The sequence below is a fragment of the Streptococcus sp. 1171_SSPC genome (assembly GCF_001069335.1).
Taxonomy (GTDB): domain Bacteria; phylum Bacillota; class Bacilli; order Lactobacillales; family Streptococcaceae; genus Streptococcus; species Streptococcus xiaochunlingii.
The window spans coordinates 66,040-123,710 of record NZ_JWAK01000017.1; the positions used below are offsets into that span (position 1 = coordinate 66,040).

Annotated in this window: 55 protein-coding genes, 1 pseudogene, 1 riboswitch and 1 other annotated feature (1 of these 58 running past the window's edge); of the genes and pseudogenes, 6 read left to right on the forward strand and 50 right to left on the reverse strand. The window is 38.6% G+C overall.

Going from position 1 to position 57,671, the window contains the following annotated elements; translation table 11 throughout:
• Positions 1-53: 53 nt before the first annotated feature.
• The 4 genes from pulA to ADF75_RS03240 all read right to left on the reverse strand — a co-directional run bounded on the left by pulA (position 54) and on the right by ADF75_RS03240 (position 6,014).
• Positions 54-2,351, reverse strand: coding sequence for a type I pullulanase (gene pulA / locus ADF75_RS03225; RefSeq protein WP_048789120.1), 2,298 nt, complete (start codon positions 2,349-2,351; stop codon positions 54-56).
• A 76-nt stretch (positions 2,352-2,427) separates the two neighbouring features.
• Positions 2,428-3,396 carry a diacylglycerol kinase family lipid kinase gene (locus ADF75_RS03230; RefSeq protein WP_048789121.1) on the reverse strand — a complete coding sequence of 323 codons (969 nt, stop codon included), beginning with the start codon at positions 3,394-3,396 and terminating at the stop codon, positions 2,428-2,430.
• A gap of 8 nt (positions 3,397-3,404) precedes the next feature.
• Positions 3,405-5,363 carry an NAD-dependent DNA ligase LigA gene (ligA, locus tag ADF75_RS03235; protein ID WP_048789122.1) on the reverse strand — a complete coding sequence of 653 codons (1,959 nt, stop codon included), beginning with the start codon at positions 5,361-5,363 and terminating at the stop codon, positions 3,405-3,407.
• A 141-nt stretch (positions 5,364-5,504) separates the two neighbouring features.
• The gene (locus tag ADF75_RS03240) at positions 5,505-6,014 is read right to left on the reverse strand and encodes a QueT transporter family protein (protein WP_048688111.1); all 510 of its coding nucleotides are present in this window, start codon (positions 6,012-6,014) and stop codon (positions 5,505-5,507) included.
• A riboswitch (PreQ1 riboswitch) is annotated at positions 6,012-6,147 on the reverse strand. Its footprint overlaps the gene before it by 3 nt.
• Before the next feature lie 28 nt (positions 6,148-6,175).
• Between ADF75_RS03240 and ADF75_RS03245 the strand changes: the two genes are divergently transcribed.
• Positions 6,176-6,613 carry a GtrA family protein gene (locus ADF75_RS03245; protein ID WP_048688108.1) on the forward strand — a complete coding sequence of 146 codons (438 nt, stop codon included), beginning with the start codon at positions 6,176-6,178 and terminating at the stop codon, positions 6,611-6,613.
• A gap of 56 nt (positions 6,614-6,669) precedes the next feature.
• On the opposite strand, the gene ADF75_RS03250 is transcribed toward ADF75_RS03245, so the two are convergent.
• The 12 genes from ADF75_RS03250 to ADF75_RS03305 all read right to left on the reverse strand — a co-directional run bounded on the left by ADF75_RS03250 (position 6,670) and on the right by ADF75_RS03305 (position 18,367).
• On the reverse strand, positions 6,670-7,377 hold the full coding sequence (locus ADF75_RS03250) for a B3/B4 domain-containing protein (protein ID WP_048789123.1): 708 nt from the start codon (positions 7,375-7,377) through the stop codon (positions 6,670-6,672).
• Positions 7,374-7,838: a MarR family winged helix-turn-helix transcriptional regulator gene (locus ADF75_RS03255; RefSeq protein WP_048789124.1), complete on the reverse strand. Its 465-nt coding sequence runs from the start codon at positions 7,836-7,838 to the stop codon at positions 7,374-7,376. Before ADF75_RS03255 ends, ADF75_RS03250 begins: the two co-directional genes overlap by 4 nt.
• 116 nt (positions 7,839-7,954) lie before the next feature.
• A complete protein-coding gene (locus ADF75_RS03260; RefSeq protein WP_048789125.1) occupies positions 7,955-8,923 on the reverse strand; it encodes a YihY/virulence factor BrkB family protein in 969 nt (322 codons plus the stop codon).
• Between the two features lie 88 nt (positions 8,924-9,011).
• Positions 9,012-9,872 carry a methionyl aminopeptidase gene (locus tag ADF75_RS03265; RefSeq protein WP_048789126.1) on the reverse strand — a complete coding sequence of 287 codons (861 nt, stop codon included), beginning with the start codon at positions 9,870-9,872 and terminating at the stop codon, positions 9,012-9,014.
• Positions 9,873-9,890: 18 nt separating this feature from the next.
• Positions 9,891-11,168 carry a CBS-HotDog domain-containing transcription factor SpxR gene (gene spxR / locus ADF75_RS03270; RefSeq protein WP_006596063.1) on the reverse strand — a complete coding sequence of 426 codons (1,278 nt, stop codon included), beginning with the start codon at positions 11,166-11,168 and terminating at the stop codon, positions 9,891-9,893.
• The gene (locus ADF75_RS03275) at positions 11,161-11,712 is read right to left on the reverse strand and encodes a GNAT family N-acetyltransferase (protein ID WP_048688090.1); all 552 of its coding nucleotides are present in this window, start codon (positions 11,710-11,712) and stop codon (positions 11,161-11,163) included. The genes spxR and ADF75_RS03275 overlap by 8 nt, the downstream gene beginning before the upstream one ends.
• 12 nt (positions 11,713-11,724) lie before the next feature.
• Entirely contained in the window at positions 11,725-12,987 is a 1,263-nt protein-coding gene (locus ADF75_RS03280; protein WP_048688087.1) for a UDP-N-acetylglucosamine 1-carboxyvinyltransferase, read from the reverse strand.
• A 237-nt stretch (positions 12,988-13,224) separates the two neighbouring features.
• Positions 13,225-13,431 (reverse strand): copper chaperone CopZ, encoded by a 207-nt coding sequence (gene copZ / locus ADF75_RS03285; RefSeq protein ID WP_048688240.1) that lies wholly within the window; start codon positions 13,429-13,431, stop codon positions 13,225-13,227.
• Positions 13,432-13,479: 48 nt separating this feature from the next.
• Positions 13,480-15,708, reverse strand: coding sequence for a heavy metal translocating P-type ATPase (locus tag ADF75_RS03290; protein WP_048789127.1), 2,229 nt, complete (start codon positions 15,706-15,708; stop codon positions 13,480-13,482).
• Positions 15,705-16,139, reverse strand: a complete 435-nt coding sequence (locus ADF75_RS03295) for a CopY/TcrY family copper transport repressor (protein WP_048716931.1) — start codon at positions 16,137-16,139, stop codon at positions 15,705-15,707. The genes ADF75_RS03290 and ADF75_RS03295 overlap by 4 nt, the downstream gene beginning before the upstream one ends.
• A 305-nt stretch (positions 16,140-16,444) precedes the next feature.
• Positions 16,445-17,635, reverse strand: coding sequence for a methionine adenosyltransferase (metK, locus tag ADF75_RS03300; protein WP_048688076.1), 1,191 nt, complete (start codon positions 17,633-17,635; stop codon positions 16,445-16,447).
• 195 nt (positions 17,636-17,830) lie between these two features.
• On the reverse strand, positions 17,831-18,367 hold the full coding sequence (locus ADF75_RS03305; RefSeq protein WP_048789128.1) for a hypothetical protein: 537 nt from the start codon (positions 18,365-18,367) through the stop codon (positions 17,831-17,833).
• Positions 18,368-18,600: 233 nt separating this feature from the next.
• Here ADF75_RS03305 and ADF75_RS03310 point away from each other — a divergent pair, with 233 nt between their 5' ends.
• The 4 genes from ADF75_RS03310 to ADF75_RS03325 are packed head-to-tail and all read left to right on the forward strand — an operon-like array spanning position 18,601 to position 21,547.
• Complete coding sequence (locus ADF75_RS03310; protein ID WP_048789129.1) at positions 18,601-19,281, forward strand: amino acid ABC transporter permease; 681 nt, start codon at positions 18,601-18,603, stop codon at positions 19,279-19,281.
• Complete coding sequence (locus tag ADF75_RS03315) at positions 19,241-19,918, forward strand: amino acid ABC transporter permease (RefSeq protein WP_006596050.1); 678 nt, start codon at positions 19,241-19,243, stop codon at positions 19,916-19,918. The genes ADF75_RS03310 and ADF75_RS03315 overlap by 41 nt, the downstream gene beginning before the upstream one ends.
• 1 nt (position 19,919) lies before the next feature.
• The gene (locus ADF75_RS03320; RefSeq protein ID WP_048716917.1) at positions 19,920-20,678 is read left to right on the forward strand and encodes an amino acid ABC transporter ATP-binding protein; all 759 of its coding nucleotides are present in this window, start codon (positions 19,920-19,922) and stop codon (positions 20,676-20,678) included.
• Positions 20,679-20,689: 11 nt separating this feature from the next.
• Entirely contained in the window at positions 20,690-21,547 is an 858-nt protein-coding gene (locus ADF75_RS03325; RefSeq protein ID WP_006596048.1) for a cysteine ABC transporter substrate-binding protein, read from the forward strand.
• A gap of 41 nt (positions 21,548-21,588) precedes the next feature.
• Here ADF75_RS03325 and ADF75_RS03330 read toward each other — a convergent pair whose 3' ends face one another.
• From ADF75_RS03330 to ADF75_RS03360, 7 genes are all read right to left on the reverse strand, one after another.
• A complete protein-coding gene (locus tag ADF75_RS03330) occupies positions 21,589-23,082 on the reverse strand; it encodes a hypothetical protein (RefSeq protein WP_048789130.1) in 1,494 nt (497 codons plus the stop codon).
• Positions 23,083-23,173: 91 nt separating this feature from the next.
• Positions 23,174-23,641: a deoxycytidylate deaminase gene (locus ADF75_RS03335; protein ID WP_023023644.1), complete on the reverse strand. Its 468-nt coding sequence runs from the start codon at positions 23,639-23,641 to the stop codon at positions 23,174-23,176.
• 133 nt (positions 23,642-23,774) lie between these two features.
• Positions 23,775-24,134, reverse strand: coding sequence for a 50S ribosomal protein L20 (gene rplT, locus ADF75_RS03340; protein WP_000124834.1), 360 nt, complete (start codon positions 24,132-24,134; stop codon positions 23,775-23,777).
• Between the two features lie 49 nt (positions 24,135-24,183).
• Entirely contained in the window at positions 24,184-24,384 is a 201-nt protein-coding gene (gene rpmI / locus ADF75_RS03345; protein ID WP_001125942.1) for a 50S ribosomal protein L35, read from the reverse strand.
• Positions 24,385-24,417: 33 nt separating this feature from the next.
• The gene (gene infC / locus ADF75_RS03350; protein WP_006597373.1) at positions 24,418-24,948 is read right to left on the reverse strand and encodes a translation initiation factor IF-3; all 531 of its coding nucleotides are present in this window, start codon (positions 24,946-24,948) and stop codon (positions 24,418-24,420) included.
• 15 nt (positions 24,949-24,963) lie between these two features.
• Positions 24,964-25,094: a sequence feature (ribosomal protein L20 leader region), on the reverse strand.
• Between the two features lie 20 nt (positions 25,095-25,114).
• Complete coding sequence (cmk, locus tag ADF75_RS03355; RefSeq protein WP_048789131.1) at positions 25,115-25,798, reverse strand: (d)CMP kinase; 684 nt, start codon at positions 25,796-25,798, stop codon at positions 25,115-25,117.
• Between the two features lie 10 nt (positions 25,799-25,808).
• Positions 25,809-26,252, reverse strand: a complete 444-nt coding sequence (locus tag ADF75_RS03360) for an SAG1386/EF1546 family surface-associated protein (protein ID WP_048688049.1) — start codon at positions 26,250-26,252, stop codon at positions 25,809-25,811.
• 45 nt (positions 26,253-26,297) lie between these two features.
• Here ADF75_RS03360 and ADF75_RS03365 point away from each other — a divergent pair, with 45 nt between their 5' ends.
• Complete coding sequence (locus ADF75_RS03365; RefSeq protein WP_006596042.1) at positions 26,298-26,495, forward strand: ferredoxin; 198 nt, start codon at positions 26,298-26,300, stop codon at positions 26,493-26,495.
• On the opposite strand, the gene ADF75_RS03370 is transcribed toward ADF75_RS03365, so the two are convergent.
• From ADF75_RS03370 to ADF75_RS03500, 27 genes and pseudogenes are all read right to left on the reverse strand, one after another.
• Positions 26,492-26,980: an EbsA family protein gene (locus ADF75_RS03370; RefSeq protein ID WP_048688043.1), complete on the reverse strand. Its 489-nt coding sequence runs from the start codon at positions 26,978-26,980 to the stop codon at positions 26,492-26,494. The two genes, ADF75_RS03365 and ADF75_RS03370, sit on opposite strands and share 4 nt — an antisense overlap.
• A 129-nt stretch (positions 26,981-27,109) precedes the next feature.
• Positions 27,110-29,584: an LTA synthase family protein gene (locus ADF75_RS03375; protein ID WP_048789132.1), complete on the reverse strand. Its 2,475-nt coding sequence runs from the start codon at positions 29,582-29,584 to the stop codon at positions 27,110-27,112.
• A gap of 1 nt (position 29,585) precedes the next feature.
• Entirely contained in the window at positions 29,586-30,446 is an 861-nt protein-coding gene (locus ADF75_RS03380; RefSeq protein WP_048789133.1) for a rhamnan synthesis F family protein, read from the reverse strand.
• Positions 30,447-31,646 carry an ATP-binding cassette domain-containing protein gene (locus tag ADF75_RS03385; protein WP_048789134.1) on the reverse strand — a complete coding sequence of 400 codons (1,200 nt, stop codon included), beginning with the start codon at positions 31,644-31,646 and terminating at the stop codon, positions 30,447-30,449. It abuts the gene before it with no gap.
• On the reverse strand, positions 31,646-32,455 hold the full coding sequence (locus tag ADF75_RS03390; RefSeq protein ID WP_048789135.1) for an ABC transporter permease: 810 nt from the start codon (positions 32,453-32,455) through the stop codon (positions 31,646-31,648). Before ADF75_RS03390 ends, ADF75_RS03385 begins: the two co-directional genes overlap by 1 nt.
• Positions 32,455-33,396, reverse strand: a complete 942-nt coding sequence (locus ADF75_RS03395; protein WP_048789136.1) for a glycosyltransferase family 2 protein — start codon at positions 33,394-33,396, stop codon at positions 32,455-32,457. Before ADF75_RS03395 ends, ADF75_RS03390 begins: the two co-directional genes overlap by 1 nt.
• Entirely contained in the window at positions 33,393-34,541 is a 1,149-nt protein-coding gene (cps2T, locus tag ADF75_RS03400) for a beta 1-4 rhamnosyltransferase Cps2T (RefSeq protein WP_048789137.1), read from the reverse strand. Before cps2T ends, ADF75_RS03395 begins: the two co-directional genes overlap by 4 nt.
• A 98-nt stretch (positions 34,542-34,639) precedes the next feature.
• The gene (locus ADF75_RS03405; protein WP_048789138.1) at positions 34,640-35,872 is read right to left on the reverse strand and encodes a glycosyltransferase family 4 protein; all 1,233 of its coding nucleotides are present in this window, start codon (positions 35,870-35,872) and stop codon (positions 34,640-34,642) included.
• Positions 35,873-35,880: 8 nt separating this feature from the next.
• The gene (locus ADF75_RS03410; RefSeq protein WP_023023656.1) at positions 35,881-37,182 is read right to left on the reverse strand and encodes a DUF2142 domain-containing protein; all 1,302 of its coding nucleotides are present in this window, start codon (positions 37,180-37,182) and stop codon (positions 35,881-35,883) included.
• A complete protein-coding gene (locus ADF75_RS03415) occupies positions 37,169-40,120 on the reverse strand; it encodes a rhamnan synthesis F family protein (protein ID WP_048789139.1) in 2,952 nt (983 codons plus the stop codon). Before ADF75_RS03415 ends, ADF75_RS03410 begins: the two co-directional genes overlap by 14 nt.
• A gap of 202 nt (positions 40,121-40,322) precedes the next feature.
• Complete coding sequence (locus ADF75_RS03420) at positions 40,323-41,978, reverse strand: hypothetical protein (protein ID WP_048789140.1); 1,656 nt, start codon at positions 41,976-41,978, stop codon at positions 40,323-40,325.
• A 17-nt stretch (positions 41,979-41,995) separates the two neighbouring features.
• Positions 41,996-42,772, reverse strand: a complete 777-nt coding sequence (locus ADF75_RS03425; protein ID WP_048789141.1) for a glycosyltransferase family 2 protein — start codon at positions 42,770-42,772, stop codon at positions 41,996-41,998.
• Positions 42,762-43,118 (reverse strand): DUF2304 domain-containing protein, encoded by a 357-nt coding sequence (locus ADF75_RS03430; RefSeq protein WP_048789142.1) that lies wholly within the window; start codon positions 43,116-43,118, stop codon positions 42,762-42,764. The genes ADF75_RS03425 and ADF75_RS03430 overlap by 11 nt, the downstream gene beginning before the upstream one ends.
• Entirely contained in the window at positions 43,118-43,834 is a 717-nt protein-coding gene (locus tag ADF75_RS03435; protein ID WP_048789143.1) for a glycosyltransferase family 2 protein, read from the reverse strand. The genes ADF75_RS03430 and ADF75_RS03435 overlap by 1 nt, the downstream gene beginning before the upstream one ends.
• Before the next feature lie 21 nt (positions 43,835-43,855).
• A complete protein-coding gene (locus ADF75_RS03440) occupies positions 43,856-44,854 on the reverse strand; it encodes a glycosyltransferase family 8 protein (protein ID WP_048789144.1) in 999 nt (332 codons plus the stop codon).
• Positions 44,854-46,182: a lipopolysaccharide biosynthesis protein gene (locus ADF75_RS03445; RefSeq protein ID WP_048789145.1), complete on the reverse strand. Its 1,329-nt coding sequence runs from the start codon at positions 46,180-46,182 to the stop codon at positions 44,854-44,856. The genes ADF75_RS03440 and ADF75_RS03445 overlap by 1 nt, the downstream gene beginning before the upstream one ends.
• A gap of 138 nt (positions 46,183-46,320) precedes the next feature.
• Positions 46,321-47,370: an acyltransferase gene (locus ADF75_RS03450; RefSeq protein ID WP_048789146.1), complete on the reverse strand. Its 1,050-nt coding sequence runs from the start codon at positions 47,368-47,370 to the stop codon at positions 46,321-46,323.
• Between the two features lie 59 nt (positions 47,371-47,429).
• Positions 47,430-48,281 (reverse strand): dTDP-4-dehydrorhamnose reductase, encoded by an 852-nt coding sequence (gene rfbD, locus ADF75_RS03455; protein WP_048789147.1) that lies wholly within the window; start codon positions 48,279-48,281, stop codon positions 47,430-47,432.
• A 65-nt stretch (positions 48,282-48,346) separates the two neighbouring features.
• On the reverse strand, positions 48,347-49,273 hold the full coding sequence (locus ADF75_RS03460; RefSeq protein ID WP_023023673.1) for a glycosyltransferase family 2 protein: 927 nt from the start codon (positions 49,271-49,273) through the stop codon (positions 48,347-48,349).
• Between the two features lie 87 nt (positions 49,274-49,360).
• A pseudogene (locus tag ADF75_RS03465) lies at positions 49,361-50,704 on the reverse strand (DUF2142 domain-containing protein).
• A 111-nt stretch (positions 50,705-50,815) separates the two neighbouring features.
• Positions 50,816-51,832 (reverse strand): UDP-glucose 4-epimerase GalE, encoded by a 1,017-nt coding sequence (galE, locus tag ADF75_RS03470; protein WP_023023679.1) that lies wholly within the window; start codon positions 51,830-51,832, stop codon positions 50,816-50,818.
• Between the two features lie 163 nt (positions 51,833-51,995).
• The gene (locus ADF75_RS03475) at positions 51,996-53,066 is read right to left on the reverse strand and encodes an ABC transporter substrate-binding protein (RefSeq protein ID WP_048789148.1); all 1,071 of its coding nucleotides are present in this window, start codon (positions 53,064-53,066) and stop codon (positions 51,996-51,998) included.
• On the reverse strand, positions 53,063-53,836 hold the full coding sequence (locus ADF75_RS03480) for an ABC transporter permease (RefSeq protein WP_048716861.1): 774 nt from the start codon (positions 53,834-53,836) through the stop codon (positions 53,063-53,065). Before ADF75_RS03480 ends, ADF75_RS03475 begins: the two co-directional genes overlap by 4 nt.
• Positions 53,833-54,639, reverse strand: coding sequence for an ABC transporter permease (locus tag ADF75_RS03485; RefSeq protein WP_048687974.1), 807 nt, complete (start codon positions 54,637-54,639; stop codon positions 53,833-53,835). The genes ADF75_RS03480 and ADF75_RS03485 overlap by 4 nt, the downstream gene beginning before the upstream one ends.
• Positions 54,620-55,777 carry an ABC transporter ATP-binding protein gene (locus tag ADF75_RS03490; protein ID WP_048789149.1) on the reverse strand — a complete coding sequence of 386 codons (1,158 nt, stop codon included), beginning with the start codon at positions 55,775-55,777 and terminating at the stop codon, positions 54,620-54,622. The genes ADF75_RS03485 and ADF75_RS03490 overlap by 20 nt, the downstream gene beginning before the upstream one ends.
• Positions 55,778-55,983: 206 nt before the next feature.
• Positions 55,984-56,886 (reverse strand): UDP-N-acetylmuramate dehydrogenase, encoded by a 903-nt coding sequence (gene murB / locus ADF75_RS03495; RefSeq protein ID WP_048789150.1) that lies wholly within the window; start codon positions 56,884-56,886, stop codon positions 55,984-55,986.
• A 134-nt stretch (positions 56,887-57,020) separates the two neighbouring features.
• Positions 57,021-57,671, reverse strand: partial view of a hypothetical protein gene (locus tag ADF75_RS03500; protein WP_048687963.1) — the 3' portion only. 276 nt of this gene lie beyond the right edge of the window; 651 of the gene's 927 nt are visible here — the last part of the coding sequence; its start codon lies off the right edge, out of view; it ends in the stop codon at positions 57,021-57,023.

Genomic DNA, 57,671 nt, shown 5'->3' on the forward strand with positions numbered 1-57,671 from the left:
AATCCAAAGACAATTGAGAGGCTAGGACTTTTGTCCCAGCCTCATTTTTTTGTTTATTTCTTCCATTCAAAGATGGAAGCTGTTAAATTCTCAACATAGAATGGACGTTTATTTCGACTATTTCCAACAAGGAGCTCAAGATGATCTGCGTTCTGGAGATAGAATGGTAGTCCACTGGTGTTAAAAATGACATAGTAGTGTTTGTCCCAATTTAATTCAAAGACAACAACACCACTGCCCATATCTGCTGTATGCACGAAGACATGTTGGTAGATTTCCTCATAAGATTCAAGGGACAAGGCAGGCAGGGTCTTCTTCAAATGAATCAATTGGCGAACATAGTCAACAGTATCCTTATTTACAGACACTAGATTCCAGTCGACTTGGTTGACAGCATCAGGTGCATTATAAGAATTCATGGCCCGTTCTCGATCTTTAGGTGTCACTTCCCCATCTTCGCCCGTTGCAACTAGTTTGGTTCGTAGGAACTCTTGTCCAACCTGCATAAAGGCCATCCCTTGGAAGAGGAGATTCATGGCTGTCGCCATTTCTACCTGCTTCTTAATTTTTTCCTGAGAATCATTTGGATGGACATAAGAAAGCAAATCGTAGAGGTTGTAATTGTCATGGGCTTCTACATAGTTGAGGACCTGACTTGGAGTTAGGAAGGATCCCAACTCTGCACTTCCCAGAACGGAACGCGCAATGATGTCTTCTGTAGACTTGCGACTGACATACCCACGTTTAATGGATCCGAAGACTTCAGCTCCCTTAATGGCATCTCGAGAGGTATCATTAAAGAAACCGACTTGGGCCATTTGATAAGCATTGTCCTTTTTGGCCTTATCTTCTGGAGCCAACCCTGTCCCCATATCCCAACCTTCTCCATAAAGGAGAATCCGTGGATCAATCGCGTCCATGGCTTCACGGATTTCATTCATAGTATCCACATCGTGAATCCCCATTAAGTCAAAGCGGAAACCGTCAATCTTATATTCTGTTACCCAATACGTCAAGGAATCAATCATGAATTTGCGGTACATCTCATGCTCACTGGCCGTCTCATTCCCAACTCCTGTACCATTTTGGAAGGATCCATTTGGATTCATCCGGTAGTAATAATCAGGAACGGTTGTTTGGAAAGCTCCATCTTCTGTCGAATAGATATGATTATAGACCACATCCATGACTACCGAAATACCCGCTTCATGATAGGCGTGTATCATTTCTTTTAACTCACGCATGGTGGTCTTAGGGTCGTGAGGTTTGGTCGAGTAACTAGTCTCTGGAGCAGAGTAATTCTGCACATCATAGCCCCAATTATAGAGGACATTCCCGTCTTCATCATAGGTCTTATAGCGGTCGGTCACTGGTTGCAGTTGAACTACATTGACCCCTAATTCCTTGATATAGTCAAAGGCTGTGGCATCTCCTTGGGCGTTCTTCGTCCCAGTCTGGTGAGCTCCTCGGTAGGTTCCTCGATAGGCTTCATCCACCCCGGAAGTCGGAGAGATGGTCAAATCCCGGACATGCATTTCATAGACAACCGCCTGACAAGGATTATCCAGACGCCAGTCAGCCTTTTCATAAGCTTCTGACTGAAAGGCAGGGAAGATGCAATCCTGATGAGAAAGAATGGCAGACTTTTTCCCATTTTCACTGGTAGCGATCGTATAAGGATCACGCGCAATCTCTGTGTGGTAATCAAAATAAACCTTATACTGATAGGCTAGTCCACTGAGGTTTCCCATGACATCCGCATACCAGACACCACAGTTATTGCGAACATGGTCGCTAGATTCTCTCTGACCACGAACCATTGGGACAATCTTCCAGACCTTGCTGTCATTGGCTACAGAATCATAGATGAGAAGGTCTACTTTATTGGCAGTAGGCGCCCAAAGTTTAAAGCGGTAATCATCATCTTGCTGGCGATATCCCAACCAACCCTGATAGCCCCATTTGGCATCAAATTCTTGATAGTGCGTCGCCATATCAAAAGCGCGTGGCTTCCGACGGCTGTATTCATGACTGGTCATTGCAGCCTGCAAGGAATAATAAACGGTGTCATCTCCTTGAATCAACCAGACTTCCCGCACTTTCCCTTCTGGTAAAAGCTCAATATGGTATTCATCCGACTGACTAAGCCAGTTTCCTTCCTTGATGATGACATGGCCAATGTGTTGAGGTGTCTCACAGTTATAAACTAGGAGCCCCTCAACTCCAAAATAATCGAGCTTGGAGAAAGAGACTTCCTCTCCCCATACTCCTTCATGCCACTTCCACATATCACGGGCAAAATAATCACCTACGGGATGATGGTAGTGGATTTTCACTTGATACTGATGCATCGTATTGTATTTCCTATTTCCTAATTAACTATGTATGAAGAAACTGGCATTACCCACTCTCAGCAATGATTCTCCATTATTCTTCTGATTTATATTCTGAACGGACCAGAGCATCGTCATTAATTTCATCGATGTTGGCAAAAAATTCTAAGTGATTGTGGAAAACTTCCAGTTCTACCGGTGTATCTCCGCCGTATTCGCCGTCTAAATTAATCTTGAACTCTTCTTTCTGATCCAAAACTTCAATTTTTAATTTAGAGGTTTTGAGGTATTCAATATTTGAATCATTAACGTGTTTCCCACCATTTACAGCTTGCATAATGAGAGACAGCATTTCAAATAATTTAGCTGTTTTGACTAAGATCAAGGTAAAGTTCCCATCATCAAGTTTAGCATCTGGTGCCACACTTTCAAAGCCACCGATTGAATTGGTCAAAGCCACGAAGACAAGAGAAACTGGTCCAACATAGACCCCATTGTCGTGTTCAATCCATACCTTGCGGGTTTTATTTTTAGGAAATTTTTTCACAGCTTCGGCCACATAAGCAAAGTAGCCATAGCGTGATTTCACTTCACTTGGAACGCTAAAGGTTAATTCGGACAAGGTTCCTGCGGCAGCAATATTGATAAAATATTTACTTCCGTAAGCACGGCCAATATCCATTTGAATAGTTTGGTTCTTCTCAATGATCCGTGCAGCTGCGACTGGGTCTCCCATTGGAATCTTCAGTGCACGAGCATAATCGTTGGTTGTTCCAGTTGGAATAAAAGCCATCTTTGGACGGTGTTCCAAGCTAGCAACCCCATTAACAACCTCATTAATAGTCCCATCTCCTCCAGCAGCAATTATCAAATCAAAACCAGCTTTTGCAGCTCGTTCTGCTTCTAATTGAGCTGAAAGGGGCTCTGGAGTGGTCTGATAGGCACTTGTTTCGTAGCCAACATCCTCTAACACATCCAAAACTTCTGCGATATTCTTTTTAATGATTTCCTGACCAGAGGTCGGATTATATATCACTCGTGCTTTTTTAATCTTATTTTCCATACATGCCTCTATAAACTTTCAAGCCAGGCTTCATCCTGTATTTCAATCGATAATTCCTGCGCTTTGCTTAATTTACTTCCCGCATCGCTACCTGCTACTAATAGGTCAGTTTTTTTGGACACGGAACCTGTGACTTTAGCCCCTAAGGCTTCTAATTTAGCCTTGGCTTCCGAACGTGTCAGACGTTCCAGTTTACCAGTTAAGACAACTGTTTTACCGGACAAAGGAGCATCTGCTGCAACCTTTTGTCCAAGGTAATCTAAGTTTACCCCAGCATCCTTAAGCTCTTCTAAAAGAAGTTGAGAGCCTTCCTGGGCAAAATAACGCTTAAGACTTTCAGCAACCACCATTCCTAAACTGTCTATCGCCGCAATCTTTTCAACCTCTGCATCTGCTATAGCTGGAATGGAATGGAATTCCTGTAGCAAGAGCTGGCTAACCTTACTTCCCACATGACGAATTCCCAGACCAAACAATAGTTTTTCAGCAGAATTCCCCTTTGATGTCTGGATAGCGTCTACTAATTTCTGGGCAGATTTTTCTTTAAATCCATCCAATTGTAAGAGATCATCCACGGTCAGGCGATAAATACCTGCTACATCTTGAACCAGTTCTTTAGCAAACAGTTTTTCAACCACTGCTGGCCCCAAGCCTGTAATGTTCATGGCATCTCGGCTAGCAAAGTGGGCGAGTCCTTCTTTTATTTGAGCAGGACAACGAGGGTTGATACAACGCAAGGCCACTTCATCTTCAAAATGAAGGAGCTCGCTCTCGCAACTCGGACAGTGACTCGGAATCTCTAATCTCTCTTCCGATATGCGCTTATCCATGACAACACGCAAGACAGCTGGAATAATGTCCCCGGCCTTATAAACAATAACCGTATCGTCCTTGCGGATATCTTTCTCAGCAATGTAATCCACATTATGGAGAGTAGCACGACTAACAGTCGTCCCTGCCAGCTGAACGGGAGTCAAATTAGCCGTTGGTGTCACCACTCCTGTCCGACCGACAGTCCAATCAACTGACAAGAGTTTTGCTTCCTTCTCCTCAGCTGGGAATTTGTAAGCCACTGCCCATTTGGGCGCCTTGACGGTAAAACCAAGTTCTTCTTGAACAGCTAGATCATTTACTTTAATCACGACCCCGTCGATATCATAAGGAAGCTGGTCTCGCATGGCTGCCACTTCTTGAATATAGGTCCAAACTTGCTCGATACTAGTCGCTATCTTGTGATGAGGATTGACGACAAAACCGAGTCCGTTTAATTTGGCTAATACCTTCTCTTGGGTCGCTTGGTCAGTAGGACTAGCTTCCTGGTAGAGGAAGGTCGCGAGCTTGCGCTCCGTAACAATCTTCGTATCCAACTGTCTTAGAGTACCGGCTGCAGCATTTCGAGGATTCGCAAACTCTGCTTCCCCATTTTCTTGACGGGACAAATTTACGGCATCAAAAGACGCACGGGGCATGTAACATTCTCCGCGAACGGTTAATGTAAGAGGTTCCGGTAAAACTAGAGGAATATCGCGAACTCGCTTGAGGTTCTCGGTAATATTTTCTCCAACACTCCCATCCCCCCGCGTAGCACCAGTTTCGAGGACGCCATCCACATAAGAAAGTGAAATAGATAGACCATCTATTTTTAACTCACATACATAGGTGACAGATGGAAATTCCTTTCGAACCCGTTGGTCAAAGGCCACCAATTCTTCATAAGAAAAGGCGTCCTGCAAGCTATAAAGCGGGTAAGTATGCTGGTATTTTTCAAATCCTTTGAGAATGGTTCCTCCGACCCGATGAGTTGGACTATTGGGTTGGACTAGTTCTGGATAGGCTTCTTCTAATTCTACAAGTTCTCGGTATAGACGATCATATTCTTGATCAGATACCGAGGGAGCATCTTTGGTATAATATTCTTCCGCATATTGGTTGAGTAGATTTACTAACTCTTTTATTCTGGTTTCCATACTTCTATTTTACCATAAAAACGCTTTACTGTGGCCTGTCTGACTACTTCCCACTAGAAAAAAAAGCATTTTTTTACTACCCATCCGAAATCCTACTTCAATTAGCAAAAAAAGCCTGAAGCAAGGCTTCAGACTCTTAATTTATTGAGTTAAATCAATATGATTTGAAATTCGTTTGATCAGAATCGCTCCGACAATCAGAGAAGCGAATTCACCCAAACCAGTAGTCAACCAATTCAAGAAGAATGGTGTTTCGTTTATAATATGCAATTCTAAGGCAATCGTAAACATAGAGAGGGCAAAGAAAATTGAAAATAAGAAATGATCCTTGCGAATCCATCCATTAAAGAGCTCTTCCTTTTCAAATCGTTTAAATAGGTAAACCCCAAGTGTTACGAAGACCAAGGTAGATCCACCACCAACGATCAAATCGATAATTCCATAACTCATGAAGTTAGAAATCATACACCCAATGGTAACAGACCAAATGTATTTCCGATTGTAGAAAGCCATGAAGTTGAGCATTTCAGAAACACGGAATTGGATCTCGTTGCTTCCGATGGCATTCAACGGGGGCGTAATGGTCAAGGCCACATAGAGAGCTGCAACTAGGGCAATCTGTGCCAAGTCACGAACAGTATAGTTTTTCATCGTTTTCTCCTTTAGCGGTTTTACCGCGTATAATATGCTTGGTGAAAGAAGCTAAGCACCAAGGGTTGATCTTTGCCGATGACCCAAACTAATAGATTTCAAAGCAACAAATCAACTTTATAAGTATAGCATAAATAAGGAAATTATGATAGACTAATTGTATGAAAAAACTACTTAATCGAATCTTTGATAATGAAATTTTAGCCTACCTGATCTTTGGTGTTGCTACAACGATTGTTTCTGTTGCTACTCGGCTGATTGTTTTCCAACTGACAGACCAAGAACAACTAGCTACCTTAATTGGAAATATTGCAGGAATTCTTTTTGCCTTTGCTACCAATGATACGATTGTCTTTAAACAAGAAAGAAAAGGCTGGTTGAAACGGTTGATTGTTTTCTCTTTTGCTAGAATGGGAACTCTGGTGCTGGACCTCTTGATGACCACCATCTTTGTAACCCAGTATCCGCAAATCATCGGTCAGTTTGTCAATATGAATCGGACGGCTATCAATACCATCGAAACGTTTGCCGCCCAATTTATGATCGTCATTTTGAACTATGTTTTCAGTAAACTTTTTGTCTTCCGAAATAAGAAATAAGTTCCAAATAACTAAGAAAAACCGTCAGAACTCATATGGTCTCTGACGGTATTTTTTTATACTTCTAGACTAGATACTTGGGCGCTCAAATATGCAATCTTTCCTTCCACACCAAAGTAGTCCTTGACCAAGCCTTTTAATTCGTCCATTGCTTCTTTGGCCCGTCCTGCTTGCTCTTCAGTCACTGCCTCCATCACAAGAATAGCCTGTCGCGTTTCTTCTGTCAGCATGGTTCTTTGAGCTTCCCGCCAGTTTAAACAACGGCAAACGGCTCCCTCTTGATCATAATAGATGATCTCTTCCGGCAAAGCAGGAGCGTCTTCCTCAGCTCCTAGTGGGAAGAATGGCTCTCCCCCCTTGGCTTTTCCTAAGGATAAGCCTCCAGCTAAATTTTCCATATCCTCACCACCACAGGGGATAGCATAAGCAAGAGATACACTATTGTAGAGATCAACTAGCGGATTAATGGGATAAAACTCCCCTCCTTGCGACACACGTTTCAATAAGGCTTCAATGGAAGAACGAGCTCCTTTTTTGGTCTTAAATTTAGTAAAAGCCTGACGCCATTCCTGAACGACTGGACTGGCAGTGAACTGATCTTCATCAATGAAGACTTTTGATCGTGCAACTCCCTTGTCAAGCAGATCCTTAAAAAAAGGATCCTTGCTCTCGTCAACATGATTGTCGATACCTTCTACTGTCATCACCACTACTTGTGCTTGGGGAAACAAATCCCAAAATGCTTGATCTACTGTAAATTTCATTTCTTTTCCTCACTATAGTTTCTTTTTTGACCTTTTTTCACTAGCTCCCAATCCGCTGCTACGTTTTCTCTCATTTTAGCAAGCCATTCTTCTAATTGAAGGATTTCTGCCTTTGAAAAACCTTTTAAGGCAGTGTTCTCAGAATAAGCATGCTCAGCAAGGATAAAAGGATAAAGTGCTTGACCCTTTTCCGTCAGGATCCATTTTTTTATCTTTTGATTTGAAGGATCAGTTAATTCTCGGATAAATCCTTTATCAGCTAATTTTTTAACAGAGCGGGCTACTGTTGAGCGGTCCACTTTTAATAAATCGGATAACTCCTCTTGAATAATTCCTGGTTGCTCCCCAATCCGTACTAAATATAGGTATTGGCCTCTTGCCAGTTCCAAGTCTCGGAACTCAATATTGGCAATCGAATCTAAGGCTCGGGCTATGATGCCAATCTCTCTTAGAACCTTCATCTGCTCCTCCTTTCCTTTATAAGGAGTCTATCACATTTTTGTTGCAAATGCAACTAAATGCACATAAAACAAAAAGCCGGCTGAAAACCGGCTTGTTCCTATTTTATTCTTTAACATCACTCCTGATTTTTTCTCAAGTTTTTAAGATGGAAACGACGCTTGAATGACGCCTCTTTTTGGTGAAAAGCTACTTTAGATGACTTGTACTTGGCTACCACATCCCCGTCTTTTGTTTCAAATCTCGCTTCAATGGCATATTGAATACTAGCATTTAAGATACAGCCAATAATCAATACTTTAGCTACCAGGATAAACCAGAACATAATGACCGCTAAAAGGACTGACCCGAAGAAACGAGCATCTAGGAAACTCGTAATGTAGTGATCAACATATTTCCAGAAAATATTCAAGGTCAAATAAAGGACTGCTGTCACAAAGATGGCTCCTGGAAAGACATAGCGAAACTTAGGAATTTTGATATTGGGAAGAGTGTAATAGAGCAAGAGCAAGGTTAAAAAGAGCAGGAAGTAAACCGAAGGTCCTGAAATATTTAAGAGGCGAAGGTAGATACTTTCATCAAACTTGAAAATTTCATAGACGGAACGAATAATCATCCGGCCAAACATAGTAAGAACCAAAGATAGACCGAACAAACCTTGCAGAGCAAAACTAATCAAAATACTGAAGATTCTCGCCCAGATAATCCCCCTCTCCTTCTCCACTCCATAACTTTTATTGAAGGCTCTCTGCAGGTAAGCGATACACTGTGAGGAGACCCATAAAGCCGAAATGATGGAGAAACTAAGCAAACCAGTAGACGGCTTGGTAAGCACCGATGAAATAACTTGCAAGACAATGCGGTACATGGAGGCAGGTAATACTTCACGCAAGGTTAGCAAAATCTGAGTCGGACGAATCTGGAAGTAAGGAAGGATATTGGCTGCAATCAACAATAAAGGGAGAATGGAAATCAATAAATAATAGGCCACTGCTATACTTGTGATGTCCGATTCAGAGGCCATATAAAAGCGCAAGAACCCCTTAATAAACGGTCGTTGGCCTAGCCATTTTAGAAACTTTTTCATATCTATCCTCCCCTAAACAAAGTCATAAAAAGAGAAAAGAGCGAAACCGTTATTTATCTTCAGCTCCATTCTTTCCTCTCTACTTGTTTTAATAGGTTCCTTCTTCGCCTTGACTGGTCAAAATAACCGGTCCATCTTTCGTAATAACAAACTGATGTTCGTACTGACAAGAAAGTCCACCGTCAAGGGTTTTGTGGGCCCAACCTGTCTTCATATCTGTATCGATCTCCCAAGTTCCGGTATTAATCATCGGTTCAATAGTCAAGACCATCCCTTCACGTAAGCGCAAGCCACGTCCTGCACGTCCGTAGTGAGGTACCATTGGTTCTTCATGCATGGTTGGTCCTACGCCGTGACCGACCAAATCACGTACTACACCATAGCCTTTGCTTTCAGCATATTCTTGAATCGCTGCTCCAATATCACCCAGACGATTTCCGACAACCGCTTGTTCAATCCCCTTATAGAGACATTCCTTGGTGACATCCATGAGATCTTTGACCTCTTGGGAAACATTCCCAACTGCATAGGCCCAACAAGAATCAGCCAAACCACCAGAGTAGTTTTCTGTATACTTTTTCACCTGTGCAACATTATCAAAGTCTAATTTTGAGACATCAACAACAGACTTGTCTAAGGGTTCAGACAAGACCATATCCACCTTTAAGAGGTCACCGTCTTTTAAGACATAGTGACGAGGAAAGGCGTGAGCCACTTCATCATTGATCCCACAACAAGTCGCATAGGGATAGTCCATCAAGCTTCCTTCTACACCGATCTGAAGGGGCAAGACGTTGGCTTCTTTACAGCGACGTCGAACATACTCTTCGACTTCCCACAGATCGAGACCTGGTTTGATCAAATCCCGAAGGCCAATATGGATACTAGCAAGAAAGTCTCCTGCACGGTCCATGGCTTCGATTTCACGCTGTGATTTCAATGTAATCATCTATTTCCTACTTCCATTCTAATTAATTTTCAAAGTGACGGTGGCCTTCGTAACTAACTGCAGATTCAAGTACAAATCAAAATCTATAATAGCCGATCGTCTAGTCTGGCGAACAATACGCGTTTCAATCCGCAAGGTATCGTCCACTTGAACAGCTTGGAGGTAATAGACCAAGAGCTGTTCGATAATTAAATTTTTTCCAGAATTCATCATGAGCTGGCGAGTGACTGTTGTTAGAACTTCAGTGAGAACGCCATTCGAGAGAACACCACTCTTTTCTAACATACTCGGTTCAACCGTCAATTCAAAATGATTGGCTTGCAGAACTACTTTTTGACTGATTTGTTCACTAAAGGTTGGCAAGCCCGACAATTGCTCCTTGCTCATCCGGTCCATGACCGCACGACGAGTAATAACCCCTAACAAGGTTTGATTGCTGCGAATAACAGGGATCATCTCAAAATCTTCTGCAATCATGCGTTGACTGACATTGGCGATACTAGAGGATAGGTTTGTCGTAAAGACGCTACGGGACATGACCTTGTCCAGAGTTGTCTGGGGTGTCTTGTCTCCGGCATCTCGCATGGTCACCACTCCGACAACCATTTGGTGCTGATTGACGACAGGAAAACGACTAAACCGGCTTTTTCTTACCAAGTCCAAATAATCTCGTACGGTATCTGTTTCCCGTAAAAAACCATATTCATGCATAGGCGAATAGACTTGTTCGACCGTTAGAATATCTGTTTTAATTTGCATGTTGGCGAGAGCACGGTTGATCATGGTCGCCACGGTATAGGTATCATGCTTGGTACGTAGGATAGGAGTTTGACCACTGCGACCCAGTTCCAAAATAGAAGGATCGACGTCAAAACCACCAGTTACAAGAACAGCATTGTCGTGTTGGAGGGCCAGGCGCTGGATATTGGTCCGGTCTCCCACAATAAGGAGCCCACCTTCAGAGACATAGTCCAAAATATGTTCTTCTGTCATGGCCCCGATATAAAACTTGTTGAACTCTCGTTCCAGCCCTTCTTTCCCTGCCAAGACTTCCGAACCGGTTATTTCTACAATCTCTCGGAAAGTCAGATGTTCTAGGACAGCCTTTTTGGACTTGACACGAACCGTCCCACTACGAGGTCTCGTTTCAACAATTCCACGATTTTCAGCTTCTTTAATGGCCCGATAGGCGGTCCCATCACTCACCTGCAAATAATTCGAGATACTTCTCACACTGACACGTTTGCCAATTGGTAGTTTCTCCAAATAATCTAAGATCGCTTGGTGTTTACTCATTGAGATCTCCTCTATCTATGCAGAACTCGTAATAATCCCGCATCTTTCGGGTATAGCGGTCACTCCCCTTGAATTGCCGTTTCAAACTATAACCGGCATGTAAAGCCACCTGTTGACTGGCAATATTTTCAACATGGGTAATGATTCGGACTTGCTTGAGATGAAATTCCTGAAAGGACAAGAAGGTAATTTCTTTGACAACCTCTGTCATGAGGCCTTGACCCCAATAGTCCTTGTGTAAGAAATAACCAAGTTCAGCTTCTTTCTTAATTTCATCCAACTTTTCAAATTTAATCGATCCAATCACACGGTCTGTTCCCTTGTCACAAATCGCCCATATTCCTAAAGGATTCTTTAGAAAATAATTGGCCAAGACATACTGGCATTCCTCTAGGGACGTTTGTGCTGGGAAAATAAAAGGCAAATTCTCTGGATTGGAGGATATGGTATAAAAGTCAGCGGCATCACTATATAGAAAGGGCCTCAAGAAGAGGCGCTCTGTTTCAAAACATGAAAATGCTGCTAGTTGCGTCCAAATGTTCATAAAAATCGTTCGTTATGCTTCATCAATCAGCTCGATGTCAGCTCCCAATTGTTGCAATTTTTCAATAATATGCGAATAGCCGCGAAGGATAAACTCAATATTGGTAATCTCCGTTCTACCCTGAGCCATCAAACCAGCAATCACCAAGGCAGCGCCTGCACGCAGGTCTGTCGCCTTAACTGGAGCACCTGTTAATTGATTTGGTCCTTGGTAAACAATGTGATCACCAACTGTTTCAATGGTCGCTCCCATGCGCATCAGTTCAGTCACATGGTTGACCCGCTTTTGATAAATAGTATCTACGATGCTTCCCTTTCCATTAGCTGTCAAGAGCAATGGAGTCAAGGGTTGTTGCAAATCCGTTGCAAATCCTGGGTAAGGAGAGGTTTTAATGTGAACAGCTTTCAGATTATCTTGCTTTTCAACAAACACACTATCCTCAGAAATCGTCATACGAACGCCCATTTCTTCCAACTTAGCGATAAAGCTTTCTAGGTGTTCGTAGAGGACATTGTTGATTTGAATCCCTTCTCCAACAGCTGCAGCAAGGGCGATATAAGTCCCTGCTTCGATGCGATCGGGGATCACTTGGTGACGCGTCCCGTGGAGATAGTCCACTCCTTCAATGGTAATGATATCTGTACCCGCACCACGAATGTGTGCTCCCATATTATTGAGAAGGGTCACGACGTCAATGATCTCAGGTTCACGAGCAGCGTTTTCAATAACGGTACGACCTTCCGCTTTAACAGCAGCCAGAATGGTATTAATAGTTGCTCCAACGCTAACCGTATCCATATAGATAGCTGCACCACGAAGACGCTTCCCATTTGTGGAAAGGTTCATACTAGAACCATCCATGGTCATCTTAGCACCCATCGCCTCAAAGGCTTTCAAATGCAGATCAATGGGACGAGGACCTAGGTCACATCCACCTGGTAGACCGACAGTTGCCTGGCTATAACGTCCCAAAAGACTTCCGTAGAAATAGTAAGAAGCGCGAAGACTATTGATCTTACCAAATGGCATTGGCATATCTTGTACACCACGTGGATCGATAATAAGAGTCTCCCCATCTCGCTCCACCTTTGCCCCCATGAGGGTCATAATGTCAATCAAGCTAGCCACATCTGAAATATCTGGAACACCATCAAGGGTCACAATTTCGTCTGCTAAAATAGTCGCTGGAATAAGGGCCACCACGCTATTTTTTGCACCACTAATGGTCACCTCACCTTTTAAAGGGCGACCACCATTAATTATAATTTTTTTCATGTAAATTTGTATAAGCTCTTTCAATCATTCGGTAAAAAATTACCGCATCTATTATATCATAAAAACGCTTCATTTTCCACTACTTCTTATCTTTTGATCGGTCAATCCAATCCTTAGAAAACCTCAACTATATGTTTTACTATTTTTTTATATTTTTGCTTGCAAGACTAATTTATTTATGTGTTCTATTGTTGTTTTTTAAAAAAGGCAGCCCTTTTCGGACCGCCTTTCCTGAGTTTATTTCACTTCATTTCCTAGTTCGTATTTACTGCCTTTTAGAGCTCGGCTCAAGGACCATTTCCAAGATTTCCCCTCAATGGTTACTTGATTTTTTTCTATATCGACTCTTACTTCTTCCACACCTTTTACTGCGGATAATTTTTCAGTGACAGCATTGGCACAACCTTGGCATTTCATTCCACTAATTTCGTATGTTTTTGACATAATTATTTTCCCTTCTTTTACTCGAGGAGGCAATTTTTCTCCTAGTTCTTACAATTTTTTTCTCTTTAATCTTAGAGCATTCAGTACAACCGATACTGAACTAAAACTCATGGCTAGACCTGCTAACATCGGGTTTAAGAGCGGGCCACCAAAGAGATAGAGAAGGCCCATCGCCACCGGAATGGCTAAAACATTGTAGATAAAGGCCCAGAACAAGTTTTCCTTGATGGTCTTAATCGTGTAACGACTAATTTCCAAAGCCCGGACGACATCCATCAATTGCGGTTTCATGACGACGATATCGGCACTTTCCATGGCGATATCTGTCCCAGATCCCATGGCAATCCCGATATCCGCAGTTGCAAGAGCTGGTGCATCGTTGATTCCATCTCCCACCATGATCACAGACTTGCCTTCTGCTTGCAAATCTTGGATCACCCGTGATTTTTCTTGAGGAAGCACTTGACTGATGATCTGCTGGATTCCAGCCTTCTTGGCAATCGCTCGAGCAGTCCGTTCATTATCCCCAGTCAGCATGATGACCTCCTTGCCCATTTTTTCTAGGCTAGCAACCATTTCTAAACTATCTTCCTTAATCCGGTCTGCTACCCCAAATAGGGCCAAGAGTTGTCCATCTTCAGCTAAGAAAATCGGGGTTTGTCCATCCTGAGTTAAGTCCTCCAAGTCAGCCTTGGCAAGATGAATATCGATTCCTTCCTCATCCATGAGCGTTTGATTCCCAGCCAGATAAACCTTCCCACCATAGTTAGCAGTGAGGCCCCTTCCTGTTAGACTAGAGAAGTTTTTCATCTCTAATAAGTCTATATGCTCTTCTTTCGCAGCATCCAAAATAGCTTGTCCCAATGGATGCTCGGACTTGGCTTCCAGAGAAGCTAGGAGTTGTAAGGCATGGTTCTTCTGACCATAGGTATAAGAAGAAGACAGCTGAGGTTTACCTTGAGTGATGGTCCCCGTTTTATCGAAGACCAAGACTTGCGCTTGGTGAGCTAACTCAAGGACATCCCCTCTCTTATAGAGGATCCCATGCTCTGCCCCTAATCCTGTCCCCACCATGATGGCTGTCGGAGTCGCCAAGCCTAGAGCACATGGACAGGCAATGACCAAGACACTAATTGTTACCGTCATAGCAAAGGTGAAGGTCTCACCCATGATGAAGTACCAAAAGAGACCTGATAAGAGGGCAATCCCCATGACTACTGGGACAAAGACCCCTGCCACTTGATCCGCAATCTTGGCAATCGGTGCTTTGGTTTGTTGGGCATCTTCCACCAGCTGAATGATTTGTGCTAGTAAGGTATCCCGACCAACTTTCTCAGCCCGATAAACCAAACTACCTTGTCCATTAATGGAACCTGCGTAAACTGGACTGCCTTCAGTTTTTTGGATGGGGATAGATTCACCCGTCAGCATGCTTTCATCAATGGCTGATTGTCCGGAAACCACTTGACCATCAACGGCTATTTTTTCACCTGGTTTGACCAGGATCTGATCTCCAATGACCAAGTCTTCTACAGGTAGTTTCACTTCCTTTCCATCACGTAGGACCGTTGCCTCTTTAGCCGCCAGATGCATGAGCTTTTTAATGGCTTGAGAAGTACGCCCTTTTGATAGCATTTCAAAATATTTACCCAGAGTAATTAGGGTCAGGATCACGGCTACAGATTCAAAATAAAGCTGGTGCACGTGATGGTGGTGACCAAGCAATATGTGATAAGTCCCATAAAGGCTATAAAGAAAGGCTGCACTAGTCGCTAGAGCTACCAAAGCATCCATATTGGGATGGCCTTTTAGAAGGGTTCGGAAGCCATTTCGATAAAAGGCTCGTCCAAAGATCATCACGGGAATGGTCAAGAACAAAAGAACAAGAGTATAAGCCACAGGTGCTCGACCAGGTGAAACAAATGCAGGTGCTGGTAGGCCAATCATGGGGCCCATTGCTAGATAAAAGAGAGGCAGGGTGAAGATGGAAGACCAAAAGAGGCGTTTTCGGATCAATTGTAGCTTGTCACCTTCTCGCTCTTCTTGGCTCTTAGCTGTATCTGGATTGTATACTACTGCCTCATAACCGGCGTCCGCTACTGCTTTTGAAATAGCCTCTGGACTCAAAGGTTCCCCCTGATATTCAACCGTCATTTTTTCAGTGGTTAGGTTCACTGTCGCTTTTTCAACACCCTCAAGATGGTTAACAGCTTTCTCCACATTGATCACACAGGATGCACAGGTCATCCCATTGATGACAAAAGTTTCTTCTTTCATTTATCTTCCTCCACATGACTGGCACAGTGACACTGGCCAGGTTGGCAATCACATTGAACCCGCTCCACGCTCACTTTCGAAGCCAGGAGGTCTTGCAACCCCTTCATTTGCTCCTCGGTCATAGGGGTTTGCTGGATTAATCGCTCCAATATGTGACCATGCTTGGTCAAGCAGATCTTACTAAAAACTTCATTGACAGCTGTAAAATTTGCCTCTTCTTCATTGAGGATGGCCTGATACAAATAGGTTCGACCTTCTCTTCGACTTGTCAAATAGCCTTTATCAGCCAATCGTCCTAAGAGGGTTTTCACCGTCGAAGCTGACCAGTCCTGCTTGGTGGAGAGAATCTTGGTTATTTCTGTAGAAGTCGCTTCCCCCTTAGTCCAGAGAACTCTCATGACTTCCCATTCCGCACTTGAAATCTTTGCCATTCTTTTACCTTTCTAGCTCTCATCAAGAACAATTAATTTACATTTGTAGTTACATTATACACCTTCCATTTTGTTTGTCAATCATTTTGTTTACATTTGTAGATTAATTTCATAAAAAGAGAGTGGGACAGAAATCGGTAATTCGTTAGAATTCGATTTCGYCGTCCCACCTCCGCACAGTTGAGTAGGGTTGTAAAAGCTGATGAAATCAGCGTAGTAGAGCCCACTTAACCACTGCGTCTTGCTCGACAATCCAAAGATAATTGAGAGGCTAGGACTTTTGTCCCAGCCTCCTTTCTATATCCTTAGTTAACTGCTTCTTTCAAGGCTTCTACCTTGTCCAAACGTTCCCATGGTAGATCGATATCCGTCCGTCCCATATGTCCATAAGCCGCTGTTTGACGGTAGATTGGACGTTTGAGATCCAACATTTGAATAATCCCTGCAGGACGAAGGTCAAAGATTTGACGCGCTGCTGCTTCTAATTTGCTTTCAGCAACTGTTCCTGTACCGAAAGTATCGATACGAACAGACACAGGGTGAGCCACCCCAATCGCATAAGCCAATTGCACTTCTGCTTTCTTAGCAAGACCTGCAGCAACAATGTTTTTAGCGATATAGCGAGCTGCATAAGAAGCTGAACGGTCCACCTTAGTTGCGTCCTTACCAGAGAAGGCACCACCACCGTGACGTGAGTACCCACCATAGGTATCCACGATGATCTTCCGACCCGTCAAACCTGAGTCTCCTTGAGGTCCTCCGATAACGAAACGACCAGTTGGATTGATGAAGAATTTTGTTTCATCATCCAGATAAGAAGCTGGAATCACTTCCTTGATGACCTTGTTAATCACATCTTGGTGGATTTGTTCATTGCTCACTTCTGGATCGTGTTGAGTTGAAATAACGACTGTATCCACGCGCACTGGTCGGTCATTTTCATCATATTCAACAGTAACTTGAGATTTAGCATCTGGACGAAGATAGCTAATCTCACCAGACTTACGAAGCTCTGCCAAACGACGAACCAACTTGTGGCTGAGTGAGATAGGTAATGGCATGAGTTCTTCTGTTTCATCCACTGCAAAACCAAACATGAGACCTTGGTCTCCTGCTCCGATCAAATCAAGTGGATCTTGATCTGCATTCCCACGAACTTCCAAGGCTTCATTAACCCCTTGGGCAATATCAGGAGATTGTTCCACCAAAGATGGGTGTACTCCTACCGTCTCAGCAGAGAATCCATATTCTGTATTGGTGTACCCAATCTCTGCAATCGTATCACGAACCACACGGTTAATATCCACATAAGCAGTCGTTGAAATCTCACCGAAGACATGCACTGAACCAGTATAAACAGCTGTTTCAGCAGCAACGTGTGCTTCTGGATCTTGCTCTAAAATAGCATCTAAAATAGCATCTGAAATTTGGTCTGCAATCTTATCTGGATGCCCCTCAGATACCGATTCAGACGTGAATAATTTACGTTCTGACATAAAAATGTCCCCCCTTAAAAAATAATCGTTATAGAGTTACAAAGAACTGGTAGATGCTTTCTACCACCTTATCGGGACCATATAACTAAACTATTATATCACGATTTTGCACCAATATTCCTATTTTTATAAAAAGAAAAAGATATAGTTTGAAACTATATCTCTTGTAGTTAAACCGCTATCCATCCCTAGTCCTTACAGTAGCAAGGTCCCTATTAAGACAAGGATAGTGGAAATGATAGATGGAATTCGAAATAGAAACCAATCCGGATCACCAGCTAAAAACATAGAGACGAAAAAGAAAGCTACAGAGACAAATAGAATCTCCTTACTGGCGAATATCCTTCCAATGCCAAGCAGGACTGTGGCAATAATATAAGAAATCAGATGTAATCCCAAAAAGAATAGGAAGGCAATTGCCCATCCTCCTACCATCAGAGCACTGCCTATAAACAGTCCAAGATAGCCGATGTTTAGGAAAAATACAAAAGTTAGAAGACCTGTATTAGGAGCAGGTTTTTCTACACCTGGTGCCATCATAGGTGGCTGAACTGGTTTTTCTTGGCCTTGATTCGTCATTGGGGGCTGAACTGGTTTTTCTTGGCCTTGATCCGTCATTAGTGGCTGAACTGGTTTTTCTGGACCTTGTTCCATCGTTGGTGACTGAACAGCCCCCTCAGGTATATTATTATGCTCTTGGTTTGATTGATACTTTGGATCTTGATCTGTCATCTTTATCCCTCCTCTTTTACAAGCTTAAGTTATTTGGCGTTTCTTACTCCTATTATACCGCATTTGATAATTCATTTCATCGGCTATGATAAGTGATAAATTTTATCTATCAGCTTGATAAATTATCCATATTATTCAAATTATTTTTTTCGTGTTACAATGACTGTATTATTTTCTAATCAGTAAGGGAGCATTTCTTTTTTCCTTACTCATTAGAGAGGAGGAAATCATTTTTGGATTGGTCAATTGTTGAACAATATTTTCCACTCTACCAGCAAGCCTTTTTCTTAACCTTCCACATTGCTCTATGGGGAATTTTAGGTTCATTTCTTTTAGGACTGATTGTCAGTATCATCCGACATTATCGTCTACCGATTTTAAGTCAACTAGCTGGTTGTTACATCGAACTTTCTCGAAATACACCGCTCTTGATTCAGCTCTTCTTCCTCTACTTTGGCTTGCCAAGGATAGGAATCGTCCTTTCTTCAGAGATTTGTGCAACCATTGGTCTCATCTTTTTAGGTGGTTCCTATATGGCTGAGTCCTTCCGAAGCGGTCTAGAAGCTGTCAGTCAAACCCAGCATGAAATCGGTCTCTCCATTGGGCTAACACCCAGACAGGTCTTTCGCTATGTGATCCTACCACAAGCGACCGCAGTGGCTCTGCCTTCCTTTAGCGCCAATGTCATTTTCCTGATTAAAGAGACCTCTGTATTCTCTGTAGTCGCTTTAGCTGACCTCATGTATGTAGCAAAAGATTTGATCGGACTCTATTACGAGACAGACATCGCCCTGACCATGTTGGTCATTGCCTATCTGCTTCTCTTACTACCGATTTCACTTCTCTTTAGTTGGATAGAAAGGAGATTACGCCATGCAGGATTCGGGAATCCAAGTACTCTTTCAGGGAAATAATCTCCTACGAATACTCCAAGGCTTGGGCGTAACCATTGGGATCTCCATTATCTCTGTCTTCCTATCCATGATTCTTGGAACTTTACTCGGTATCGTGATGACTTCTCATTCAAAAGTTATTCGTCTGCTCACTCGCTTTTATCTGGAATTTATCCGGATTATGCCCCAGTTGGTCTTGCTCTTTATCGTATACTTCGGTTTGGCCCGCAATTTCAACATAAACATTTCTGGTGAAAGTTCAGCTATTATCGTCTTTACCCTTTGGGGAACTGCTGAGATGGGGGATTTGGTCCGAGGGGCCATCACTTCTCTTCCAAAACACCAGTTTGAAAGTGGACAAGCCTTAGGATTAAGCAAGGTTCAACTATACCGCTACATTATCATCCCACAGGTTCTCAGACGATTGCTTCCGCAAGCTATTAACTTGATTACCCGTATGATAAAGACAACCTCCTTAGTGGTCCTCATCGGGGTTGTAGAAGTTACCAAGGTCGGCCAACAAATCATCGATAGCAACCGCCTGACCATCCCTACCGCTTCTTTTTGGATTTATGGAACCATTTTAGTCTTGTACTTTATCGTCTGCTTCCCTATTTCCAAATTAGCAGGACAGTTAGAAAACCACTGGAGGAATTAATATGTCTGAAACCATTTTAGAAATCAAGGATTTAAAAAAATCCTTCGGAGATACCCCTATCCTCCAAGGACTTTCCCTCAAGGTTCAAAAAGGGGAGGTCGTGGTGATCTTGGGGCCTTCTGGTTGTGGTAAGAGTACCCTCCTTCGTTGTATCAATGGCTTAGAAAGCATCCAAGCTGGCGATATCCTCTTGGATGGTCAATCCATAACCAAAAACCAAAAAGACTTCCATCTGGTCCGCCAAAAGATTGGGATGGTCTTCCAAAGTTATGAACTCTTCCCCCATTTAGACGTCCTCCAAAACTTGATTCTTGGTCCTACAAAAGCTCAAGGACGAGCTAAAGAGGAAGTCATCAAGGAAGCAGAAGAGTTACTAGAACGGGTCGGTCTCTTGGAGAAGAAACATAGCTACGCAAGGCAATTGTCTGGTGGACAGAAGCAACGGGTAGCCATCGTCCGTTCCCTCCTCATGCATCCAGAAATTATCCTCTTCGATGAAGTGACAGCCTCTCTAGACCCTGAGATGGTCCGGGAAGTCCTAGAACTCATCAACGACCTGGCCCAAGAAGGACGGACCATGATTCTGGTGACCCACGAGTTACAGTTCGCACAAGCCATTGCCGATCGGATCATTTTCTTGGATCAGGGCAAAATTGCCGAAGAAGGAAGTGCTCACTCCTTCTTTACCAACCCACAAACCCAACGAGCACAAGAATTTTTAAATGTATTTGACTTTAGCCAATTTGGCTCATATCTATAAAGGAGATTTTTATGAAATTCATTAAACCAATTTTAGTTCTTTTTACCTTCGCTCTCGCTTTGCTCTTTATCACTGCATGTGGCTCTAGCAAGTCATCATCTTCTTCTACCGGCTCTAAAGCACGTACCATTGAAGAAATCAAGAAAAGTGGCGAGCTTCGTATCGCAGTCTTTGGAGACAAAAAACCTTTTGGTTATGTTGATAATGATGGATCCTACCAAGGTTACGATATCGAACTAGGAAACCAATTAGCTAAAGACCTTGGTGTCAAACCGAAATATGTATCAGTGGATGCAGCTAACCGTGCGGAATACTTGATCTCCAATAAAGTGGATATCACATTAGCCAACTTTACCGTTACTGATGAGCGGAAGAAACAAGTAGACTTTGCCCTTCCTTACATGAAGGTTTCACTCGGTGTGGTATCTCCTAAAGATAAGGTCATCACAGATGTGAAACAATTGGAAGGAAAAACCTTGATCGTAACCAAGGGAACTACTGCTGAAACCTACTTCGAAAAGAACCATCCAGAAGTAAAACTTCAAAAATATGACCAATACAGCGATGCCTATCAAGCTCTCCTAGATGGACGTGGCGATGCTTTCTCAACAGACAACACAGAAGTTCTTGCTTGGGCCCTTGAAAACAAAGGATACGAAGTTGGAATTACTTCACTTGGTGATCCAGATACTATCGCACCAGCGGTTCAAAAAGGAAACAAAGAACTCCTCGATTTCATTAACGATGACATTCAAAAGCTTGGAAAAGAAAACTTCTTCCACAAAGCTTATGAAAAAACTCTTCACCCAACCTACGGCGATGCTGCAAAAGCGGATGACCTCGTTGTTGAAGGTGGCGAAGTGAAATAACAAATAAAGACTCTATCGCAATGATAGAGCCTTTTTTCTTGTCAAAAACTGTTTTTCTTAGTACCCTTTGGTCGTTTCACCCAAAAGAAAGTACCTAGTAGGACATCGATGGCTAAACAGACAGAGAGGACCTGTAGTGGCAACAGCAAGCCATAAACAGCTGATAGACCGTAGAAAATACATGCTGATGCCCAAAGTAGTCGAGAATCTATCGCCAAAGCGAACTGAGTTGAGACAAAGCCGATGGTGAATAGGATCAAATGGATACTCGTTGCATAAAAAATCATTAAGGCAAAAGGGCCGGTCAAGATGAGTCCGACGAAGCCCAAGCCATAATAAGTAAGACCGAGCCATTTTGGAAGAGCAAAGAGATAGGAATAAGGAGACGATGCATTTTCTTCCTTGCATAAGTTCCTGTTAAGGGGCTCTCTAGATGTCTCAAGTGACTGCTTGCTATTGTTATCTTGCTCAACCATCACATCCACTGCAGGCCTTTCTTGCCCAGCCTCTAAGTCCTTTGTTACGACTCCTTCTCCCCTGTCGCTCGATTCGTTCCCAAATAACATAACAAGAGGAGCGATGACTAATTTTTCTTTCATCAAGACGAATACATTAGGATAGCCGTATCGTTTTGGGTAAGAAAGTAAATCGGATAATAAGGAAGAAGATTCCTTATTTCCGGAGCCCCCTTCATCTGAGTTTCTTTGACTTTTTACCCGCTCAGCTGTCTCTTCTTCATCTCCACATGCAGCACCTTCTTGGTCAGCAAGGGCGCTTGACCGAGCCCCAAAGAGCTTCTGCAAACTTTCCTTCTGTCTATATAACAAATAAAGGGAAATGACAGAATGGTAAAAAGGAATGGGTGAAGTCGTCTTTAAAACAAGGAGGTCTAGCATGACAGAAGGGAGATAGTAACAAGCATAAAGGAAACTGAGCACAAATAGGACCTTCTGATTCTTAATGATGAGGAAACTGGACAACAAGATGACAAGCAGAACTTCTTGGTCCACACCTTCAAATAATCTCCAGTAAAAGTCAGATTTTGAATGATCCAATATATTCCACAAGCGTAGGACAACAGGAATCCGATCTACCAATTGTAAGATACTGATCCCAAAGGAAACCAACGGAACGATTGGATACCAGGTTCCTTCCAGACCAACCAAAGAACGAAGACGAGGCCACTCCACCTTATTAATCATGATCAAGACAATCGCTAAGGTTGGAAGTTGAGAAAGTCTCATCACCACCTCAGTACCAAACAAAGTAATAGGAACCTCTTGTGGACAAAAGATGCTGAGGACTAGTAAGAAAGCATAGAGAAGAAGCCCTTCCTGCTTCCCCTGGTCCTTCCAGATTTTTACTGTGAGAAAGACTTGAATAAGTAGCCATAAAAGAATCTGAAGGATTGACAACCAGATGATAGGGGGATTCTCTCCGTTTCCAGGCTCTCCGGATAAGAGCATAAATACTTGAAAAAGAGCACCAAGAACCTGGACTAGTAAGAGAATTGGGTAGCAAATTTTACGGTTCATCACCATCTCCTTCCTCTAGATGAATCAGTGAAGCGTGAACTCAAAAACGAGCTTTCTTTTTAATTGTAGCTAGTGAGACAACAAGCCATTCTTAAATAAAGTCTGCCTCTGCAATAGCTTCTTTGACCACTTCCAATGGAAGATGGACTAGCTCTACTTCTTTTTCACGGTAGAGATACTCAGCATACTCATCAATGCGGTATTGATGGATATAAACAACCCGCTTGCAGCCAACTTGAAGCAGCTGTTTGGTACAATTGAGGCAGGGGAAATGGGTTACATAGGCTGTGAAACCTTTGGGAATCCCTCGTTCCGCTCCCTGTAAAATAGCATTGACCTCTGCATGGAGGGTCCGGACACAATGTCCTTCCACCATAAGGCAGTCATGATCTAAGCAATGCTCCGTACCAGAGACAGAGCCATTGTAACCCGTCGCAACCACCTTATGATCCTTGACCAATACAGCACCCACCTTGGCCCGCTTACAGGTTGCTCGATTTGATATCAACAAAGCCTGTGCCGCAAAATACTCATCCCAAGCTAATCGTTTATGTCCCACAGTCTTGTCCTCCTTCATAAACATTCTAAATTTTTTTCATTATAGCACGAAATCAGCAAGAAAAAAAGATGACACTGTCACAGCCGATTCCTTCACTCAAAGAAAAAGAGATCCATGCGGATCTCTTTTTCAATTATTTACCAAGTTTTGCTTTAGCTGCATCTGCAAGAGCTGTGAAAGCTGCTGCATCGTTAACAGCCAAATCAGCAAGCATTTTACGGTTAACTTCGATCTCAGCCAATTTCAAACCATGCATCAATTGTGAGTATGAAAGTCCGTTCATACGAGCTGCCGCATTGATACGTGTGATCCACAATTTGCGGAAGTCACGTTTCTTTTGACGACGGTCACGGTATGCATAGTAGTAAGAGTTCATTACTTGTTCTTTTGCAGTACGGAACAAGATGTGTTTAGCTCCATAGTAACCTTTAGCTAATTTAAGAATACGTTTACGACGTTTGCGTGATACAACGCCACCTTTAACACGTGCCATTTATATTTCCTCCAATATTTCCTAGAATTCTTAACTTACAAATACGCGATTATTTCAAGCGAGTAAGCATTGCTTTGATACGTTTGAAATCTCCTGAATGCACCATAGATGCTTTACGAAGATGACGACGTTGTTTCTTAGTTTTTCCGTGGAAACGGTGAGAAGTGTAAGCACGGAAACGTTTAAGTCCACCAGAACCTGTACGTTTGAAACGTTTAGCTGATGCGCGGTGTGTTTTTTGTTTTGGCATAATATTTTCTCCTTTTTTTAACTTTCTGACAGATTATTTCTTGTCAGTTGCTGGCGCCAACTGCATGAACATTTGACGACCATCCATTTTAGCACGTTGTTCGATGATAGCAATATCTTGAGTTGCTTCAGCGAAATCGGCTAAAACTTTTGCCCCAATCTCTTTATGGGTGATCATACGACCCTTAAAGCGAATGGAAACCTTCACTTTGTTCCCTTTTTCAAGGAACTTGCGAGCATTGCGAAGTTTTGTATCGAAATCACCCTTGTCAATAACTGGGCTCAAACGAACTTCTTTCACGGTCACAACGCTTTGTTTTTTGCGTTGTTCTTTTTGTTTCTTCTGGTACTCAAATTTGAACTTACCGTAGTCCATAATTTTCGCAACAGGAGGTTTAGCTTGAGGTTGAATGAGAACCAAGTCCACATTAGCATCGTCCGCAAGTGCTTGCGCTTCACCAAGTGGTTTGATACCCAATTGTTCGCCCTCAAGACCGATTAAGCGAACTTCACGTACACGAATTTCATCATTGATGAATAAGTCTTGCTTTGCTATGGTTTTCACCTCTTTTTTTATTTTAGAGAAAAACAAGAGCGGACTTGCTAACGCAAACCCGCACTACATGATTATATTTCATTTCTGAAACTTGATCCGTAGGGGCCAGACAACGTTAGTCGCAAGGCGAGAAGTTCTCACTTCTGCTTTTCTCAACTTTTATATGATATCAAGTTTATGATGGATTGTCAAGGATTTTTTTTGCTTTTTCTTCAATAAATGCAACCACTTGATCAATCCCGACACCAGTCGTATCAAAATGAATGGCATCTGCTGCTGGTTTTAATGGCGAAACCTCTCGGTGACTGTCTTTGTAGTCCCGCTCAGCAATTTCTTTTTTCAATATTTCTAAATCTGTTTCAATGCCCTTGCTCAAATTTTCTTTATAGCGACGCCCTGCACGTTCTTCTACAGAAGCCACTAGGAAAATTTTCAATTCTGCATTTGGTAAAACAACCGTTCCAATATCGCGACCGTCCATGACGATCCCACCTTGAGCAGCAATCTGTTGTTGCTGGGCCACCAAGCGCTCACGGACAGGAGCTAAGGCAGATACCCAAGAGACATTGTTGGTCACTTCATTGTCACGAATTGGATGGGTCACATCGACATCAGCTACGAAGACTAATTGCTGGCCGTCTTCAGAGCGACCAAAGCTGACAGGATATTGGTTCAGCAAATCAACCAACTGGTCAACATCTTCTTCAGTCAGATCATGACGAAGAGCTAAATAGGTCGCTGCACGATACATGGCACCTGTATCGAGATAAGTGTAGCCTAAATCTTTAGCAATAATCTTAGCAACAGTTGATTTCCCACTGGATGCAGGACCATCAATTGCGATTTGAATTTGTTTCATAGTCTATCCTTTATCGAATTTTGACCACATCACCTGGATTCGCATACCAGGAACCAGTAGACATGTGAGATGGATTCAATTGCTCCAATTGGGCGATCGAAATGCCAGCACGTGCCGCAATCGCTGCCTCTCCTTCACCAGCAAGGACTGTGATAGTCTCTTCTCCTGACTCATCATCACTTGAAGCTTCTGAACTTTTTGCTACAGGAGCTGCACTACTAGATGAAACGACTGTTGTTTCACCATTGTAGAAACCGCTCATTTGTTTCTTCTTATCGCTTCCACCTGTAGAAAGGTAAACTAAGAAGCAGACCATCGCTACAATAATAATAAAGAAAATAATCGCCAAGATGGTTAACAAGCGATCAGCTTTTATTCCATTCAATTTGTTTGTTCGTTTCAATGTTTCTTCTCCATCATCATAAATCTCTTCTTCCCATGGCTCTTTCGGCATAACTTCCTCCTTGTGTTTTCCCGTTAAAATCATTACAATATAGATATGAAAATAACCTTAATACCTGAACGTTGTATCGCATGCGGCCTTTGCCAAACATATTCGGACATTTTTGACTATCACGATAATGGCATCGTTAAGTTCGCCTCTGAGGATGAACGATTGGAAAAGGAATTTCCTACCGATGCTTCTATCCAAGAAGCGGTTAAAAATTGTCCAACCCGAGCTCTTATCAAAGATTAAGAGCTTTTTTCATTATCTGCATAGTAGAGTTGATAATAGTCCACATGGATAAAGTTATCTGTCAACTCAATCTCACCCTTAAAATGATCATTCAAGGCTAAGGCATTGATAAAGTATTTTTTGGGCCACTTACGCATACAGAAGGTCCGACTTCTTGATCCATCGTTGAAAATCAACTTGATGGAATTCTTTGTAACTTCCACTTTTTCAATCGATGAAATCGGAACTTTTATAGGAGTCAATGGATTCGCCGTGATAATCCGTAAAAACCCATCATCGTATATGGTAAAATAGCGATGAACTCCTACAGCCAGCAAGGCCATAAAGAGAAAGAATGAAAAGAGTACCACCGTCGGGATACTGGAACTCTCATACATCAGAGCTAGTCCAATAAAGACGGGTATAACCGATAAAGACCAATAGGTAATTAGCATGGATAAATCAGGCTGCCAATGGTATCGGATTTTCCCAAAAATCTTAATCATATGCGGAACCCCCTTCTACTAGTTTAGCATAAAATCAACAAAAATAGAACAGGAAAGCCTGTTCTATTTTTAATAATTTTAGTGATCAAATCACTGAATGACAGATTGATGAAAGCTGGTCTCTTTCCATTAATTTTTCGCCGATGGTACCTCGAAGAAATCTTTGGATAGATAGCCTTTACCACTGATCAAATCATATTCCACCATCTTCAAATCTTCAGCAATCTCCCTCGCTTCTCCTTCTAAAGCTTTTTTGTCTACACTTGCTTTCTTCAAAACTTCCGTCAAGAGAGCATAGTAAGGTGAGACTTTAGAGTTGGTCTGTTCAAAGACCATAGCAGAGAAATCACTTGAATTGACTAAAGGATAGTCTAATTTAGGAGTCTCAAAATTACTCCAAATAAAGTAATCCGTTTGGTACTGACCTTCTGGATAGTTCTTAAAGGCAGATTCTGGATACAAACCAGGCAAATGATCTCCATAGAAGACAACCGTAATCTTTTTATCAATTTTGGATAACTTTTCTAGGAAGTCTTGGGTGGCATTGTCAGTATGATATAACATTCTGATGTATGCAGATAATTGATTATTTGCATTATCAGAAAATCCTGGATAAGATGCGTTCATATCAATTGGATTAGGTTCATTCCATGGTGTATGATTTTGCATCGTCATTACTGAAAAGAATTGACTATCTTTATTCATATTTTTTAGTACTAATTGGTAAGTGGACTCATCACTATAATTCCCACCAATATTGTAACCCTCTTTTCCTTTATTACCATAATGAATAAATTTAGCAAAGTCAAGGTTTCCATAAATAATATTACGCGAATAATTACTAGGACTAGCTATATGTATAACAATCCGATTATTAGAATTGAAAGAATTACTTATTGAAGGAAAGTAATTCATGACTGGAGCAACTTGTGTATATAATATAGAAATGGAAGGAGATAAGTTATACATAGGTAAACCAGTTAAGGTTTGAAACTCCATATTAGCAGTTCCACCTCCATAGCCATCCGATTTCATTAAACCACTTGTCGTACGTTTTTTTATTTCTTGGATTTTAGGAATTGGATTAGATGATACTTTCACATCCTCAATACGCGAAGGATCAGAAAAACTTTCACTTAATACATAAATGACTGTTTGTTCGTTTATATTCTCTTTTCTGGTTAGATTTATATCACCCGCAACTTTTTTGTACTTTTCTTCAATTTTTTGAATAGAACTTTTACTATAGTCTTTTGGTTTTATCATAACTTCTGATGTTAAATGAGAAAACCAAACATATGATAATGATTTAACTTGAGCATTCGTTGTATTTCCAAACCAAGAAATATCATGTTGATTGTTTAAAATACCAATTACAGGTATACTGTCATCAACCTTACCATCTCTTCTCTGTTTAAAAACACTATAAATACCAATGAAGAATGAAAAGATAGAAATTATTACAATTCCTCTTAGATAATAATTTTCCAATACTCTCCCATAAAGTAATATTTTTCTACAAAACAAGTACAAACCCAAAAATACTGCAACTATTAAAAACACATAAAAATACGATTGAGGCCCAAGCGAATCGAACATAATACCTGGATGCATCAACCAACTTAAATCACTTGGCAAAATAGGCTCTTGCCTATATTGAAACTTAAAATAGCTAGCTATTGATATACCAATGATTAAAAATACACTTAATAGAGTACTTAATAAAAACTCATTAAATAAACAATAAATAAGTAAAAATAATGCAAAAAATACAAGTACTTGAAAGGCGGTTGCACCAGGAAATAAATTTCTACCTAAAATAGTAACATCTGTTCTAATACTATTTTGAATCGTATAATTAAAGGTGATAGCAAAAAAAGAACTACAGACTAAGGCAGCACCGAATTTAGGTCTATTTCTGTATAATTCATCAATACCAATAATACTACAAAAAACAAAAGGAAAAAGTATGATAATTAAAAGAATAATAAATTTATCTAATTCCATTAAATATGAAAACTGGTTTTTAATCAGACCGTCTGTAAATAAATCTCTTAAATAACCAGTTTCCGGTAATATTTTATAAATTTTTGAATCAGTTAGACAAAAACCTATTAACATGAAGCTGTGGAATAATATTGAGTAATATTCCTTGTACTCAGAAATTTTAATAAGCCTATTCTCAAAAATAGGGCAATAAATTGAGATTACATAATGATAAATAAATGCAATTAAAAATATAGAGAAAAGAAATAGGAGAAAATTAACTTGAAAAAAGTCATTCGCTTTAAAAGAAAAAATATTATATTTTAAAACATTTACATTTCTACTACATTCAATAATATACGACCCTAATAAGTATAATAAGTATATAATAGCACTCTTAATAAAAAAGTATCTTGACCAAATTTTCGAAAGGACAACGGATATAAAACTAATACTTATAAAAAAGAGTAAGGGAGCATAATGAGAATACGAAAAATATAAAATTGAATGAGTGGAATTGAAAGGTAGAAAATAATTAAAATTGACAATTAACAATAAAATAAAGCTCACTAAGAATAAGCATAATTTAATGTATTGGTTTTTAATAAAGTTAAGCATCTTATTTTCTAAATATTCTCCTAACTAACTTTTTTATTCTGGAAATAAAATCTTTATTTTCTACCGTCGCATCAGTTATACAATATACATTTGAAATCAATTGTTCATTTAAAACCGACATAGGAAAATCAGTTAAATTATTGATTTGACTCTTTATGTAATTAGTCTGTTCAGAATTAACTTGAAATACCTTAACTTTTATAAATGGTACTTGTTGATTAAGAATTTCTTCGGGCCTATAATAAGAAAAATCAGGGTGAATTAGATTACCTGCGTCTTCATTTATAGTATTAAAAACCACACCGTATTTAAATCCAGATTTAGTTAGAATACCAGTAAATCTTGTCTCGTAACGATCAATCACACTTCTTATATTTTCATAATCCCTAATACTTGTCCAAAACTTTTGAAAAACTTTTGACGACACAACTTGACGGGAATAAAAAACAAAATAACTCTGAAGATGTTCCTTAAAATACTTTGTTTTTCTAAAATTAGTCATTCCCCAAAAATCAATATCTACTTGTTTTTCAAATTTTTCAAAATACTCTTTTAAATCCCACAAGGGACCAATACATGTATCGTTCATCAAGGTAACCGAATCATAATCTACCAAGGAATTAAATCCTATATAATTCATACCATCTCGCCAGGCAGCAAAATCATACCCAATATTCTCTCGTTGAACAACTTCATTAATGCCAATTTTTCGTAGGGATTTTAAATGTTCAGTTGATAAGCAACTATTCGATATCAATAGAATACGCGAAAAAAGTGGGGAAAGTTTTTCCAATTGATATAAAACATGACTACTTAAATCATCAGACTTATTGTAGTGAACATAAAGTAGAATTCTATTCATCTACATCGTCTCCCATTTCCCATTCCTTTGCAATAATCCGGTAGCAGAATCTTTCGCTGACAAATCATCATCTAAAATATCTGTTCGATTTAATAAAATTATAGGTGAATTATCTCCCTTTGCAAATGCAAGCATTGTATTCGAACTATCTCTTACTGAAACTTGAAGTTTTAATTTGATATCATTCAAGCTTGATAAACTACAAGAATAGCGGAAACTCTTCCTCCCTTTTCCATCAGTTAATAAATCTAAAGAATTATCATTATATACCCAAAGACCGCGATCAATTTCAGTTAGCGAGAAAGCTATGTAAGTTTTTATGTCCTGATTAACATCATATGACACCTCAAACTCAATGGGATCTTCAGGACTTGACATTTTATTCGAAAGCAATTTTATATTTAAATTGCTTACAGCTACATCCTCAATTGTAACATCATCATTTGAAACTTTTTGATTTGCTGCATTATCATAACTATATTGATTTGCAACATCATCAGGATTTCCAACTACTTTAACTAACCCATTTTCAATTAAAACAGCCTTATTACAATATTTTTTTACAGCATTCATATCATGGGTAACAAGAATTGTCGTCTTACCTGATTTTTTGCGTTCCATAAAGTAATCATTACACTTACGTTGAAAAGCCTCGTCTCCAACCGCTAGAACCTCATCCAAAATCAAGATATCCCCTTGAGCCTTAATGGCAACCGAAAAGGCTAAACGAACCTGCATCCCTGATGAGTAGTTCTTGAGTTTCTGGTTCATGAATTCATGCAACTCGGCAAAGTCTACAATGTCATCATACATGGCATCAATCTCAGTTGTTGAGAAGCCCAGCATGGCTCCATTCATATAGACATTTTCCCGACCTGTCAGTTCTGGATTAAAGCCCACTCCAAGCTCAATAAAGGACACCAGTTTCCCATCGATAGTGACTGTGCCTTTTTCTGGCACATAAATTTCAGAAATAATTTTTAATAGAGTAGATTTTCCAGAACCATTTCGTCCTACAATACCATAGAAATCTCCTTTTTCAACTTCAAAAGAAATGTCACGTAAAACTTCTTGTTTTTTGTAACCCTTAATCCCCCTAAATCGGTTTACTAAAGTTGTTCGTAAACTTTGAGTCGATTCAGTTGGTAACTTAAAGTATTTGCTGACATGGTCAACTTTAACTGCAATATTACTTGACATTATAAAATCTCCGCAAATCGTTTAGAATTTCTGTTAAATACAATAACTCCAATAATAAATACAACTATTGGAATACAATATGGAATACATGCAATTAACTTATTATCAAATAACTCCCAACCTCGAGGGTTGACTGGATCAATAATATAGTGACGCATATCTTGCAAAATTTGTGCAATTGGGTTCATCATCAATAGTTTTGCAACATCAGTATGATTTCGTTGTAATAAATATGTAATTGAATAAATAATTGGACTCGCATACATTCCAGCCTGTAGCACTACTTCCCAAACTGGACCTATATCACGGTATTTAACAAATAGAGCCGATAGGATAAAAGCAAAGCCTAAGGAAAGAAACAAAATCTCAATAAATAAAGGAATGATAACAAGAGTATGAATCCCAAATGAGACATTATTAATCAAGGCGAAAGTGAACACAACTAATAAATTAATCGAGAAGTTGATAGCTGCTCCTAGTACCGATGAAACAACAATAGTCTGTTTTGGAAAATTCAACTTTCTCAACAAATCGCCTCTTGAAACAATAGACAACATCCCCATATTTGTCGCTTCTGTAAAAAAGCTCCAAAAAATCATCGACAAAAGCAATCCAACTGCGTAGTGCGGAGTTCCATCATCAAATCTTAAGAATCGAACAAATACCACATACATGATACTAAACATCATCAAGGGTTTCAGAATTGACCAAAGGTAGCCAATAGCTGAGCCTTGATAGCGTAATTTAAAGTCTGTTTTGATTAATTCTCGTAATAAAATTCGATTTTTCTGACTAAAAACATCAAACATTATTTTCCACCTCTAAATGCAAACTTTGTTAAAATCAAGGTCGTGAACACACACGTGTGAAAAGCCCTGTTCTTGCGATAACCATACTGACGAATCCGTCTCAGACGTTCTTTCAGTGGAACGTCCATAATGGTCACAAAGTTTTCAATAATTTCTTTATTTTGGGGGCTGACTGGCAGTTCCAATAAATTTTTTGCTTGTTCTTGACTGGATTCAATGAGCTTCCAATACTTAGCAAACAGAATATGAGGGCGAACCCAATTTTTAAACCGTTTCCTAAGGGTTCGAGCACCCAGAACATTGCTACTGTGCTGCCGGTACAATTCTGTCGGCTGATCGATATAGATGAGCTTTCCAAAAGCAGTTGCCAGCAAGGCTAAATACCAATCATGCATGAGAAGCGCATGTTTTTCTTGGCCTGTCCATAAGTCAGCCAACGCGTGGTTAATCATGGCTACACCACCAGTTACCGTATTTTCCGTCAGCTCTTGAATCAGTTCTGTATTGGCATGATCAGACTGGGTGCGAATCATACTCTCATGTTGCACGTTCAAGTTTTCATCGACCACTTTTAAATCTGTGTAGACCAGCAAAGGGACTTCTTGAGGGTGCTTGGACGCTTCTGCTACTTGAAGAGCAATTTTTTCAGGAAGCCAGACATCATCTTGATCACTGAAGCAATAAAGATCAGCTTTTTCATATTTCAAGAGGGCATGGAAGCTCTTGATGACACCCAGATTTACGATGGCTCCTTGATTGACAAAGCAGATACGCTCATCCTGGGCCACCAATTCTTGAATAATCTTTACCGTATCGTCAGTTGACCCATCATCTCGGATCAAGAGTTGCCAGTCTTGATAAGTCTGGTCTTGAATACTTTTGACCTGCTCTTTTAGATACTGTTCACCATTATAGGTGGACAACAAGATATTTACTTTCATGATAAGAATAATTCCTCGTACTCACCTACAATTTTTTCCCAGGTAAAGTTTTGCTTCATATTGGTTTTAGCTAATTGACCCCATTCAGATACATCTTCTAAAGAATCAACCTGGTTGATTAAATGCGCCAAATTCCCAGCTTCTTTGGTCCAATATTGAGCTGTGTCCTTGGCAACTGTTTGGTTAAAGGAGACTCCTAAAACTAAATTCAGATCCGTGTGAGCAAGAGCCTCTAAGAGACCCGGATTGGTTCCGCCCACTTCATGACCATGGATATAAGCAAAGGCTTCTTTACGGATATACTTCAAGAGGTCTTGGTCATAAACCGTTCCTACAAACTTAACGCGAGGATCCTGATCGAATCCTGTTCGAGCACGGAGTTCTTCATAATAGGGATTGCCTTCATGATTACAAATGATCACCAAATCCCGCTTGCTGGAAGAGGTCATAAATTCACGAATGGCAGTCTCATAATTATTTTCTGGCACAAAGCGGCCCAAGATCAAGTAATAGTTCTTCTCCTGTGTCTGCCATTTCTGATAGAATTCTCGGACCTTATTATCCTGACTGGTCAGGCTGGTCGGAGACAAGTCCGTCCCATAGGCAATATAGGTCGTCTTGGACCAAGGATAGGCTTCCTTGATATAGGACTCAATACCTGGGTTGTCTGAAATTACCAAGTCAGCGTGGCGTGTCATGATTTTTTCAGAATACTTGAGATAGGCTTGAATCGGTTTAGCCCACTTGGCCCGCTTCCACTCCAGTCCATCTGGATTGATATAGAATCGTCCACCCATCTTATGGATCTTACGCGCAAAAGGCGCCACAAAAGCTCCAATTGTATTGCCTAAAACATAAAAAATCGGCTGTTCAATTCCTTGTTTCTTAACGACCTTCAAGGCATAGTTGATGGCCATCATATCGTAGGCGATGACACGCGCAGGCCCAATTTTCGGGGCTTTAATCGTAAAACAATCGATACCCTTGTAGTCAAAATGATGATAGGCTTGATCATTAGAAAGGCAAGCAACATGGTACTGGATTTCCGAAGACACTTGATGGGAGACCAATTGGTCCACAAAAGTCTCAAAACCGCCATATTGAGCCGGAAGACCACGACTTCCGATAATAAAAACGTGTTGCATAATATTCCCTTTCTAATAATTTACAGTCTGTTCAATTATACCATTTTAAGGAAAGCTTGTATAACCATTTGTAGTGACGGTATTTGTCTGCAATCATTCTATAACTTTTTTAATACAAATAATTTTTTAATAAAATTTTTAAATACATCAATTTTAGATGATTTTACACCCTTAATATTTAAAAATTTATCTTTTTCCTTTACATTAATCTCTACATCCTCATTTACATGTTTCAATATACACTTATAAGCAGTTTCTAAATTATATATTGCTGTTATTTTTTCTTTATTTTGTACCATTTCATTTTTCTTCATAGAAAAATTTGTCAATAAATTTAAGATATGTCTTGATAAATCAGGTATATCACCCAAGCAGTACATTTCTCCTTGTATAAAGAGGTCTTTAACAGATCTATATCCCTTGTTATTCGATACAATTGTTGGAATGCTATTTATTAGTGCTTCAATATATACCATTCCAAACGTTTCTATTTTTGATGTAAATACACATATATCTTTATCTGTTAAAAATTCCCAAGGTTTTTCAAGAAAACCTATGAAATGAACATTTTGAATGCCATTATTTTTTACATAATCTTTACATCTTTTTGCATATTCTTCATCTTCTGCACCAATAAATATCAATGGAATATTTGAAATATTTAAATTGTGATAAGCTTTGATTAATTCCAACTGATTTTTATTCTCAGTTATTCTTCCAATCTGAATAATCCTATGAGAATTAGAGGTTTTTAAATTTGTACCACTTATTTCAGAGTATGGTATAAAACTTAAAATATTCTTATCAGTTAATAATTGTGATAATTCCTTTTGCAAAGAACCAGACACAGCAAAAATTTGATCAGAATAATATTCAATAAATTCAAGTTTTTCTTTATAATAACCAAATTCTCCCTCAGGGAATTCATGAATTAACCAAAAATGATGAATATTTTCTTCAGCTGCAGCTAAAGCTCCTTGGAAGACATTAGCTGTGTTACTAATAACTAAATCAACTTTATTCTGATTCAAAATCTCTCGAATTCTTTTAATATTATCCTCGTAACTTTTTACTCGCTGATAATGTGTCCCAGGTAATCCACCTGGAGCTTCTTCCCACCACCACTTAACTGCTGGAATACCAATAGCTTGAATTCCAGCTTTCTTCATCTGCTCCAAATAATTTTTTTGAACTGGTACACGATAATCAGGGAAAACGTTTAAGACTCGAAAGCCTTTACTAACTAAAAATTTCATTAAATTAAAAATTGAAATTTCGGCGCCATTATCCATTGTTCCAGTAGGTGAAATAAATAAAATTGTTTTAGTCATCGCAACTCCTAAAATACCCAATAAAATGGAATTAATAAGTAAAGAGAAATCAGATAATTGAATAATAAGGTAACTACAGTAATAGTTAGCAACTTATGCTGTTTCATTTTAAGGTTACCTAAATTTGCAATTATGGGCAAAAATAAGATGAGAAATGGAGTGAAATATCTCCCCTGGCTTCCAACAGAAATATTCGCCCCTTTTCCTAACACTATAGGTGTCCATTGTAGATACATGACCGTTACAGTGGCAAGCACTTGTATTGGAAACAATAATGAAGAGACCGTTGCAAAATCTTTAGTGAAGAAGTATTCTTCGCTTGATAAAAATATAAGAAATAATACGCAAATATTTACAAAAATAAGCCATAATGGAAGCTGAATAGTGAAATTCCCAAAATAACCAAACATACCTATTGTCAAAATAGTATTTAGGTCACCGTTCATATGTTGTTTTAATAATGTATTCGACAACACTCGAATGTAGTGGATTACTCCACCGTTATCTCTCATTAAATAATATAGAACAGCGAAGATTGCAAGTAATAGAACTAAATAAAACACATACTTAAATTTTGAAATAGTCTGTTTAATCACTCTTAAGGGCGTATTTAAAAAACTAAAGACACCTTCAAAATTTAATGGTATAAACGGAATAAGACATAGTAATAAAAAGTTATTTGGTTTAGTAGCTAAAAGCAATAACGATATAGGTACTAATAAAAATCCATCTTTATTTGAAAAAGTCTTTTTGTATGCTAGATTCGTTATAAAACCGATTGCTAGCATGATTTCTAAATAATTCATTACATCATAAGATAAAGAAGATGCTTGTTGAACCATTATTGGTTGTAACGAAATAAAGAATAGAGCTAGTTTACCATATTTAAAATATTTAATTAAACAAAAAACACCTATAATATAAGCTAAGGCATTAAAAATTCTGCCCATATAGATTATCATGCCTACTGTTGGCTTTATCAAACTTCCCAATGTCATACCAACCAACTGAGGAAGGAAGGAAAGAGATTTAAGGTTTAGAGTGACTTGATACGGTTCTTTTTCCATATCAAGTTTTTTATTAAGAACCTTTTCATAGTCAGTAGGGTTTACATGAGCATCACTCGAAATCTCGTTCATCCATTTAAAGGACTGTAGAGTTGGTTTGTGGACAGTTTCCCAAGTCATACGCGCGTGGTTTGTTTCGTCTGGCACACGATTAATTGGAAATACTAACATAAATGAAAAAATAAAAATCGTTGCTAAGATGAAAAATAAATTTTCAACTTTTATTTGTTTATTTTTGTTCAAAATAAGTCACCATATCATCTTTCTTGCTTAAGGTACAGTTTTCAAGAACAGCCCGATAAGCAGCATCTGCAATTTTCTGTCTTAATTCTGGAGATAAAACCAAGTCTTCAAGCTTGTCGAACCACTGTTCATCAGTAGCCAACAATCCTGTTTCACCATCAACAACCGTATCTGAGAAAGCTCCTATCTTGCTTGCTACTGTTGGTACCTTCACCAAGGCAGCTTCAATCCACTTAATCTCTGACTTCGCACGGTTAAAGATAGAATCTACAAGCGGTGCTAGGTTAATATCAACCTCACTAATCAAGGCAGGCAATTTATCCCAGTCCACATAATCGTGAGTTACAATTTGATTTTCAAAGGGCTTCATATCCTGAGGGATATCGAGAATCCCGACAATATGTAATTGGACATTGCTATATTTTGTAAGCAGTTGCTTAATAGCTGGTTTAATCAATTCAAAATTCTCATTATGACTAATTGAACCAGAGAAATAACCAATCTTAACAATATTAGATGTTTGAGAGTAATCTTTGATAAATTGACTACTAATAGCGATTAATTCATCAGAAGCCAAGTTACGATTAAGTAAAACCTTACTTTGGTACTTATACAACTCCTCCTGCAACTGGTTAGTTGAAGTAATGGCACCATCACAGTTTTCTAGCATATAGCCATAATTTCGAACACCTGCATCATAGTTTCCTTTTTCAACCGAATTCAACCCCTGCGTATAACTCAATTGATCTGTATAAACCGTATCAAAGACTAAATCATCAATATCAAAGAAGACAGGTTTTCCATATTCCTTAGCCAAATGACAGAGACGCAAAAGTTCAGGTGATATTGGGGAACGGTAGATAATGATGTGACTAGCATTTTGAGCCACCAATAATTGGAAATCAGATAGGTTAACAACTTTGACTGCAAAGCCATGTTTGCGTAATTGTTCTGCCTTGTTCAAGACACGATAACGGGTACATTGCGGAATAATATTTTCAACCCCATCAATCAATAGAATATATTGATCACGTGGAACAGTCTTAAATTTATTTACAATATCTTCCAAGATTGCCACAGGGTAATCCGTTTTTTCTGCAACAAAGTCCAACAAGTCAGGGACTTCTGAATCACGATCCAGACCTTGCCACAAGAACTGGTCTTCATCATAATTTTTCAGAGCTGTGTATTTCACCAAAGGGCTACCTGCTTTGAGCATCTTAAGTGGGTGAATATACATGGCAGAATCTTCGTATTCTTGCACGACCGCATCGAAACGATAACCCAAATCAGCAAAATGCTTGGTAAAACGTGTCTCATGTCGACCAATCGCCTTATCACGAGAATCTGTATCCGTCAAATGCGTCCAGTACTCATAAAAGGCATCATCATTTAGCATAAGCTTTTCAATAACTAAGAAATAAGATTGAAGATGTTTAGGAATATAACCATAAGGATTCTCCTTAGTAACATCTTCTTGTTCTTCGCCAAAGGAAATCCCCCAGAAATCTAGTTGCTTATCAGCCATTTCCTTGAATACTTGAGACAAATCTCTCATCGGACCAATATTGGTATCATTCACCAAGAGGAGCTGGTCGTAATCCTTAAGCTTGTCCTTACCAAAGGCAAAAATTCCTTCTCTAAAGGCTGCAGTGTCGTATCCTTTATTGTCACGAGTTAAAACTCGACCATAAGTATCGAGAGTATTGATGTCATCTTCATGAAGGTGGCCATTCACAACAATAATAACATCATCTACTAATGGAGACAGGGCTTGCAAGAAACGTAATTTATATTCTTGAAGACGAGCTTCAGACTCAAAAATAACATAAACCAGCGCTTTCTTACCGTTATATGATAAAGCAGAGCGTTGACTGTTTCTAAGACGGCGTAACTGACGAACCTTAAGTGGTGTCATACGACGACGTAGTTGCACAACTTTGACTTTTAAAGCTCTCAAATAACTTTTAATAGCCTTTGGATTCTTAGCAATTACTCCAGCTGTCTTTATAGGGGTGATAAGGGCGTTCCCTAAACGATATGACAGCGAACTTCGGATAAGCTCAATTTCTTCTTGAGCGTCTTTCAGTTGTTTAGACTGCGTATATTTTCTTCGTTCAAGTTGATCACGTTCTTTTTTCAAGCGGTTAACATAGTCTGTTACTTCATCGTGATGTTTAATCAAGCTATCCAACCGCTCTTCCAAAACCATGAGGTTATCACAAACTGCTTTGTATATTTCATGAGGAATCTTATCAAGATATTTCTCTAGAATGTCAAGATAGATTTCATAATGGTAGCGAACGGAGTCACGTCCAGAAATTGATCCTGTTTCAAAGACACGATAATTAAGCTTAGTATTTGGCTTATAAATTGCTTTAGCACCGTTATTAATAATCAAGTTCAATAAGAAGTCATAATCTTCAAGCTTTTTTCGATTTAACTTCTCATCATAACAAGCTTTTCCAATAATACTTCTACGAATCAAAGAACAGTTATCAATAAAACTAGCATTTAGAAATGCAATTAGGTCAAATTCACGGCTTTTGAGGTAGAACTCTTCTTTTTCTGGGTTAAAAAGATCACAGTAAACGATGTCAGCATTTGTTTCCACCAACTTACTGTACAACTGTTCCACATAATCTTCATCAAGGTAATTATCACTATCTACAAATAGCAAGTAATCACTTCGAATAAGCTCGAGTCCTAAATTTCGATTCTTTACTACCCCAAGATTTTCATGAGTTTCAAATCTTGTCTCAAAAGGTGATTCCTTCAAAACCTCTTGGATAATTTGGTTAGAACTGTCTGTCGAACCATCATCAAGAACAATTAATTCAATGTTTCGATAGGTTTGGTTAAAAATGCTTCGCAAACATTGTTCAATATAATTTTCATGGTTGTAACATGTTACAACTACTGATATTAAATCATTCATTTTTCCATCCAGTTTGTTTAATAAAATTTCAATTAGTATCTGATAATTACTAATATTACTAAGCTTCAAAGATTATTAGTTAGATTAATCTTTGAAAGTGCATACTACTTTAATTATACTATAGTTTATTCAAAAAAGAAAAAGTCCTCTTAATATTGAGTAAAAAAAGCAGATCGATTCTGCTTTATATTGATTTTCTGTGTCATTCATTTATAAAATATTTTTTTGTTTTAGTCCTTATATAAATTAATAAAAATATAAATGTCGACAATAGTGAAATAATAAATGAAAGTTTAGCTAACAAAGTATAGGAATAAGTCACTCTTAAGATATGAGTTCCCGGTGGGACTTCTACAGCAGTCGAAGACCATTCACTTAACGAACTCAATACTTTTTGACCATCTAAATATACTTTTTGACCTTTATAATAATAAACTGGAAGGTAAGCTATTTCTGTTTTGTTTTGACTATTAGTAAACTGGAAGGTAGCGGTACTAGCTGAATAAATACTCTGTTCACTATTAACCAACTGTTTACCTAGATAGATTTCGTGTTGAACAACTCTCCACCTTGGATCCTCTGGCATAATATTTGTTTTAGTTCCTTCACTTATTTCATTTGTATAATCCGGAACAAACACAGAATGTGTTAATTTATAATAATCATTCCTCTTTGATAATTCTCTAAAAGCAACTTTAACTGGCTCTTCAGCAAGAAAGTTACATGTCTTCATCACACTAAAAGTATTCATAAATATGGCTAGAATAATAAACGAAACATAAATATATTTCTTTAATTTTAAAAGAACAACAGCTAATAAATAAGATAAAAATACTGTTGTAAAGCCATTTAAACGCCACGGAAATTGTATTACTTTGAGCAAGGCTAAAGGGAATTTCTCCCAATTCACTAAACAAGTAGTAACTAAAAGTAAACATAAGCTAATTACAAAAAGTATACGCCACATTTTTTCTATATATCGAAATCTAATACAGATAACCACTACAGAAATAAAAAGAACAAGCCCAACTTGCTTATCTAATTGATTGGCTAAGTTAACCATAATCAACTGTTTAAAATTAAACAGTTGATTATTTAATGGAAAAGTAACTGGGGAAGACAACTTCGTAAATAGAATTTGTTCAATCAGAGGAACTATTTGAAATAATGACATCAAAGTACAAGATAATACTGAATTTATAAGAGCAATTATTCGCTTTTTTCTCTCATCAGCACAAATCAAAAAAATGAAAAGGAAAATTGTAAGTAAAAAGGTAGCTATAAAAACAGATAATAAATGAGAGTAAACAAGCAAAGTCATACCAATAGATAGCATCGGCCATTTTTTATAATCACCTTTAAAAACTTGGTATGCTCCTGCAAATATCAGGGGTAAAAACGCCATAGCTAAAATTTCACCTGTGGCAAACCTAATTAGAATATTATAACTACGATATGTACTAAATGTATATATAATTGCAAATAAGTAACCGACAATTTTTGAATTTGAAACACTAGTTGCTGAGTAAAAAGAAATAGATAATGTTATAAATGTTATGATAAACAGATAAATGTACCACGAAAACCATATACTATGAACAAAACTAAAAATTATATAAAAAGGATAGTAGATTAAAAATGGGTAAAAGAAATTAATCCCCTGACCACTATTGTAGAATGTTTTAAAATTAATTGGACTATCAAAAATATTTGACAAGCCTAGCATTCTATCCAAGTGAAAATGTAAATCATCACCATATAAACTTCCTTTTGAAAACAAAAAAGGAAAAATAAAAACAAGTGAAAACACTATCATGATCAAATAAGGTTTGACTCTATTAACGATATTATTTTTCATCTATTTTTATTTCTCCATCAATTATTCGTCTTTTGACTCTTCACATATTGTCTCATTAGCAACTTGGCGATCCAATTAGGCCAGAAGAGTTGGTACATGTATAGGTCTTCTTTACTACGAGTATTGTCAGCGATGGTTTTTGATGTTTCAGACTCTTCATGGATACGGTGGCACATAAGTTTGTCAGATACATAAGCAAAACGACCATTATACTCACTAATCTTATACCATGCGTACCAATCTAAACTCACCCTCATTGCTTCATCAAAATAAAAATTCTTCAAATTTTCTCGATTATAAGTAACTGCTGGACAACAAATCGGATTTCCAAAGGCCATCACACGGTTACGCCAGAAATGACTTGCTGGAAAAAGATTCATGGTTTTTAACATTAATGACTTAATCTTCAGATTTGTATTCGCAGGAATTCTATGGCCATCTTTTTCTTCAAAATAATCAGAATAGCCAATTAACACATCTGAACACTTTTCCATCTTAGCCAAAACTTTCTCAGCATACTCTGGCTCATAATAATCGTCTTGATGGGCAATGGTAGCAAACTTTGTCTCTACAAAAGACATAGCATTGTTCCAATCCTTGCCAATTCCTCCACCTTGCTTCGTATAAAAAGGAATATCATAACGCTGACAAAGTTCCTGTATCGAATTCAGTGGTGTTGAACTGTAACAGATAATCTGTGATTGGAGGGTTTGTTTCTTCAAGGATTGAATACAGGCTTCTAAGTATTCGCTTTCTCCATATGCACAAATCACCCAGGTGTGATTATCTTTCATTCTTCTCCTCTTTCATTTCTATATGGCTTTTTAAAATAGACAACTCTTGAACCAAATGTTTCATCTTCTCTTTCTGTTTCGATAAGGTCATAGTTTGTAAAAAAGAAATAACTAAAAGGAAAAATATAGCTAGCGATAGTAAAAAATTCGATGTCAATTCAAACCCAAGTAATCTAGCAAAATAATCAGGAATGACATCGAAAATGGAAATAATAATCATGAAAAAACTGATTACAATCCACATGAATGCCTGTTCAAATAGGATATTATTTTTGTTGATATTTCTGATGACTAGATAAAGGAAAAAGATTGAAGCTACCAACATAACAATAGATAATACTGACATTATTCACTCTCCCTCATAAAGGCTGCGATTAAAATTGATGAACATACTTCAAGCATGTAACGAATAGACTTGATAGGGGTGATTGAGGATACGCCACCTGTCCGTTCAAACATATTAGCAGGTTTTTCCACAACTTTATATTTACGTTTCAAAATATGAACAATTGTTTCAGGTTCTGGATACTTGATTGGGTAACGTCTAGCAAATTGTTTGATCACAACTTTGTCAGCTAATCGATATCCCGAAGTTGTATCTAAGACCCTTTGACCTGTTGTCCACTTAATCAAGTTAGAAATAACTCCTATACCAAAGCGTCTCATAAAAGTTGTCTGAAATTCTGATTTAACATCACCAACAAAACGAGATCCAATAACTAAGTCTGCTTCGTTTTTTCTAATTGGTTCTAGCAAATCTGACAGGGATTCGATATCATGCTGACCATCACCATCAAACTGAACAGCAACATCGTAATCATGCGCCAGTGCATATTTATATCCTGTTTGAACCGCACCACCGATTCCAAGATTCATCACGAGATGAACAGCATTAAAATGGTTCTCTTCAAGAATTTGTTTTGTCATATCTGTTGATCCATCATTGATAACCACATAGTCCAAATCAAAATCAACCTTCTTGCGGTAATTCAAGATGCTCGTTACCGTATCGAAAATACTTTCCTCCTCATTGTAGGCAGGAATTATCATTAATACTTTCATGTATTCTAATTCTTTCTGTTTTTAACGTCTATCTTTTATTTTTTTGAGCTGTTTTTTTCGGTATTTCATAAATGCCGGTATCAGCGAGTTAATAATCTTATATCTCAACATTGGAAAAGGTTTCATAATTATATTAAATGTCCTAAAACAAATAAAGTATAATTCCCAACCTGTTTCCATAGGAGTTTCAGACCAAGGTGTCTTTTCAAAATAATAAAGATATTGCTTTCTTAGTTTATGGGTATTTCCCCTTCTCCAAGGACGTTCTTCTCCCAGATAATGAACAATAACTGGCTCTTTAATAGATTCTTGCAACTCTTTTTTACTAATAAACTCAGCAGGTAAAGAAAGTTTTTTTAACACCTTATAAGGGTAAAAGAAGTAAATATTGAAGAAATTATATTTTGGAGAAAAAACATAAATGTCATCCTTTAAAGATCCATTAATTGCATCTTGATCGTTAGCAAAAAGATTACCATCATGTTTTTTATAATATTCTAGAACTTTCTCTCCGAGTTTACGCTCTCTCCACTTCTCCAAATTAATAAGTAGGACCCCAGCGTTACAATACATTTGTTTTTCCAAACCTAAAAATTCTCTTCGTCCTGCGTCAACTGTAGATTCCGGCCCCATTCCGATTGAACGGTTACCCATATCTAATTTCCAAAGAGATTCCAGACTCTCCAATACCAAAGTATCACCATCTAAATACAAAATTCTATCGATATCTTCTGGTAAAAGCTTGTCAACTAAAAGGCGTGCTAACACAATTGGGGACCAACCATTTGTATCAAAATCAAAATCTATCAGACTCCTCAGATTAGGTAGAGTAATAAAATGAACTGAACGACCATAAAGTTTAGTGAATTCTTGTAGTTTTGATTTATTAGCCTCAGATATATCGGTATTTAGTAAATAAATATTAATCTCATCCATTGATTTATTATTCTCAAAAATTGAACACATACATGTTGCAACTTGAGGAACAAAAGCGTTATTTAACGTAAATAGAATATTCATTAACTTCTCTTTCTTTTATCGTTATTGTTTACCCAAATATAAATTATTATGCTAGTGCTAAAAAAGATAATCATTGAAATAAAAAATGACAATGATGCACCCAAAATACCTTCTCCCTTTACAAATGGTATTGTGATAAATTTGGCCACAATAAAGGTAGCAATGTATGCAATGACAAGATAGGCCTGCTTTCTAAAAATTGTCATAACGATATCAATAACAAGTGCCAACACATTAAGAATACCTCCCGCCAGAAGAATTGCAAAAGGCACTTTATATTCTACCAGGGATGTTCCGTAGACTATACCTAGTATCTCTGTACCTATTAGATAACCTAGACCAATAATGATTACCCCTAAAGCTGTCATAACAACAAACAAGAGACGAATTTGCTTAAAAAACAACTCATATTTCTGTTCATACCAATAAATCGATAATTGCGTCGTCAAAGGTCTTAAAATAAAAAATAAAAGGGATAAAACAAAGACAGGCATAAACAACACATTAAAGTCTCGCTGAATACCATTGGAAAAATGTCCCTGGGTTAAAAGCAAATCAATATCAATCTTAGCTTCATTATAGACGTAGGTAATTAAAAAACCATTTAGAAATAAAGGAAATGCTTCTCTTAAAATAGAAAATATACTACTCAAATCTTTTGCTAATGAAGGGGAAAAACTTGTATTGAAATTCCTAATTGAAATTCTATAATCTAAGATAACTGTAAGTAATAAATTTATCAAACAGATAACGATACTAGAAATCATTAATGATTTCGTCAGTAACAAACTAAATCCAAAGACTATTATACAAATCCAACTTCGATAAAATTGGACTTTCCCTGCAAGATCAGAACGATTTTTTTGCTGAAAGTATCCTTGGAAAACGTCAGAATAAGCATCTATTGCACGATATAATACCAACAGTAATATTATTGCAGATTTATAAAAATCATACCCCTGAATAAATACATATCCAACAGAAGCTATTATCATCATTATTATTGTTACAATCCGCGTATTATGATAAGACCTAAATGAATATTTTTCCTGAATATCAGTAGATTGCATATTACGTATCTGGAAATATCCTAAAACAAAAAATTGTTGCCCCAAAGCATATGCAATACTAAAAATATCTGAATTATGTGAATCAAGTAATCTTGAAGCAAAAAGTAACAGTATAACTGAAATTAACGACGAAGAAGCTGTTCCAAATAAGTTCCAAACATAATTTTGTTTTGTAGAAACATTTAATGAGTCTTGATTTGAAATATTAATTTTTTTAAGTCTACTACTTTTAACCGAAACTTTATCCTTTGAAATCATAATTTCTCCTACAAATTACTTTCTCTTCATTATATAATACTATTTTTAAAGAGAGAAGGCTTATAGTTATATCGAAAAAAATACTTTGATACTACATTGTTAATAAAGAATATACATAGATTTTTTTCAATTAGCATTTTATTTACTACTTTTAATTGTTAGATTGTTAAATAAAGTTTGTATATATTTTAGAACATTTAATAATAAGTATGTTATTAATATGGATTGACATAACAAAAAGAAAACAATCAAAGGAAATTTTGGTAAGATGCTTGCAAAATCTCCCCATTTCTCAACTATTTTAGGATACCAATATAAATCTCCTATCACAGATAGTAAATAAATAGGAAGAGTGTTCTTAGAGATAAATAAAACAACTTTTTGTAGCCACTCATTTTTAATATCGACTCGTAGTTGAATAACTGAATAAAAGATTAATGAAGACAATAGAAATACTGGAAGAACACCGTATTCTATCCCAAAACTAGATTCTGATATCGCTGATAATCCCAAAACGCTTAATACATCAAGAATTAAAATGACTACAAAAAGTTCTTTAATGGTCGACCTCTTCTTAAAAGAAGCAATAAAAGCACCAACAAGATAATATGTAATAGGCCAGAGTCCTTTCCAATAATCAGGAATTAGGTGCGATAAAATCATAAAAATTTGCTTATTGTTATTAAACAATGAAAGAGTAGCCGGGATAACAGTTAATAATACTAGAACACCTAATGCAATAGCTTGATTTCTACGATTATTAAATGATTTGAAACCTGCATTTAAAAATGGAATTATTAGATATAACCCAATATACATATTTACATACCATGCATAGTGGCTAAAGGAAAATATATTTACTAGTAACTTACCAAGATAATCTATATTAATAACTCTAACGTCGAAAAAAGTATAGATAGAAGCAGCAAGACAGTAAATTCCAATTACTGGTAGTAATTTTATAAAGTAAGTTTTACTATAAGTCTTATCTTTCATTAAATAACCTGTAGTCATGATAAATATAGGAACACAGGTCATAAAAATCATCCAAATAAAAGATGATAAAAATATACTTTTATAAGTATAGGAACGACCATAATAATTGGTATGAAGAAAAAAATGCACAGATACTACAAATACTATTGCAATACATTTTAGTATATCTATATTTAGTTTTCGCTCTTTCATAAATCCCCTTATTGTATTACCGAATGAAAAGATGGTTTCGCACCATCTTTCCATTTTAATTATTTCACTTCTTGTTTATAAAATTCTTTTAAGGCATCTTGCCAAGTTGGAATGACAAATCCTGTTGCTTTCGCTTTTGCCAAGCTCATCGTTGAGTTAAGTGGGCGTTTCGCCTTAGCTGGGAATTGGCTGGAATCCACTGGCTTCACTTCTACATCCATATCTTTGAGGATTTCAACTGCAAAGTCATACCAAGTTGTATCTTCTGCTGCATCGTTTGACAAATGATAATAACCATATTCCTTACGGTTTTCAGCCAAATATGTCATGAATTCAGCAAGGGTACGTGTCCAGGTTGGACGACCATGTTGGTCATTAACGACTGTAAGTGTTTTGTGAGTCTTGGCAAGGTTTTGCATGGTGAAGACAAAGTTTTTACCGTAGTTCCCGAAAACCCAAGCTGTACGGATGATATAGAAGTTAGAAACATACTTTTCAACCAACTCTTCTCCCATACGCTTGGTACGACCGTACTCTGTCTGTGGATCCGGTTGATCGTCTACTTCCCATTCTTGTCCAACTGGTTTTTCACCATCAAAAACGTAGTCCGTTGAGATATAGACCAAGGTTGCCCCGTGCTTTTCAGACGCTTTTGCTACATTCTCTGTACCAGTCACGTTGATGGCATAGTCCAACTCTTTTCCTTCATCTTCAGCAGCATCGACAGCTGTATAGGCAGCACAGTGGTAGACTAGGGTTGGCTTCACTTCTGCGAATACCTCGTCTACTTTTTCTGCATTTGTGATATCCATTTCAGCCACATCAACGGCTACATATTCTTCATTTCGTTCATCCAACAAATGGCGAAGCTCTGTACCAAGTTGCCCATTTGCTCCTGTAATTAAAATCATGGTAGATTCCTTTCAATTGCTTTATCCCTATCATTATAGCAAAAAAAGCAGAAGTTTTCTGCTTTTTACTTGCTTTTCTCTTTGATGACATAGACTGGTCGATTCTTAGTTTCTAAAAAGATTTTACCAATATATTTACCCAAAATTCCAATGGTTAGCAATTGGAATCCTCCAAGAAAGAGAATTACAGTCATGAGGGAGGGCCATCCAGAAGTTGGATCTCCAAATACTAGAGTTCGAATTACGATCAAGACCATCATTATAAAAGCTAAAATCCATGACAAAAGTCCACCGATAAAGGCAATATTTAAAGGTGCGTCTGAAAAATTAACAATCCCCTCAATAGAATATTTGAAGAGAGACCAAAAATTCCAAGAGGTCTCTCCGGCCACTCGCTCGACATTTTTATACTCTAAATACTCAGTCTCAAATCCAACCCAAGCAAAAATCCCTTTAGAAAATCGATTATACTCAGATAATTCGAGAATCGCATCGACCATCGGACGACGCATCAAACGGAAATCACGCGCTCCGTCGACCATTTCCACTTGGCTGATCTTATTGATCAATTTATAAAACATCCGTGCAAAGAAAGAACGAATCGGTGGTTCCCCATCACGGGTCACCCGACGGGTTCCGACACAGTCCAGATTTGACTGCTGATCCAATTTCTGCTTCATTTCAATCAATAACTCTGGCGGATCTTGTAGGTCCACATCCATAACGGTCACATAATCTCCTGTAGCATATTGAAGGCCAGCATATAAAGCAGCTTCCTTTCCAAAGTTACGTGAAAAAGATAGATAATGGGCACAAGGATTCAAGAGATTGAGTTCACGTAAAACATCTAAGGTTTTATCAGAAGACCCATCATTAATAAAAATATATTCAAATTCTTCTCCCATGGAGATCCGAACTCGTTCCATCTCTTCATAAAATAATGGAATCGATTCTTCTTCGTTAAAACATGGGACTACAACTGATATGGTCATTTAACTCTCTCCTTGATTTCTTCACCTTCTATTGTAACAAAAAACTAGAATAAACCCTAGTTTTTTATTATTTCAATCCTATTATGATTATGTTCTCAATTGATAAAACATGATTAAAATATAGTAGATAGACGGGAGTAATGATAAATATAGAATTCGTCTTGCAGATTTTTCATCTAATTGACTCTTACCATTTGAAAAAGGAATCAGTAAAATTAGAAAAGAAATACCGCCCTTGAACACAATTAATTGCATCAGCCCCCACTTCTGTGACCTGCAAATAAAAATTAATAATAAAATTCCTAAAAATACCAAATTAGAGAAAAGATTATAAATCATGCGATATGATTTTTCAATCACAATACTATCTTTTTCTTGAATTCTAAAACTAGTAAACATACAAAATATGGAAAAGAATGAAATTGTAATTGGAACATGCATCATTTTTAAAAGATCGGAATAACCTAACTGGAATTCAAAATATGGAAAATTTATAATGCTTTCAAAAAAAGTTTTCATCGCTTTTAACGGATGAGCAAATATAAAACTCAACTGTCTGCCTTGATCAATATTCTTTGCCCCATAGTAAATTATATTCCCGTTTATATTTTTGATATTCAAATACCATAAAACTGTCAATAAGGCACAGTAAATTAAACTTCCACTTAACAAATAAATCTGGGATTTTGATAACCTAACCCTTTTAACACCAATGTAAATTAACGTTAAGTAAAGCGCTAGGATAACTAATGCCGGCATTTTAGACATGACAACTAGAATGGAGCACAAGATTAAAGAAACAAATTCCCTCTTTTTAATTTCACTGTTAAGAGCTAATTTTTGATATAAGCTTATAATTTATGAAACAAATAGGAATATAAGGCCATAAGTAAGCGTACCAGCAGATATAGCTGTAAAGGATAAAATTACAGTTGGGATGGACCAGATGATTAAAAGAGTCGCCTTCCCAAATGGTATTTTTCGAATCGCTAATAAGAATAACCAAAAAACTGATAAAAATCCAACTAACCTTAAGAGTAAAAATGTATTGATAGTACTTAGGTTAAGTAACTTCGAGGTCCAAGCAGTTATAATATACGGGAAATATACTAAATGAGAATACACTGCTGCCGTAGATCCATCCTTAGTGAGTACTTTTTCTTTGCTATCAGTTAGATTATTAAATTCACTCTTCCAATCTATACTTATTATCTTTTGACTCTCCTGCGCTAATGACTTAGAAATGATTGTCATTGATAAATGAATAAAGTCTTGTTCGCTTTGAGTAATATATCCCTCACTTTTGGAACTCAAATTATTCGAATAGGTAAGAACTCGAGCATAATGAACTTGTTCGTCATACCATGACATTGGATAACGTACAAATATAGATAGCAAACCAATCAAGATGATGAGGTATAGTTGAATCAAGTATATTGACTTGTACCTACTCTTTTCAATCTTTATAAATCCTATTATTCATACTTTTCCTTCCCTACTAGAACCATGTCTCCATACAAAATACGATCAGAATAATTGTGACTAACAATATCCATTTGGATGCTTACTCTGCCATCTCCAAGCATCTTGGCACATCCGATGAATATCAAATTGGGCACTCCATCCTAGTTCTTTGCGTGCTTTGGATGGATTTGCATAACAGGTTGCGATATCCCCTGGTCGTCGATCAATAATCTTGAATGGAATTGTTTTTCCTACAACCTTCTCCATATTTTGAATAATTTCTAATACAGAGTAGCCCCGACCCGTACCCAGATTATAAATATTTAACCCAGAGTCGTTGGAAAGTTTTTTCAAAGCAGCAACGTGGCCTTTTGCCAGGTCAACTACGTGAATATAATCGCGTACCCCAGTTCCATCAGGTGTTGGATAATCGTTCCCAAATACATTAACAGACTCTAACTTTCCTACTGCTACTTGTGTTACATATGGTAATAGGTTATTAGGAATACCATTTGGATTTTCACCAATATTCCCGCTTTCATGAGCCCCAATTGGATTAAAATAACGTAACAATACAATATTCCATGTAGAATCCGCTTTGTAAATATCCTGAAGGATTTCTTCAGTCATAAGTTTTGTTCTACCATATGGATTTGTAACAGATAAGGGAAAATCTTCCAAGATAGGAACTGTATGTGGATCTCCATAAACAGTTGCTGATGAACTAAAGATGATATTTTTACATTGAACTTCTTTCATGACCTGAAGTAAAGTCAATGTTCCACTAATATTATTTTCATAATAAGTGAGTGGGATTTGTACTGATTCTCCAACCGCTTTTAATGCAGCAAAATGGATCACACCAGTCGGTTTTTCTTTTAGAAAAATTTCTAGAAGTTTTGATTTATTTCGAATATCTTCATGATAAAAAGTTATCGATTTTCCAATGATTTTTTCTACTTCTTGTATACTTTTCTCATTACTATTTACTAAATTGTCTATAATCACAACTTCATGACCTGCATTGACCAATTCAATAATAGTGTGAGAACCAATAAAACCCGCTCCACCAGTTACTAATATTTTATGCTGCATGTAATCTATCTCCCGACTGAATCAACTTTTTTCCATTATCCCACAATTAAAAAAAAATTTCAAAATTTTTCCTATAATAATTTTCTTCTTTTCACACAAAAAAGCAAGTTTTAATCCGGTTTTTACCGGTAAAAACTTGCTTTAGCTTTTGTAGAATTTTATCCTACTTCCGATACATCTTCACTTGTAGGTAGAGGTCGTTATAGACACCCAACCACTTCTTCCCAAGTTGTTCATAGACTTCTAAGTTCTTTAGCGTGTCATCACTTGGGTAGAAGGCCTGGTCCTCTTGGACCTCTTTTGGTAGCATCTTCTTAGCTTCTTTGTTCGGTGTGGAATAACTGACATAGAGAGCATTCTTATATGCATTCTCTGGGCGAAGCATGAAGTTGATAAAGGCATAAGCTGCTTCTTTATTCTTCACGGTCTTTGGAATGACAATATTATCAAACCAAAGATTGCTGGCTTCTGATGGGACGACGTAACGAAGGTCCTCATTGGCATCCAGCATTTGACGAGCTTCACCAGAGAAGGTCACCCCAATAGCCGCATTGTTCTGGATCATGTATCCTTTCATTTCATCGGCTACAAGGGCCTTGATATTAGGCATCAAGGTATAAAGCTTATCGACAGACTCTTGCAATTGCTGAGGATCCTTGGAGTTGAGGCTGTAGCCTAAGCTATTGAGCCCAATCCCCATGACCTCACGCGCCCCATCGTACATCATAATGTCATTCTTGTACTCTGGTCTCCATAGATCAGCCCAGTGTTCTGGAGCCTTGTCGACCATCTTGGTGTTGTATATGATACCAAGGGTCCCCCAGAAGTAAGGAACTGAGTACTGATTGTCCGGATCAAAATCCAGGTTCAAGAAGCGTGGGTCGATATTGTCTAAGCCTTTCAGTTTAGACTTATCTAATTTTTCAAGCAGATTCTCGTCCATCATCTTGGCGATCATGTATTCACTTGGAATCGCTATATCGTAAGCTGTTCCCCCTTGCTTGATCTTGGTGTACATGGCTTCATTGGAATCAAAGGTATTGTATTGGACTTGAATGCCTGTCTCCTTGGTAAATTCCTTAAGCAATTCTGGATCGATATAGTCTCCCCAGTTGTAGATGACCAGCTTGTCACTGTCTTTTGGATTGGTCTTGGCTTCAAGACGGGCACTTAACCCTGCTAAAACAAGGATGACCACGACAATCCCTAGCAAGAATGAATAGAGTTTTTTCATACTGTCTCCTCCTTCTCTCTAGTGATGAAGTAATAGCCGACCACCAGTAAGATACTGAAGAGGAAGACCAAGGCAGAAAGGGCATTGATATTCAATGAAATCCCTTGACGAGCCCGTGAGTAGATCTCAACAGACAAGGTCGTAAACCCATTCCCTGTAACAAAGAAGGTCACCGCAAAGTCATCCAAGGAATAGGTAAAGGCCATAAAGTAACCAGCAATGATGGCAGGTGTCAAATAAGGAAGCATAATCTCCTTCAACATCTGTACCTGAGTAGCTCCTAGGTCATAGGCCGCATTGACCATATCACGGTTCATTTCCTTCAAGCGCGGCAAGACCATCAAGACCACGATTGGAATAGAAAAGGCCACGTGACTCATCAAGACAGAAGCAAAGCCCAGCTGGAACTTGATGGTCGTAAAGAGGATCAGGAAGCTAGCCCCAATCATAACGTCAGGTGCCACCATAAGGATATTATTGACGGACAAAAATGGTCCTTCAAACTTCTTCTTAGACTGGTAAATGTAGATTGCCCCAAAGGTCCCAATAATGGTCGCAATCAAGGCTGACAAGAAGGCCAAGAGGAAGGTCTGTGAGAGGATCAACATGAGACGCGTATCCTCAAAGAGACTTTGGAAATGCTCCAAGGTAAAGCCTGTAAAAGCATTCATATCCCCGCCAGCATTAAAGGCATAGGCAATTAAGTAAAAGATTGGTAGATAAAGGAGCAAGAAAATCAATCCTAAATAGATACGTGAAATCTTTTTCATCGTTCACTCCTTTCTCTCGTTACCCACATGACTAAGAGCATAGCAAGGATCAAGACCACCCCAATGGTGGATCCCATTCCCCAGTTTTGCGTCGTAAGGAAGTGCTGCTCGATGGCAGTCCCTAGGGTAATAACTCGGTTTCCTCCAATCAAGCGCGTCAACATGAAGAGACTCAAACTTGGAATAAAGACTGACTGGACACCGGAGCGAACCCCGTTCATAGACAGTGGGAAGACAACTCGACGGAAGGTATCCCACTTGTTAGCTCCTAGGTCATAGCTAGCATTGATGAGGTTTGGATCCAAATCATCCAAGACATTGAAGATTGGAAGGATCATAAAAGGCAACTCAATGTAACTAGCAACAAAGATGAAAGAAAAGTCCGTAAAAAGGATCTGTTGCGGACCAATTCCGATGAAACTTAAGAATTGGTTAATAGATCCCCCTTGACCAAAGATCCCGATAAAGGCATAAGCCTTGAGCAAGAGGTTGACCCAGGTTGGAAGGACAATCAGCATGAGCCAGAGTTGGCGATGCTTGAGCTGGGTCAAAAAATAAGCTGTCGGATAAGAAATCAAGAGCGTCACAAAGGTGACGATTCCAGCATAGAGAATGGAGTTAAAACTCATCTTGAGGTAGGTCCAATTCTGCGCTGTAAAAAAGGTTTGGTAGTTCTCTAAGGAACCCTGTCCCTGGACATTGACAAAGGATTGCCAAATAATCAAAACTACAGGAGCCAAGACAAAGAGGAGGATCCAGAGAAAGTAGGGAACCACAAAGAGGTTAGAGGTTGTTTTCTTCATCTCTTTCCTCCTCGATGGCATTGATCAATCCAGCTTCTTGCTCTTCCACTTCGACGTACTCTTCGATCCGAGCATCAAACTCTTCTTCCGTTTCATTGAGACGCATGACGTGGATATCTTCTGGCTCAAAGTCCAGACCGATTTCCTCTCCTACGATAGCCTTACGGGTTGAGTGGATCATCCACTCATTGCCCAATTCATCATAGGCGATGATCTCATAGTGAACCCCACGGAACAGTTGGGTATCTACTTTCACCTGGAGCTTGCCTTCTTCAGGCAGTGTAATCTGCAAGTCTTCGGGACGAATCACGACTTCGACCGGTTCGTTTGGTCTCATCCCTCCATCGACTGACTCAAAACGTTTACCATTAAACTCTACTAAGTAGTCTTCAATCATGATCCCTGGAAGGATGTTGGACTCACCGATAAAGGTCGCAACAAAATGGTTAATGGGCTCATCGTAGATATCGACTGGCGTCCCTGACTGGACGATTTCTCCTTCGTTCATGACAAAGATCCAGTCACTCATCGCTAGCGCTTCTTCCTGGTCGTGGGTTACAAAAACAAAGGTAATACCCAAGCGTTGTTGCAATTCACGGAGCTCATACTGCATGTCAGTCCGTAACTTCAAGTCAAGGGCAGACAAGGGCTCATCCAAGAGGACTACTCGCGGTTCATTGATAATAGCCCGTGCAATGGCTACCCGCTGGCGTTGACCACCAGAAAGTTTCTGGATGGACCGTTTCTCAAAGCCTCCCAATTGCACCATCTTGAGGACTTCTGTTACTCGTCTCTCGATTTCAGACTTGTCAACTTTCTTCAAACGGAGAGGGAAAGCAACATTCTCAAACACATTCATATGTGGGAAAAGGGCATAGGATTGGAAGACGGTATGGACGTCCCGTTTATTGGTCGGTACATCATTGATCCGAACACCATCCAAGAGGACATCTCCTGTCGAAGCGTCTAACAAACCAGCAATGATGTTCAGAATCGTTGATTTACCAGAACCTGAAGCACCGAGGAGGGTATAGAATTTCCCTTCTTCCAACTCAAAGTTGATGTCTTTGAGAACCACTGTATCACTGTCTTCAAATACTTTTGAGACATTTCTAAACTCAATAATTGGTTTTTTCAATTCACATAAATTCCTTCTTTTTCATGCGTTTCCTTCTGAGACCAACCAACTAGTCTCATAGGCTGACGAGCGAACCCGTCAGACCACCAACACCTCTCGGGGACTTATAAGACTGCCCCACCTATTTTCGGTATCGATAGGCACTCACCCCCCTTCTAAAGTAGGACGGGTCTACCCTAGAGTAGCCCCTATTCCATCTCGAACCGTTAATCTTTCCCAATAATACGGACTTCGCGCTCCAAGGTCACCCCAGCTGATTTTTCAACTGTCGCGATGACATGGGCAATCAAGTCTTCATAATCTTTGGCAGTACCATGATCGACGTTAATCATAAAGCCAGCATGCTTTTCAGAAACCTCCACACCACCAATTCGATGCCCTTTCAGTCCAGCTTCACTGATCAACTGTCCCGCAAAGTGCCCGACCGGACGCTTAAAGACAGAGCCACAAGACGGGTATTCCAGGGGTTGTTTCATCTCTCTCAAATGCGTCAAGCGAGCCATTTCTTGATCGATCTGATCATAATTGCCAGGTGCTAAGGCAAACTTAGCCGAAATCACCACGTCACCAGTCTCTTGGATCTTGGAATGGCGATAGCCAAAAGCTAATTCTTCTACTGTTAAGGTTTTAATTTCTCCTTCTGGCGTCAAGACCTTACACGATTGGAGAATATGGGCAATCTCACCACCATAGGCGCCAGCATTCATATAGACTGCTCCACCGATGCTACCTGGAATCCCACAAGCAAATTCAAAGCCTGTTAAGCTATGGTAGCGGGCTACATGAGTCACATCGATGAGCTTAGCTCCTGCCTCTGCTTCAATCACATAGCCATTGACCCGGATGTCATGGAAATGATCAAACATGATCACAAAACCTTCAATCCCACCGTCACGGACGATAATATTGGAAGAATTCCCCAAGACCATCCAAGGAATTTCCTGAGCATTAGCAAAGGTGACAATTCGTTTTAATTCATATTGATTGCGAGGGAAGGCTAAATAATCTGCCGCTCCTCCAACCTTGGTATAGGTATATTGTTTGAGTGGCTCATTGAACAAAATATCAATACCAGCCAACTCCTCTTTGATTTGCTTTAGGATTTCCATCTCACAACTCTCTTCTATACGTTATCTTATCCATTATAACAAAAACCAGCCAACTTTTCGACTCAGAAGTAAAAAAACAGAAGCAGCCAAAGGACCGATTCTGTTTTAATTTTTTTAAACAATTGTTAATTTAATTAGCCAATCTTACGTGCAATGCCACGTGATTTTTGAGTAGACAAGGCTGAGCTAATCGCTCCCCATGCTCCAATACCCGTAAATACAGCCAGCAAGAGGAAGTTAATGAAATATTCTTGTGGAGCATCCCCATTTAAGACTGTCGCGTTAACCGCATCAAAAGAATCAGCGAAGCTCAATTCATATTCACTCATAAGATGTAGAGTATAGTCAAATTGGTGAACTAATACAATGGTCAACAACATCAGAACTGTTGAGATCACAGCACCTTTTTTGCTAAATTTCTTTCCTAAGATCTCATAACCTTTGACAACGCAGACACCCAGAACCAGGCCAGCGATATAGGATACATAGCCCATACGAGCGATAAATAGTGCTACTGCCCCTCCAATAATGGCCCCAATAAAAGCTCCTACTGTTCCAATAAGAACATTTTCTTTCTGACTATTATACGAATCGGTTTCGATCTTTAGTTGAGTACTTAACTCTTTAAAGCATTCTTCGTTCATCAAGAAGAGGGAGTCATCGATTTGGTAGAGACCAACCGGTCCTTTTTCACCAGAGTAGCCACAAACAGTGTAGAATCCATTGGTTTGTAGGAATTGCAATATTTCTGTTAAGGCTTGACGAATGTTTTCAATTGTTTTTGC

Coding starts and splice junctions, on each gene's coding strand:
- ADF75_RS03435 (WP_048789143.1), bottom strand. CDS start 43,834: ATGAAAGTATTAATGATAATTCCTGCCTACAATGAGGAGGAAAGTATT.
- ADF75_RS03440 (WP_048789144.1), bottom strand. CDS start 44,854: ATGAATATTCTATTTACGTTAAATAACGCTTTTGTTCCTCAAGTTGCA.
- ADF75_RS03450 (WP_048789146.1), bottom strand. CDS start 47,370: ATGAAAGAGCGAAAACTAAATATAGATATACTAAAATGTATTGCAATA.
- ADF75_RS03415 (WP_048789139.1), bottom strand. CDS start 40,120: ATGAATGATTTAATATCAGTAGTTGTAACATGTTACAACCATGAAAAT.
- rfbD (WP_048789147.1), bottom strand. CDS start 48,281: ATGATTTTAATTACAGGAGCAAATGGGCAACTTGGTACAGAGCTTCGC.
- ADF75_RS03425 (WP_048789141.1), bottom strand. CDS start 42,772: ATGAAAGATAATCACACCTGGGTGATTTGTGCATATGGAGAAAGCGAA.
- copZ (WP_048688240.1), bottom strand. CDS start 13,431: ATGTCAAAAACATACGAAATTAGTGGAATGAAATGCCAAGGTTGTGCC.
- cmk (WP_048789131.1), bottom strand. CDS start 25,798: ATGAAACAAATTCAAATCGCAATTGATGGTCCTGCATCCAGTGGGAAA.
- ADF75_RS03375 (WP_048789132.1), bottom strand. CDS start 29,584: ATGCTTAACTTTATTAAAAACCAATACATTAAATTATGCTTATTCTTA.
- ADF75_RS03275 (WP_048688090.1), bottom strand. CDS start 11,712: ATGAACATTTGGACGCAACTAGCAGCATTTTCATGTTTTGAAACAGAG.
- ADF75_RS03330 (WP_048789130.1), bottom strand. CDS start 23,082: ATGAACCGTAAAATTTGCTACCCAATTCTCTTACTAGTCCAGGTTCTT.
- ADF75_RS03485 (WP_048687974.1), bottom strand. CDS start 54,639: ATGAAGAAAACAACCTCTAACCTCTTTGTGGTTCCCTACTTTCTCTGG.
- ADF75_RS03265 (WP_048789126.1), bottom strand. CDS start 9,872: ATGATTACATTGAAATCACAGCGTGAAATCGAAGCCATGGACCGTGCA.
- ADF75_RS03320 (WP_048716917.1), top strand. CDS start 19,920: ATGTCTGAAACCATTTTAGAAATCAAGGATTTAAAAAAATCCTTCGGA.
- ADF75_RS03360 (WP_048688049.1), bottom strand. CDS start 26,252: ATGCCGAAAGAGCCATGGGAAGAAGAGATTTATGATGATGGAGAAGAA.
- rplT (WP_000124834.1), bottom strand. CDS start 24,134: ATGGCACGTGTTAAAGGTGGCGTTGTATCACGCAAACGTCGTAAACGT.
- ADF75_RS03245 (WP_048688108.1), top strand. CDS start 6,176: ATGAAAAAACTACTTAATCGAATCTTTGATAATGAAATTTTAGCCTAC.
- galE (WP_023023679.1), bottom strand. CDS start 51,832: ATGCAGCATAAAATATTAGTAACTGGTGGAGCGGGTTTTATTGGTTCT.
- ADF75_RS03395 (WP_048789136.1), bottom strand. CDS start 33,396: ATGAAAGTAAATATCTTGTTGTCCACCTATAATGGTGAACAGTATCTA.
- cps2T (WP_048789137.1), bottom strand. CDS start 34,541: ATGCAACACGTTTTTATTATCGGAAGTCGTGGTCTTCCGGCTCAATAT.
- ADF75_RS03230 (WP_048789121.1), bottom strand. CDS start 3,396: ATGGAAAATAAGATTAAAAAAGCACGAGTGATATATAATCCGACCTCT.
- ADF75_RS03325 (WP_006596048.1), top strand. CDS start 20,690: ATGAAATTCATTAAACCAATTTTAGTTCTTTTTACCTTCGCTCTCGCT.
- ligA (WP_048789122.1), bottom strand. CDS start 5,363: ATGGAAACCAGAATAAAAGAGTTAGTAAATCTACTCAACCAATATGCG.
- ADF75_RS03280 (WP_048688087.1), bottom strand. CDS start 12,987: ATGAAAAAAATTATAATTAATGGTGGTCGCCCTTTAAAAGGTGAGGTG.
- ADF75_RS03385 (WP_048789134.1), bottom strand. CDS start 31,646: ATGTCAAGTAATATTGCAGTTAAAGTTGACCATGTCAGCAAATACTTT.
- ADF75_RS03255 (WP_048789124.1), bottom strand. CDS start 7,838: ATGAAGGTTCTAAGAGAGATTGGCATCATAGCCCGAGCCTTAGATTCG.
- pulA (WP_048789120.1), bottom strand. CDS start 2,351: ATGCATCAGTATCAAGTGAAAATCCACTACCATCATCCCGTAGGTGAT.
- ADF75_RS03475 (WP_048789148.1), bottom strand. CDS start 53,066: ATGAAAAAACTCTATTCATTCTTGCTAGGGATTGTCGTGGTCATCCTT.
- ADF75_RS03480 (WP_048716861.1), bottom strand. CDS start 53,836: ATGAAAAAGATTTCACGTATCTATTTAGGATTGATTTTCTTGCTCCTT.
- ADF75_RS03445 (WP_048789145.1), bottom strand. CDS start 46,182: ATGATTTCAAAGGATAAAGTTTCGGTTAAAAGTAGTAGACTTAAAAAA.
- ADF75_RS03460 (WP_023023673.1), bottom strand. CDS start 49,273: ATGACCATATCAGTTGTAGTCCCATGTTTTAACGAAGAAGAATCGATT.
- murB (WP_048789150.1), bottom strand. CDS start 56,886: ATGGAAATCCTAAAGCAAATCAAAGAGGAGTTGGCTGGTATTGATATT.
- ADF75_RS03420 (WP_048789140.1), bottom strand. CDS start 41,978: ATGAAAAATAATATCGTTAATAGAGTCAAACCTTATTTGATCATGATA.
- ADF75_RS03305 (WP_048789128.1), bottom strand. CDS start 18,367: ATGACAGATCAAGATCCAAAGTATCAATCAAACCAAGAGCATAATAAT.
- ADF75_RS03430 (WP_048789142.1), bottom strand. CDS start 43,118: ATGTCAGTATTATCTATTGTTATGTTGGTAGCTTCAATCTTTTTCCTT.
- spxR (WP_006596063.1), bottom strand. CDS start 11,168: ATGAGTAAACACCAAGCGATCTTAGATTATTTGGAGAAACTACCAATT.
- ADF75_RS03250 (WP_048789123.1), bottom strand. CDS start 7,377: ATGAAATTTACAGTAGATCAAGCATTTTGGGATTTGTTTCCCCAAGCA.
- metK (WP_048688076.1), bottom strand. CDS start 17,635: ATGTCAGAACGTAAATTATTCACGTCTGAATCGGTATCTGAGGGGCAT.
- ADF75_RS03240 (WP_048688111.1), bottom strand. CDS start 6,014: ATGAAAAACTATACTGTTCGTGACTTGGCACAGATTGCCCTAGTTGCA.
- ADF75_RS03365 (WP_006596042.1), top strand. CDS start 26,298: ATGAAAATAACCTTAATACCTGAACGTTGTATCGCATGCGGCCTTTGC.
- ADF75_RS03380 (WP_048789133.1), bottom strand. CDS start 30,446: ATGAATAGAATTCTACTTTATGTTCACTACAATAAGTCTGATGATTTA.
- ADF75_RS03370 (WP_048688043.1), bottom strand. CDS start 26,980: ATGATTAAGATTTTTGGGAAAATCCGATACCATTGGCAGCCTGATTTA.
- ADF75_RS03315 (WP_006596050.1), top strand. CDS start 19,241: ATGCAGGATTCGGGAATCCAAGTACTCTTTCAGGGAAATAATCTCCTA.
- ADF75_RS03290 (WP_048789127.1), bottom strand. CDS start 15,708: ATGAAAGAAGAAACTTTTGTCATCAATGGGATGACCTGTGCATCCTGT.
- ADF75_RS03295 (WP_048716931.1), bottom strand. CDS start 16,139: ATGGCAAAGATTTCAAGTGCGGAATGGGAAGTCATGAGAGTTCTCTGG.
- rpmI (WP_001125942.1), bottom strand. CDS start 24,384: ATGCCAAAACAAAAAACACACCGCGCATCAGCTAAACGTTTCAAACGT.
- ADF75_RS03405 (WP_048789138.1), bottom strand. CDS start 35,872: ATGACTAAAACAATTTTATTTATTTCACCTACTGGAACAATGGATAAT.
- ADF75_RS03390 (WP_048789135.1), bottom strand. CDS start 32,455: ATGTTTGATGTTTTTAGTCAGAAAAATCGAATTTTATTACGAGAATTA.
- ADF75_RS03260 (WP_048789125.1), bottom strand. CDS start 8,923: ATGAAAAAGTTTCTAAAATGGCTAGGCCAACGACCGTTTATTAAGGGG.